A 57,671-nucleotide genomic window follows, 5' to 3' on the forward strand; every position below is an offset into this window, starting at 1 on the left:
TGGTACTGCAGGGGGGACCCTGTGGGAGAGTAGGACGCCGCCGAACAATCTTTGTGGGAAGCCCCGCACCGTATGGTGCGGGGCTTTTCCGCGTTCTAGGAGTGCCTCGTTCGTATCTCCCGGCGCCGGTGCGGGACCATTTTTGGGTGAGGCCGTCGGCATCGAGTGGTGAGTGCCCTACGGTGGGGCGCCATGAGCGCCATGAGGGTTCTGATCATCGGCGGCAGTGGGTTTCTTGGGGCGGAACTTGTGCGTCGAGCCACCGCCGCGGGCTGGGAAACGGCGGCGACATATTGTTCCCGTCCTGGCGACCTTGCCGGAGTCGCGTGGTACCAGCTCGACCTTCGCGTGCCCGGGCACGTTGATGAGGTGCTGGCTGGGGTTGCCCCCTCCGCCGTCATCAATGCGACGAGCGGAGGGAGCGACTGGGCGGTCACCGCTGACGGCTCGGTCTACGTGGCGATGGCTGCGATGAGAAGGGGTTGCCGACTGGTCCACGTTTCCAGTGACGCTGTGTTCTCCGGTTCGCGGATTCGCTATGACGAGAGCTGTCTGCCGGATCCGGTCACCCCGTACGGCGCGGCAAAGGCCGCCGCTGAGACCGCCGTGCGACTCCTCGCGCCGGCTGCTGCGGTCGCACGCACGTCATTGATCATCGGGCACGGCGGTTCTGTGCATGAGCGCATGGTGCACGCTCTGGCTACCGGTACCGGCGATGGCGTCCTGTTCACCGATGACTTCCGCTGCCCGGTGCATGTCGATGATCTGGCATGCGCTCTGTGGGAACTCGCAGTGTCCGATCAGGCCGGGATGTTCCACCTCGCCGGGGCGGATGCTCTCAGTCGTCACGAACTCGGCTTACTCATTGCCCAACGCGATGGGCTCGACGCGGCCCGGCTGTCTGTGGGGTGCCGGGCGGAGGCGCGTATCCCCGGGGCTCTCGACGTTCGCCTCGACAGCAGGGCCACGCAGCGGCGGGTACGTACACGGCTGCGTGGGGCCCGGGAGTTCCTCCGGGTTCGGTAGGTCGGAGACGGGGTCCCGGGGGCCGGCGTCGCGCGGCCTTACAGGCGGCCGGCGGACTTCAGGGTGAGGTAGGCGTCGGCGAGGTCGGGGGCCAGGCGGGTAGGGGTGGAGTCGATGACGGTGATGCCGTGGTGGCGCAGGCGGTCGGCGGTGCGGCGGCGGGCGGCGTGGGTCTGTTCCGCGGCGGCGGCTGCGTAGACGGCCTGGGGGGTGTGACGGCCGGCGGCCAATTCCTCGATGCGGGGGTCGGCCACGGCCGCGACGATGAGTTCGTTGCGCTGGGTGAGGCTGGGGAGGACGGGCAGCAGGGCTTCCTCCACGGGAGCTGCGTCCAGGCCGGTGAAGAGCACGATGAGGGACCGGCGCGGGGTGCGGCGGTGGATGGTGGCGGCCAGGCCGCGGGCATCCGCTTCGACCAGTTCGGATTCGAGGGGGGCCAGGGCCTCGGTCAGGGCCGGGAGGACATCGCGTGCGGTGCGGCCTTGGACGGAGGCGCGTATGCGGCGGTCGTAGGCGAGCAGGTCCACGCGGTCGCCGGCGCGGGCTGCGAGGGCGCCCAGCAGCAGGGCGGCGTCCATTGAGGCGTCGAGGCGGGGGATGTCGCCGACGCGGCCGGCGGAGGTACGGCCGGTCTCCAGGACGAGCAGGATGCGTCGGTCGCGCTCGGGGCGCCAGGTGCGGACCGCGAGGTTCTGCCGGCGGGCGGTGGCGCGCCAGTCGATGGAGCGGGTGTCGTCGCCGGGGGTGTAGTCGCGGAGGCTGTCGAACTCGGTGCCTTCACCGCGGGTGAGGACGCTGGTGCGGCCGTCGAGTTCGCGGAGGCGGGCGAGCTTGGCAGGGAGGTGCTTGCGGCTGGTGAAGGGCGGCAGGACACGAAGCGTCCAGGGGACGTGCCGGCTTCCTTGCCGGGCGGCCAGGCCGAGCGGTCCGTGGGAACGGACGGTGACGCGTACCGCCTGATGGTCGCCGCGGCGGGTGGGGCGGAGCGTCGTGGTGAGACGGCGGCGTTCGGCGGCGGGGATGCGCACGGTGTGGCGGGAATCGGGGACGTCGGCACCGGGATGGAAGGAGCTCGGGGGCCAGGCGTCACGGATCTGGGCGCGCAGGGTGCGGCGGCTCGGGTTGGTGACGGTGAGGTACGTGGTGGCTTCTCCCGTTAGTCGAACTGTTGTGTCACCGGTTCGAGTGATAAGGAGCTTTCGCACTGGCGCGGCGAGCGCGAGATCGCACAGGATTGCTAGCAGCAAGGCGAGTTGGACGGTGAGGATGCCGAGCCAGCTGGGCAGCACGAAGCCGACGAAGAGGGCTCCGAGTGCGGAGATGAGGGCGGTGCGTCCGGTGAGGGCCACGGTGTCGTCTCAGCGGGGGACGGGGAGATGAGCGAGAACGGCGTTGATCACGGAGTCTGCGGTGACTCCTTCCATCTCCGCTTCCGGGCGGAGCTGGATGCGGTGGCGGAGCGTGGGAAGGGCAAGGGCCTTGACGTCGTCAGGGGTGACATAGTCGCGGCCGGTGAGCCAGGCCCAGGCTCGTGATGTGGAGAGCAGGGCGGTGGCGCCTCGGGGGGAGACGCCGAGGGAGAGTGAGGGGGACTCACGGGTGGCACGGCAGATATCGACGATATAGCCGGTGACTTCAGGGGAGACGGCGGTCTTGGCGACCGCGGCCCGGGCAGCGTCGAGGTCGGCGGTCGAGGCGACGGGGCGCAGCCCCGCGGCACCGAGGTCGCGCGGGCTGAAGCCGGCCGCGTGGCGCGTGAGGATGTCTATCTCGTCATGGCGGGCGGGAAGCGGCACCGTCAGCTTCAGCAGGAAGCGGTCGAGTTGGGCCTCGGGGAGCGGATAGGTGCCCTCGTACTCCACGGGGTTCTGGGTGGCAGCCACCAGGAACGGCTCGGGGAGGGGGCGAGCCGTGCCGTCGACGGTCACCTGCCGCTCCTCCATGGCCTCGAGCAGGGACGCCTGGGTTTTCGGAGGCGTGCGGTTGATCTCGTCGGCCAGCAGGAGGTTGGTGAAGACGGGGCCCGGCTGGAAGGAGAACTCCGCGCTGCGGGCGTCGTAGACCAGTGAGCCGGTGACATCGCTCGGCATCAGGTCGGGGGTGAACTGGACGCGCTTGGTGTCGAGTTCGAGGGCGGCCGACAGGGCGCGGACGAGCAGGGTCTTGGCGACGCCGGGAGCGCCTTCGAGAAGCACATGACCGCGGCAGAGGAGTGCGACGACCAGCCCGGTGACGGCGGGGTCCTGGCCTACGACGGCCTTGGCTATCTCGGTGCGCAGGTCCTCCAGGGAGGTTCGGGCGCTGTCAGCGGTCGGGGTGCTCACGGGGGGCGTGCCTCTCTTGGGAAACGATCGAGGATTCGAGTGCGTCGAGTTGGTCGGCCAAGTGCACCAGGGCCTTGTCGTCCGCGGGGGCCGGGCCGAAGAGCAGGGCGTGGAGGTCGGCGCCGGCGTCGGGGACGGAGGCCAAGTGGGCATGGACGGCGGGCAGAAGGACGTCGGCAGTGTGGGCGTGCGCCGAGGCCACGCCGAGGAGGGGGGCGAGACGTGTGCGGGTTGCCGAACGCAGCACGTCGGCGGCCCGGTCGCGGGCGTTGGCCTGCTCGTAGAGGCGGGCGTGGCCTTCGGTGGTCTCGGCGGCAGGGACGGTGACGGGGAGCTTCTCCGCGACCAAGGGGCCGAGGCGACGGGCACGCCACACGGCAGTGCACACGGCGGCGAGGACGAGCTGGAGCAGGGCCCAGCGCCAGCCGGAAGGGATGAGGCCGAAGAAGCTGCGCTGGTCGTCCTGAGCGGATGACGGGTCGCTCACGGAGGGGAGATACCAGATCAGATGCTTGTGCGTACCGAGGAGTTGCAGGGCGAGCGAGGCGTTGCCGCGCTCGGCCAGATGGTGGTTGTAGAAGAGGTCGGCGGAGCCGAGGAGGACGGTGTCGCGGCCGCTGCCGGGGGCCGGCAGGCGCAGCAGAGAGGGGTGGCCGCCGCCGGGGTAGCAACGGTCGGCTCCGGCGGCGTCGGTGACGTAGCGGAGGCCGCCGAGGAGAGCACTGCCCGCGCGGCGGGCCTCGGGGAGGGCGCAGGCGGGCCCGCGCACCGGGACACCGGCCGGGGGCTTCATCCGGACGCCGGGGGCGAAGGTTTCGAGGGGCGCCGCGCCAGGGGCGAGCAGGACGGTGCGGCCGGGAGTGTGGGAGGTCGCGGCGTGCAGACCCGTCAGCTGATCCGGCGTCAGCACGTCAGGATCGGTGACGAGCAGGGTGGTGCCGGGGCCGGCCGCTGCGGCTGCCTGCTCGGACGTGGTCACGACCTGGGTGGAGACACCGTGGGAGGCGAGGAGTTGGGAGAGCGCCCGGCTTCCCGTCCGGTCCGCGGAGCGGGGGTCGAGCCGCCCGTGCTGTTCGCCGGACTGCAGGGCGCCCAGGACCACACCGCTGACGACGAGCAGGAGGAGTGCGAGCAGCGGGCCGCGGGACCGGGTCCAGGTGCCACGAGCGGTGGCGGCGGGCGCCGGGGCGGCCGGGGCGGTCGTCGTCATCCGTGGCTCCCGGTCGGGGTGGTGGCCAGGGCCGGTTTGGCGTGCTGCAGCTCGGTGTCGAGGGCGGCCAGGAGGGTGTACGCCTCTTCCGTTCCGGGGCGGCCGCCGTATGTGACGTCGTCGAAGGTGCGGGCCGCGGTGCGGAGCCGGTCGGCGTACGCGGGAAATGCCCGGCCGGCTTCGGCGGAGGCTTCGTCAGCGGTGCGGCCGGGGCCGGGGGTGAGCAGTGTGCGCTCTTCCAGGGCGAGGACGAGGGCGCGCATGCGGTCCTGGATCGCCTGGTTCCAGTGGCCCTCGGCGGCGTGCCGGTCCGCGGCCGAACGGTGTTCGGTCGCGGTGCGGGGTGCTTCGGTGAAGAGTGCGCCGCTGGTGGTCGGGGTGCGGCGCACCGCACCGAGCCGCAGCCGGAGGGCGACGATCAGCAGAACGACGAAGGCGGCGATGGCCAGGAGTCCGATCCAGCCTCCCGGGGTGGTGCCGGCGGCCGCCGTGAAGAGGTCGTCGATGCGCGCCCAGAGCCAATCGAGGGCCTGCTGGATCGGGTTGGGGTCGTGCTGGTGGTACCGGGGATCGGACAGCTCGCGTTCGGCCGCCTCGCGGGCGGGGACGCGTGGAGTCCTCACCGGTATGTCGTCGTCGGAGCGCGCCATGAGGCGTCCGAGCGCGGTCATGTTCCCCCCTCTGGTCACCGCATCAGCTTCCCGGCGCGGCGTCGTCGGGGCGTTGCCCGGGGCCGTCGGCGGGCGTGGTGCCGGTGGCCGTGGGGTCCGTGGGGGCCGTGCTGCCGGTGGTGCCCGCCTCGGGGGTGTCTGCTTCGGTGCCGTCCTTCGGCGAGACGACTGTACTGGGGCTGTCCGGCTTGGAGTTGTCCGCCTCCGCTCGGTGCGCCCGGGCGTCGTCGGGGGCCGGAGCGGCAGCGGTCGGCGCCTGTCCGGTGGTTGTGGGAGCGGGCGTGGCCGGGGGCGCGGCGGGAGCGTCGGCGCCGTAGCCGGGGAGACCCGCGGCGCGGGCGAGTTCGAGGTCGAGTGCCTCGCGGCGGATGCGCTGGTCCACGTACAGGAGCGCGGTGACGCCGGCGGTGATCGGGAAGGTGATGGTGGAGCTGATGACGGCTCCGATGCCCAGCACGATCAGGAACGACCAGCTGGTGGTGTTGCTGGTGCCGTTCGCCCAGTCGATGAGGCTCTCGCCGCCGATGAGGAAGGCGGCGATGGTCGCCGGGATCTGGATGATGAACTCGACGATGCCCACCAGGAGGAAAGCAAGGAGCTGCACCCCCAGCACGCGCCACCAACTGCCCCGTACGAGCTTCGCGGAGCGGCGCATGGCAGGGATGACGCCCTGCTTCTCCAGCATCAGGGCGGGGGAGGCGAGGCTGTAGCGGACCCCCAGCCAGACGCTCACCACACAGGCGGCCAGCCCGCCGAGCAGGGTGAGGAGCAGGCCCGCTTCCAGCGGGCCGGCGCCGGTGGCGGTGAGGATCAGGCCGGGAGCCATGCCGACCGTGACTATCGCCATGATGATCAGGGGCAGCAGGACGAGCAGGCCGAGCAGGCGGGGGAGCTGGGGGCGCGCGTCGCGCCAGGCTTCCCCGGCGGTCACCGAGCGGCCCAGGACGGCACGGCTCACGACCATGGTCAGGAGCCCGGTGACGACGATGGTGGCGAGCAGCCCGATCGCCGAGGTGATGCCGCTGGCGGCGAGCGAACTGCCCATGTCGTTCAGGGTCTGGCGGAGCGGCGGGACATTGTCGCTCGACAGCGAGGGCTCGCGGCCGGAGCCCTGGAACCAGATGCCGGTGACGGCGGTGATGGCGGTCTGGGCGACGACCGCGACGATCAGCGAGATGCCCAGGACCGTGCGCCAGTGGGCGCGCATGGTGGCGACCGCACCGTCGAGGATCTCGCCGACGGCGAGCGGGCGCAGCGGGATGACACCGGGCTTGGCGGCCTGCGGCGCCGGTGCCCAGGCGCCGCCCCAAGGGGGCTGGTTGCCGGGGTGGCCGCCCCACTGACCGGAGTGGCCGCCCCAGCCGGCACCGCCTGCTCCGGGCGACGACGCACGGGCACGGTCGCCGGCCCTGCTGCGGCCGCTGTTCCCGTGGGGGCCGCTCTGGCCGGGGATGCCGGTGGGGGCCGACCACTGGCCGGAAGGCGGCTGTTCCTTGGACCAGTTCGGTGGGGGCGACTGCTCGCCGGAGGAGTACTGGTCTTCTTGAGGGGGCTGTTCCTGAGTGCCGCGGCCCGGCTCTTCGGAGGGAGAGGATCCGGGCGAAGCCCAGCCCGGAGAGTTGTTCATCGTCGCTCCTTCTTGCTGCCCGTCCGCCGGGGCGGCCGGGATCCGGGGTCCGCGGTGGCAGTCATCGTGTCATGGCTGTCGCCGTTGTGTACCGGTGCCCGGAGTGCGAGGAGACCTTCTGCTGGAGGGGCGATCGGCGGCAGACTGAACGGATGGGCGATCAGTACGAGGTATCCGAGGCGGGCGTCGAGGCGCTCACCATTCCGTCGTTGCGCTGGGAGGAGCCGCCCGAGGGGCCCGTCGTGGTCCTCCTTGATCAGACCCGGCTGCCGGCCGAGGAGGTCGAGCTCGTCTGCACGGACGTCCCGGCGCTGGTCCAGGCGATCCGGACGCTGGCCGTGCGCGGGGCGCCGCTGCTGGGCATCGCCGGTGCCTATGGCGTCGCGCTGGCCGCGGCGCGGGGCTTCGACGTGGAAGAGGCGGCGGAGGCGCTGGCGCAGGCCCGGCCGACCGCGGTCAATCTGGGCTGGGGCGTACGACGGGCGGCTGCCGCGTACCGCACCGCGGCGGCCGGCGGGCCCGACGCCCAGGCGGCAGCGGCGCTGGCCGAGGCGCGGGCCGTGCACGACGAGGACATCGAGGCCAGCGCACGCATGGCGGCGCACGGGCTGGGGCTGCTGGGCGAGCTGCTGCCGGGCGGCGGTCACCGGATCCTCACGCACTGCAACTCCGGGGCGCTGGTGTCCGGGGGCGAGGGCACCGCCCTGGCGGTGGCGCTGGCGGCGCACCGTGCCGGTGAGCTGCGCCGTCTCTGGGTGGACGAGACGCGGCCGCTGCTGCAGGGGGCGCGGCTGACCGCCTACGAGGCGGCCCGGACGGGTATGGCGTACACGGTGCTCCCGGACGGCGCGGCAGGGTCGCTGTTCGCCGGGGGTGAGGTGGATGCGGTGCTGATCGGCGCGGACCGGATCGCGGCGGACGGATCGGTGGCGAACAAGGTCGGCAGCTATCCCCTGGCGGTACTGGCGCGGTACCACCACGTTCCCTTCGTGGTGGTGGCCCCGACCAGCACGGTGGATCTGGAGACCGAGGAGGGGTCGGACATCGAGGTGGAGCAGCGGCCGGGCCATGAAGTGACGGAGTTCTCGTTGCCGTATGCGCAGGGGCCCGGGGCGGAGGCGGGCACCGGCATACCGGTGGCTCCGCTGGGCGCACAGGCCTACAACCCGGCCTTCGACGTCACTCCGGCGGAGCTGGTGACGGCGATCGTCACGGAGGCCGGGGTGGTGTCGCCGGTGACCCGGAACGGCCTGGCAGGGGTGTGTTCCACATCACGATGGAGTAAGTCACGATCAGGTAATGGGATGATGGCCGAATGAAGGGACGCGTCCTGGTCGTCGACGACGACACCGCACTGGCAGAGATGCTCGGCATCGTGCTGCGCGGCGAAGGCTTTGAACCGTCGTTTGTGTCGGACGGTGACAAGGCCCTTGCGGCCTTCCGCGAGACCAAGCCCGATCTTGTCCTGCTCGATCTGATGCTGCCGGGCCGGGACGGTATCGAGGTGTGCCGGCTGATCCGCGCCGAGTCCGGCGTGCCGATCGTCATGCTGACCGCCAAGAGCGACACGGTGGACGTGGTGGTCGGGCTCGAATCGGGCGCGGACGACTACATCGTCAAGCCGTTCAAGCCCAAGGAGCTGGTGGCCCGCATCAGGGCGCGCCTGCGGCGCTCGGAGGAGCCGGCGCCCGAGCAGCTGGCGATCGGTGACCTGGTCATCGATGTGGCGGGCCACTCGGTGAAGCGCGAGGGGCAGTCCATCGCCCTGACCCCGCTGGAGTTCGATCTGCTGGTGGCGCTGGCGCGCAAGCCGTGGCAGGTGTTCACGCGTGAGGTGCTGCTCGAGCAGGTCTGGGGCTACCGGCATGCCGCCGACACCCGGCTGGTCAACGTCCATGTGCAGCGGCTGCGCTCCAAGGTCGAGAAGGACCCGGAGCGGCCGGAGATCGTGGTGACCGTGCGCGGGGTCGGCTACAAGGCCGGGCCCAGCTGAGATGACCCGGGACGGTTCGGCCCCGGAGGGAAAGCGGGGGCGCACCGTCGGCCCGGCGGGTGATATGTCCTTTTCCGGGAAGGTGTCCGCCTGGTTGCTGCGCGGAGGGCAGCTGCTGCCCGACGGCGCGGTGAGCGGGCCGGTGCACCCCCTGCTCCGGCTCTTCAGCCGCTGGGTGCGGCGGCCGCTGCTGCCCGCCCTGCGGCTGTGGCGGCGCAACATCCAGCTGCGCGTGGTGGCGACCACGCTGCTGATGTCGCTGGCCGTGGTGCTGCTGCTCGGCGTGGTGGTCGTCGGCCAGGTTCGTAACGGCCTGCTCACGGCCAAGGCGCAGGCCGCGCAGAGCCAGGCCGTGGGCGGCTTCAGCGTCGCCCAGAAGATGGCCGACGGCGCCGACGACACCCGGCCCGACGACACCGCGCGCACCGGCAACCGAGGCACCCAGGACTCCGCGACCTGGCTGACCGGCCTGGTCGAGCAGCTCGCCAGCGGCGGGCAGGGCGTCTTCTCGGTCGTGGCGCTCAGCTCCGACTCCGACGAGCCGTTCGGCGACTCCAGCCCCGGTACCCGTGGCCCGCGCGCCTCCGGCGACGTCGATCCCGAGCGGAGCGTGCCGCTCGAACTGCGGCGGAAGCTGGAGACCAAGTCCGGGACGTTCCGCCAGTACACCGAGATCAAGCGCATCGGGTCGGACGACGGCGTATCCGCGCTGATCATCGGCAAGCGGCTGAACGACGTCAACAGCAACCAGTACCAGCTCTACTACCTTTTCCCGTTCAGCCAGGAAGAGGAGTCGCTCAAGCTGGTCACGGGGACGCTGGCGACGGCCGGGGTCTTCGTCGTGATCCTGCTCGGCGCGATCGCCTGGCTGGTGGTCCGGCAGGTCGTTACGCCGGTACGGATGGCCGCGGGGATCTCCGAGCGGCTGGCCGCCGGCCTCCTCCAGGAGCGGATGAAGGTCACCGGCGAGGACGACATCGCCCGGCTGGGCGAGTCCTTCAACAAGATGGCGCAGAACCTCCAGGTCAAGATCCAGCAGCTGGAGGAGCTCTCGCGGATGCAGCGCCGCTTCGTCTCCGACGTCTCGCACGAGCTGCGTACGCCGCTGACGACCGTGCGGATGGCGGCCGATGTCATCCACGACGTGCGGGACGAGTTCGACCCCGTCACCGCACGCTCCGCCGAGCTGCTGCGCGGCCAGCTCGACCGCTTCGAATCCCTGCTCGCGGAGCTGCTGGAGATCAGCCGGTTCGACGCCGGGGCGGCCGCGCTGGAGGCCGAGCCGATCGATCTGCGCGATGTGGTGCACCGCGTCATCGAAGGTGCCGAGCCGCTCGCCGAGCGCAAGGGCACCCGGATAGTGGTGCGCGGCGGCGAGCAGCCCGTGATCGCCGAGGCCGACACCCGCCGGGTGGAGCGCATACTCCGCAATCTGGTCGTCAACGCCGTCGAGCACGGTGAGGGCCGCGACGTGGTGGTGCGGCTGGCGTCCGCGGGCAGCCGCAGCGGCGGCGCGGTGGCCGTCGCGGTGCGCGACTACGGCGTCGGCCTCAAGCCCGGCGAGGCCGCCCGCGTCTTCAACCGCTTCTGGCGTGCGGACCCGGCCCGGGCCCGTACGACCGGCGGTACGGGGCTGGGCCTGTCCATCGCCGTCGAGGACGCCAGGCTGCACGGCGGCTGGCTGCAGGCCTGGGGCGAGCCGGGCGGCGGCTCGCAGTTCCGGCTGACGCTGCCCCGTACGGCCGGTGAGACGCTGCGCGGGTCCCCGATCCCCCTGGAGCCGGAGGACTCGCGGCGCCACCGCGGACTGGACGAGTCGGGGCGGCCGAGGGCCGGGGCGGAGCACAAGGCGTCTACGATCCCGGTGCAGGCGCGTACCCCGGAGGCGGGTGACGCGGCCGCTGTCCCGGAGCCGAAGGTGTCCTGGCCGGCGGCCGACCCGGTGGCACTGCCCGGCAGCGGCGCCCGGGTGGTGCCGCAGGGCGGGAGTGTACGGAGCGAAGAGGCGGCGCACGGCGACAGCGTGCGCGCCGATGAGCCGGACCGCGAGGGCGGGGCCGAGCAGGAAGCCGAACGGGGCGTGGATCGGGAAGGCGGGCTGCGTGGAAACTGAGCGCGGAGGCGAGCGCGGGGAGGGGACCGGTTCCCGCGGGCGCGCTCGCAGGGCTGCCGGGCCGGTGCGGAAGGTGCTGCTGCTCGGCTGCGCGGCGGCGCTGCTGGCCGGGTGTGCGTCGATGCCCGACAGCGGGGAGGTCACGGCGGTCGACCAGTCGCCGCGCTCCGAGGGCGAGTCGCAGGTGCGGGTCTACGGCGTTCCCCCGCAGGACGGCGCGCAGCCGACCAACATCGTGCGCAGCTTCCTCGACGCCACGACCAGTGACGAGGCGGACTTCCGTACGGCCACCCAGTATCTGGCCAAGTCGGCGAAGCGGACCTGGCGGCCGTTCCAGGTGACCAATGTGCTCCAGGAGCGCCCGAAGCCCGAGCCGAAGTCCCTGCCCAACCGGGAGGACTCGAACGGCTACACGGTCACCCTCTCCGGCAGCCAGGTGGCGGCGGTGGACGACCACCACGCCTACACCCCCGAGGAGCGGCCGTACCGCCAGACGATCCACCTCATCAAGGAGGGCGGCCAGTGGCGTATCGACCGGCTGCCCAACGGGCTGGTGCTCGGGCTGTCCGACTTCCAGCGCATCTACCGCTCCGTCAACAAGTACTACTTCGCGTCCTACAACTCGGAATCGGGGGAGCCGAAGGCGGGCAAGAACGTGCTCGTCGCGGACCCCGTCTACCTGCGGCAGCGAATAAAGCCGATCACCTCCAGCGTGGAGGCGCTGCTGTCCGGGCCGACCGACTGGCTGAACCATGTGACGACTTCGGCCTTCCCGACCGGCACCCGGCTCGCCGCGCATGATCTGGCGCTGGACGACTCCAACGCGCTGCGGGTCAAGCTCAGCAAGGGCGCGGTGAACACCGACGCCGCCCAGTGCAAGCAGATGGCGGCTCAACTCTTCTTCACCGTGCAGGACATGACACGGGCTTCGAAGGTCAGCGAGGTGGAGCTCGAGGACAACAGCGGCAACTCGCTGTGCGCGCTGTCCCAGGAGCAGGCCGAGCGCGACTTCGCCCCGTCCCCGACCATCGGGGGTTCGGGCAAGGAGTACTTCATCGACGCCGACCACAAGGTCGTCGGCATGTCGGACTCGGCCACCGAACCGATGCCGGTGCGCGGGCCGTTCGGCACGGGCAAGACTCCGCTGCGCTCGGTCGCCATCTCGCGCGGCGAGGACACCGCGGCCGGTGTGTCGAGCGACGGCCGGTCCCTGTACGTGGCGGCCATGGAGGACGGCATCGGGCGCGGCGATCCGCTGCTGACCAGTACGGGTGCGGCCAAGAACCCCGATACGGGGCTCACCACGCCGAGCTGGGACGGCCTGGGCGACCTGTGGATCGCGGACCGCGACGCGCACGGCTCGCGGCTGTTGCGGTTGCGCGAGGGCAAGGGCGCCCCCGAAAAGGTGGCGGTGCCCGGGCTCGGCGACAGGCGGATCAAGGCGATCAAGGTGGCCGCCGACGGCATCCGGATCGCGGTTCTGGTGGAGGACAAGGGCCGTACGACGCTCCAGCTGGGCCGGGTCGAGCGCGGCGGAAGTTCGGAGCACCCGGAGCTCTCGGTGCAGGAACTGCGGCCGATCGCACCGCAGTTGGAGGACGTGGTCGCCGCGTCCTGGGCGGGCGGCAGCAGGCTGGTGGTCGTCGGGCGGGAGTCCGGCGGAGTGCAGCAGATGCAGTTCATGGAGACCGACGGCTCGGCGTCCAACGCGCAGACCCTGCCCGGCGTCAACGGCGTCATCGCGGTGGCGGCCTCGGAGGACGAGACCAGGCCGTTGATCGCCGATGCCACGGAGGGCATCGTGCGGCTCCCTCCGGACGCGAACTGGAAGACCGTGGCGAAGGACGGGACGGCGCCGGTCTATCCGGGGTGAGTGGTGGCGTGAGCAGCGCGGGGGATCGGCGGCCGGTGGTCGGTGACCCGTGATCGGCGCCGGGGCGGACGGCCGGGCGCGTGAAGGAAGACGGCATCGGACCGACTCCGAATGCCGGGACCGGACGGCTCCCGGCCGCCGCGGCGTGCGGGTGATCCGGCCCGCCGCCGACCTGTTCCGTGCCCGCTGACCTCCGGTTCCGTTGCTCTCCGGAGCCGCGGGCCGGCGCGTCACCGGCACCCCGTTCCGCAGATCCGCAGCTCCGCGGCCATGGTTGTCCACAGGGGTGGTGGCCGGGCGTGGACGGCGGGACAGTGGAGTCATGCAGGGGGTGTGGCGCGAACTGGCCGGTCTGGTGCTGCCGGTCGACTGTGCGGGGTGTGGCCGGCCGCGTACGGAGCTGTGCGCGGAGTGTCGCCGGGCGCTGGCCCGGGACGGGCGCGGGCCGCGGCGGGTGCGTCCGTGGCCGGCTCCGGCGGGTCTGCCCCGGGTGTGGGCCGGGGCGCCGTACGCCGACGAGGTGCGGGCGGTGCTGCTGGCGCACAAGGAGCGCGGCGCCCTGCGGTTGGCCGGTCCGCTCGGAGAGGTGCTGGCCGGGGCCGTGCGGGGGCTGGGAGGCGGGAGCCACCAGCTGCTGGTGCCGGTGCCTTCGGCCAGGAGAGCCGTGGCCGGGCGGGGCCATGACCCGGTGCGCAGGACGGCGCTGGCGGCGGCGCGGGAACTGCGGCGGTCGGGCGCGGGAGCGCGGGTGCTCGCGGTGGTGCGGCAGCGTCGTGCGGTGTCCGACCAGGCGGGGCTGAGCGCCCGGGAGCGGCTGGCGAACGTCGCCGGTGCACTGGCGGTGCCGGGTGCGGCCGGGAGGCTGCTGACGGGGCGGTCAGTGGTGCTGGTGGACGATCTGGTGACCACGGGGGCCACCCTCGCCGAGGCGGCCCGGGCGGTCGCGGAGGTCGGTGGCCGGGTCGTCGGGGCCGCGGTGGTGGCCGCGCCGCGCAGTGCTTTCGCCATCGAGGAGGCAGTGACGGTGTCTTTACCACGCGGTGGGTAGACGACGAGGAAAAGTCACCCAAATGGAGCCGAGGGCTCCGAGGGGGTGCCGACATCCGTCCGGGAGAGCTATGTTCGGTTGTGAGGACTTGGCGGGTGTTTTGCCTCGAATGTCGTGATGAATGCGTTCAGGGGCGTTTGAGCCGACCCTGAAAACGGGGGAGTGGAGAGCTTGTCGTCGGGGGAGGAGGAGGTGAAAGTCGCCAAGTCCGAGGCTTCGGCAACCACCGGAGCCTGGTGCAAGAAGGAATTGCTCCGCCTGATGAGCGGAGCGATCCGGGAACGGAGTTCTGCGTGGACATCGTCGTCAAGGGCCGCAAAACAGAGGTGCCCGAGCGGTTCCGCAAGCACGTGGCCGAGAAGCTGAAGCTGGACAAAGTCCAGAAGCTCGACGCCAAGGTGATCAGCCTGGACGTCGAGGTGTCCAAGGAGCCCAACCCGCGGCAGGCCGACCGTTCCGACCGAGTGGAGATCACCCTCCACTCCCGTGGCCCGGTGGTCCGGGCCGAGGCCGCCGCAGCAGATCCGTACGCCGCGCTGGATCTGGCCACCGCGAAGCTCGAGGCACGGCTGCGCAAGCAGCACGACAAGCGCTACTCGCGTCGCGGCAACGGCCGCATCCCGGCGAGTGAGGTCGCCGTCAGCGTGCCGGACGCCGCGAGCCTGAACACCAACGGTGAACTGGCCGCCGCCGAGGCCGCCCAGACGGTGCCGACCACGAAGATGGGGTGCATCGACGTCCAGGGCGAAGGACCCCTGGTCGTCCGCGAGAAGACCCACTCGGCCGCGCCGATGCTGCTCGACCAGGCACTCAACGAGATGGAGTTGGTCGGGCACGACTTCTACCTCTTCGTCGACGCCGACACCAAGCTGCCGAGTGTCGTCTACCGGCGGCACGCCTATGACTACGGAGTCATTCACTTGAACCCCGACTTGTTCGGGGGAGAGGAGCCCGGCGGCGCAGGCGGCGCGCTGGGCGGCTGAACCCCATCCGCTCGGTGCCCCCGGCGCACGCCGGGGGCACCATCGTGCCCGGAGGGGGCAGGAGTTGAAGCCGTATAGTCTTTGTGCCGGCCAGGGAGTATGTGGGCGCGAGACGGCGACATGCCGGGGAGGCGGTCGTATGGCATTGATCGGGCTGGCAGGGGGCTGTTGTCAACCAGCCTTACGCGCAAACTCCGGCCGCGCGGCCGAGTAGTTGACGGGGAGGACCAATGGGGGACAGTTTCGGGCCCGTGCGCGGCATCGCGGACGGCGACCACAGCGCTGCCGGGGGTGACGACGGCACCGACCGGGCCGTCAGTGTGCCGCGGCAGGAGCCGATCCGGGTCCTGGTCGTGGACGACCACGCGCTGTTCCGGCGGGGCCTGGAGATCGTGCTGGCCCAGGAAGAGGACATCCAGGTCGTCGGCGAGGCGGGGGACGGCGCGGAGGCGGTCGACAAGGCCGCGGATCTGCTGCCCGACATCGTGCTGATGGACGTGCGGATGCCCAAGCGCGGCGGGATCGAGGCATGCACCTCGATCAAGGAAGTGGCCCCCAGCGCAAAGATCATCATGTTGACGATCAGCGACGAAGAGGCCGATCTCTACGACGCGATCAAGGCCGGCGCCACCGGTTACCTCCTCAAGGAGATCTCCACCGACGAGGTGGCGACCGCGATCCGCGCCGTGGCGGACGGCCAGTCGCAGATCAGCCCGTCGATGGCGTCCAAGCTCCTGACGGAGTTCAAGTCGATGATCCAGCGCACGGACGAGCGCAGGCTGGTGCCCGCGCCCCGGCTCACCGACCGTGAGCTGGAGGTCCTCAAGCTGGTCGCCACGGGCATGAACAACCGCGATATCGCCAAGGAACTCTTCATCTCCGAGAACACGGTGAAGAACCACGTCCGCAACATCCTGGAGAAGCTGCAGCTGCACTCCCGGATGGAAGCGGTGGTGTACGCGATGCGGGAGAAGATCCTCGAAATCCGGTGAGCGGGCCGGCCGTGGCGGTGGCCTGATGGCGAGCGGCCACCCGGTGAGCGATGGTCCGCTGCGCCGGTGACCGGGGGCCGGTGACCGGAGGCCTGGCCGGCCTTCGGAGTCGTCGGCCGATGCCTATTGGTCGCTCGTGCGGGTGAGTTCCGTGCGCAAGGCGGTGGCCAGCCTCCGGTCGTCGCAGCGCTCGACGCGTACGTCGTCGCAGCCGACCCAGGTCGCGGCCTCCCGGAGGGCCTGGGCCATCGGGGCGACGGCCTTGGAGTCCTGCATCGAGACCTGGCGGGCGATGAGGGTGGTGCCCTCGCGCGCCGGGTCCACCCGGCCCACCAGCCGGCCTCCTGCCAGCAGGGGCATCGCGAAATACCCGTGGATCCGCCGGGGACGAGGGACGTACGCCTCCAGCCGGTGGGTGAAGCCGAAGATCCGCTCCGTGCGCGGCCGGTCCCAGATCAGGGAGTCGAAGGGCGAGAGCAGGGTGGTGCGGTGCCGGCCGCGGGGCGGAGCGGCCAGGGCGGCGGGGTCGGCCCATGCGGGCTTGCCCCAGCCCTCCACCTCGACCGGGACCAGCCCGGAGTCCGCGATCACGGCATCGACCTGTTCGGCCTTGAGACGGTGGTAGTCCGCGAGGTCGGCGCGGGTGGCCACCCCCATCGCGGCGCCGGCCTGGGCGACCAGACGGCGGATGCACGTGGAGTCGTCGAGATCGTCGTGGAGCAGGGCGTCCGGGACGGCGCGCTCGGCGAGGTCGTAGACGCGCTTCCAGGCGCGGCGCCGGGTGCAGACCACCTCGCCGGTGTCCAGCAGCCACTCCACCGCGATCTTGGTCTCGGACCAGTCCCACCACTCCCCGCCGTTGCGGCCGCCGCCCAGCTCCGAGGTGGTCAGCGGGCCGTCGGCCTTCAGCCGGTCCAGGACGGCGGCGCAGGAGCGCTCGGAGTTCTCCATGACGTGCCAGCGGTGGCCCTTGGCGCGGCGGGCACGGCGGCGGAAGGCGAAGTGCGGCCACTCCTCGATGGGCAGGATGCAGGCGGCGTGCGACCAGTATTCGAAGCTGTGGGGGCGCGGCGCGGGTGCGTCGGAGGGAGCCGTGCTCCAGTAGGCGGCCTCGACGGCGGTGCGGCCGACGGCGCCGAGCCGGGCGTAGGGAACCAGCTCGTGGGAGCGGGCCAGCACCGAGATCGTGTCCAGCTGGACCGCGCCCAGGTGCCGCAGCACCCCGCGCACACCCGCCCGGCGGTCCGGGGCGCCCAGCAGCCCCTGGGCACGCAGTGCTATCCGCCGGGCCTCGTCGTGGGACAGGGCGGTCACGGGCTGTGGCAGAGGCGTGGGCTGTGTCACGGCGGTCATGGGGCACAGCGTAGGGGCGGGTACTGACAACGGCCCCGGGCGCGGGAATCGCCGCTGGTGGCGGCGCTACCCGCGCCCGGGAAGAGGCGTTCGGCCGTGGCGCGGCGGGCGGGCCCCGGGCGGCTCGCGCGGCAGGTGCGCAGCCGGCCGGGCGGCGGCTGCCGGTGATCAGCCGGGGAAGGGCAGATACGGCGTCGCGTCCGGAAGGCGGGTGCCGGCGGAACGGGCCGGTGCGGTCTCCCCGGGCAGGTCGGACGGGAGCAGGGAGCCGATCCACACGTCCCGGCGGGTGCCCCCGCGCACCAGCTGGGCGCGCAGCGTGCCCTCCATATGGAAGCCGAGTTTGCGGGCCACCGCCCGGGAGGCTTCGTTCCCGGCCTCCGCGTGCCACTCCAGGCGCTCCACCCCCAGCTCGCGGAAGGCCCAGCGCAGCACCGCGCGGGCCGCCTCGACCGTGTACCCCCGGCCGCGGTGCTCCTTGGCGGTCCAGTAGCCCAGCTCGGCCTGCCGTTCGGGGGTGTGCAGCCGGCCGAGGCGTACCAGACCCGTCGCGCCCACCAGGGAACCGTCCGCCCGGGAGACGACGGCGAAGTGGTACGCGGTGTCGTCGCGCCAGCTTCCGGGGACGACCGTGCCCACGAAGTGTTCCGCGTCCCCGACCCCGTACGGTGAGGGGACGCTCGTCCAGCGCGGAATGCCGGGGTCCTGGCACGCGGCGTGCACCGCGGGCGCGTCGGAGGGCTCGAAGGGACGCAGCACCAGGCGCTCGGTGGTGAGGGTGACGGGCTCCATGACGTGAGTCTGCAAGGGGGCGGACGGTGAGGCGAAGGGTTTTCCGCGGGATTCCCCGCGGCTGCCCGGCACCTTCTCGCGGCCTCGTGCGTTCACGCTGGGGAGGGGGCAGCGGGGTTCGCTGCGGCGTACCTCCCGGCCCGGCAGCGTCCTCCTTTACGATGGCCGTTGCGGCGGGGCCTGCCCCCTTGGAAAAATGCCGCGCCCGCGCACTCGACCGTGCAGGCCCGACCGGCAAGGAGACCAGCCCAAGTGTCCGTCTTGACGAAGATCATGCGTGCAGGCGAAGGAAAGATCCTGCGCAAGCTGCACCGCATCGCGGGCCAGGTCAACTCCATCGAGGAGGATTTCGCAGCTCTGTCCGACGCTGAGCTGCGGGCGCTCACGGATGAGTACAAAGAGCGTTACGCCGACGGCGAGAGCCTCGATGACCTGCTGCCCGAGGCGTTCGCCACGGTCCGCGAGGCCGCCAAGCGCGTGCTCGGCCAGCGGCACTACGACGTTCAGCTGATGGGTGGCGCGGCCCTTCACCTCGGTTATGTGGCGGAGATGAAGACCGGTGAGGGCAAGACCCTCGTCGGTACCCTCCCGACGTACCTCAACGCGCTGTCCGGCAAGGGCGTCCACCTCATCACGGTGAACGACTACCTGGCCGAGCGCGACTCCGAGATGATGGGCCGGGTCCACAAGTTCCTGGGCCTGACGGTCGGCTGCATCCTCGCCGACATGACGCCGGCCCAGCGCCGCGAGCAGTACAACTGCGACATCACCTACGGCACGAACAACGAGTTCGGCTTCGACTATCTGCGCGACAACATGGCCTGGTCGCAGGACGAACTCGTCCAGCGGGGCCACAACTTCGCGGTCGTCGACGAGGTCGACTCGATCCTCGTCGACGAGGCCCGTACGCCGCTGATCATCTCCGGCCCGGCCGACTCCGCCACCAAGTGGTACGGCGACTTCGCCAAGTTGGTGAAGCGCCTGAAGCGGGGCGAGGCCGCCAACCCGCAGCGCGGCATCGAGGAGACCGGCGACTACGACGTCGACGAGAAGAAGCGCACCGTCGGCATCCACGAGTCCGGTGTCAGCAAGGTCGAGGACTGGCTGGGCATCGACAACCTGTACGAGTCGGTGAACACCCCGCTCGTCGGCTACCTCAACAACGCGATCAAGGCCAAGGAGCTCTTCAAGAACGACAAGGACTACGTCGTCATCGACGGCGAAGTCATGATCGTCGACGAGCACACCGGCCGTATCCTCGCCGGCCGCCGCTACAACGAGGGCATGCACCAGGCCATCGAGGCGAAGGAAGGGGTGGAGATCAAGGACGAGAACCAGACGCTCGCCACGATCACCCTGCAGAACTTCTTCCGCCTCTACGACAAGCTCTCCGGCATGACCGGTACGGCCATGACCGAGGCCGCCGAGTTCCACCAGATCTACAAGCTCGGTGTCGTCCCGATCCCGACGAACCGCCCGATGGTCCGCATGGACCAGGCGGACCTGATCTACCGCACCGAGACCGCGAAGTTCGACGCGGTCGTCGAGGACATCGTCGAGAAGCACGGCAAGGGCCAGCCGATCCTGGTCGGCACCACCTCGGTCGAGAAGTCCGAGTACCTCTCCCAGCAGCTCAACAAGCGCGGTGTCTCCCACGAGGTGCTCAACGCCAAGCAGCACGACCGTGAGGCGCCGATCATCGCGCAGGCCGGCCGCAAGGGCGCGGTGACGGTCGCCACGAACATGGCCGGCCGCGGTACGGACATCAAGCTCGGCGGCAACCCCGACGACCTCGCCGAGGCGGAGCTGCGCCAGCGCGGCCTGGACCCGGTCGAGCACGTCGAGGAGTGGGCGGCCGCGCTGCCCGCCGCCCTGGAGCGCGCCGAGGCCGCGGTCAAGGCGGAGTTCGAGGAGGTCAAGGAGCTCGGCGGGCTCTACGTCCTGGGCACCGAGCGGCACGAGTCGCGGCGGATCGACAACCAGCTGCGCGGTCGTTCCGGCCGTCAGGGCGACCCCGGCGAGTCGCGGTTCTACCTGTCCCTGGGCGACGACCTGATGCGGCTGTTCAAGGCGCAGATGGTCGAGCGGGTCATGGCGATGGCCAACGTCCCCGACGACGTGCCGATCGAGAACAAGATGGTGACGCGGGCGATCGCCTCCGCCCAGTCGCAGGTCGAGCAGCAGAACTTCGAGACGCGCAAGAACGTCCTGAAGTACGACGAGGTGCTCAACCGCCAGCGTGAGGTCATCTACGGCGAGCGCCGCCGCGTCCTGGAGGGCGAGGATCTGCAGGAGCAGGTCACGCACTTCATGGAGGACACCATCGACGCCTACATCCAGGCGGAGACCGTCGAGGGCTTCGCCGAGGAGTGGGACCTGGACCGCCTGTGGGGCGCCTTCAAGCAGCTCTACCCGGTCAAGGTGACGGTCGAGGAGCTGGAGGACGAGGCCGGCGACCGCGCGGGCCTGACCGCCGAGTTCATCGGCGACGCCGTCAAGGACGACATCCACGAGCAGTACGCCGCCCGCGAGGAGCAGCTCGGCTCGGACATCATGCGTGAGCTGGAGCGCCGGGTCGTGCTGTCCGTCCTGGACCGCAAGTGGCGTGAGCACCTCTACGAGATGGACTACCTCCAGGAGGGCATCGGCCTGCGGGCGATGGCCCAGAAGGACCCGCTGGTCGAGTACCAGCGCGAGGGCTTCGACATGTTCACCGCCATGATGGAGGGCATCAAGGAGGAGTCCGTCGGCTACCTGTTCAACCTGGAGGTCCAGGTCGAGCAGCAGGTCGAGGAGGTCCCGGTGCAGGAGGCGGCGGAGCCGACCTCGCTGGACAAGGCCGCGCAGGACGTGGTGCCCGCCGGTGCGGGGCGCCCGGAGATCCACGCCAAGGGCCTGGAGGCGCCGCAGCGGCCGGACCGGCTGCACTTCTCCGCTCCCAAGGTGGACGGCGACGGCAGCATCGTCGAGGGCGACTTCATCAGCGACGAGGAGGCCGCCGGGCCGGCCCGTTCCGAGGCGGACGGCCTGACCCGTGCCGAGCGCCGCAAGGCCCAGAAGAGCGCCGGGCGCCGCCGTAAGAAGTGAGCGACCAGCAGTGAGCGGTGCGGCGGCCCGGGAACGGGCCGGCCGCGCCGTGTGACGGGGGCGCCCCGGCCGGAGACCGGCCGGGGCGCCTTTGTGTTCGCAGGCCACCCGGCGGTGTCCGCAGGTCACCCGGCCGGGCCGCGGACGGCCGGGGCCGGGCCGATGTCGAGGGCGGCGCAGCGCCACCGCGAGTCGGCACCCAGTTCCAGCCGGAAGGCCAGCGCCCGCAGCCGCCCGTCCGCGGCGATCCGGGCGAAGGCCTCGATGACGCCGCGGCGCGGCCGGCACAGGCCGCAGTCGCGCACGGTGGGGGCGGCGGTGGCGCGGCCGGCGGGTGCGAGCGGCCGCAGCGGCGCCTGCGGGGCGAGTTCCGCGAGCCGGTCGTACGCGGCGGGCAGCGCATGCCCCAGCAGGGCGTGCACGGGGCGCTGCCCGCTGAGCGCGAGCACCAGCTGATGGGCGAACCAGTGATGCGGCCGGTTCTCGTGCGCCCGGCGCTGTGCCCCGACGGTCGGCAGGGGGACGCCGGCCGCATTGACGGGTGTGGGCTGTGCGCCGCTGCGGGACTGCCGGCTCGCGGCGGCGGCCAGGGCGGCGGGGCGGCCGGTGCGCGGCGCGGTACGGGTGGGGCCCCGGCCGGCGGGGCCGGAGCCCGGGTCGCGACGCCCCGGACCGGCGTGCCGGCCGGACGAACCGGGGCCGCTCCCGGCGGGGCCGAGGGGACGGCGCTCGGCGGCGGGGGAGCGGCGGGGGCGGGGGACGGCGGGGACCGGTTCCGGTGCGGCGGCGGTGGGGCGCGTACGGGGGCCGTGGTCGTCCGGGGTGCCGGTGGACGCAGCGGGTGCGATGCCGGCGTAGGGAGCGTACGGAGCGGGTGTGCTGCCGGGGGACGGAGCGGGTGTGCTGCCCGTGGACGACCTGGGCGTGGCGGGAGGCGAGGCGGGCGTCGTGCCGGCGGCCGGTGCGGGGGTCGCACGCCGCGCGGTGGGCTCGGCACCGGCGCGCGCGGAGGGCCGCATGCCGGGCGCGCTGCCCCGTGGTGCAGCGGGTCGCGTGCCGCGCTCGCCGAGGGCCGGTGCGGCGGATCGGGCGGTGCGCCCGGTGGCGGTGGGTGCGCCGAGCGCCGTGGCGCTGGACGCCGTGGTGTGGTGCGCCGTGGTGCTGTGTGTGCCGGTCATGGTGTGGATCGCCCCCGTGGTGCCGGGCCCGTGAATTACTGGGCGGTAGCTTTCTTGGTGGGGAACTTCGTATCGGCGCGCTCGGGGCGGCAGCAAGGCGCGGAGGGGCCGGAACGAGGGGTGGGCAGAGTTCACCCGTCCGTGTCGCGGGCTTGAGGAGAGGCCCGGGGAGCGGGGTGGGGGACGGGTTCCCGGCGGGCGCCGCGGGGGGTGCGGGGGCGGCACGATGGGGGACTCGCGCCCGTATGCTGGCGGGACAATCTTCGGAGTCGAGCGAATCGAGCGGAAGCGGCTGCCATGCGCGTCTACGTCCCCCTGACCCTTTCCGGACTCGCAGAGGCGCACAAGAACGGTGAGCTGGGCCCCGGCACCCTGGACGCGTACGCCGTCACGCCCGCGCTGCGCGAGTGGTACGTCTCGGACGACATCGAGGAGCTGGAGTACGCCGCGCTGAACCGCGCCGCGCAGGCCTCGCTGCGGCTGCTCGCCGGGCACCCGGACCTGGCGCGGCGGCGGGTCGTGGTGGCCGTGGACGTGGCGGACGGCGCGGCCGCGTCGGACCCGGACCGCGGGCTCGACCCGTCGTCGCTGGGCGAGGTGCGGGTGGTCGGTCCGGTGCCGTTGTCGAAGGCCGCCGCCGTGCATGTGGATGCCGCGGACGCGGAGGCGGACATCGCGGCGGCCGCGGCGGCGCTGGGTGCGGCGGACCAGGGCGATGACGACGCGCAGTTCACGGTCGACGGCGCCGAGGACCACGACCTGATGTGGTTCGGGGTGCAGGAGATCCCGCATCTGATCGGCTGAGGGCGCGGGCCGCGGCTCCGGCTCGGCGGATCCTGCTCCGGTGTCAGTGGCGGCGGGTACTTTTTCTTCAGGGGGAAGCGCACGGGCAACGACGTGGGGGACCACATGGGGAAGCACGCGACACACATCGTCTGGGACTGGAACGGCACCCTGTTCCACGACATCGACGCCGTCATCGGAGCGACGAACTCCGCCTTCGCGGAGATCGGCCTGGAGCCGATCACGCTCGAAACGTACCGGGACCTGTACTGCGTGCCCGTGCCGCGGTTCTACGAGCGGCTGATGGGGCGGCTGCCGACGGACGCCGAGTGGCTGGTGATGGACGAGGCGTTCCACCGCCACTACAGCACGCACCGCCTGGGCTGTGAGCTGGCCGAGGGCGTGCATCAGCTCCTGGAGGGGTGGCAGGCGGCCGGGCGCAGCCAGTCGATCCTGAGCATGTACGGGCACGACGAGCTGCTGCCGATCGTGCGCGACTTCGGGATCGAGTCGCGGTTCGTGCTGGTGGAGGGCAGGACCGGGCCGTCCGGGGGCACCAAGAGCGCGCACATGGTGCGGCATCTGGCGGCGATGGAGAGCGTGGACCCGCGGCGTACGGTCGTGATCGGCGACGCCGTGGACGATGCCGTGGCCGCGCGGGACGCGGGCGCCCACGCGGTGCTCTACACGGGCGGGTCGCACAGCCGGGCGAGCCTGGCGGCCGCCGGGGTGCCGGTGGTGGACACCCTCGCCGAGGCGGTCGAGCTGGCGGGCGACATAACCCTCTAGCGCCGCCCGCGCGGGTGCCGGGCAGATGTGCCCATGCGCTGCTGCCGTGCGGGCCCGCCGGGCCTGCCGGCGCCATGAGGCCACGCATACGCCGCCCCGGCGCACCGTTGTCCAGAAGGTCTAAGTTCGGGCCGTGGATTTGTACGCACAAGGCCCATGACGGCACCCGCAGGGGGAGCGATAGCCTTGCACCGTGATCAGCGCGATAACCCGCGGGGGCGACGAGGCCCCTGCCGTGCGCCCGGGACACCACCGTGACCGGGCGGTCGCTGGTCTTTGCGGCCAATATTCCCTGTCGACTTTGTCAAAAACCGTCGATAACGGCACGGCCCTCTCTCATCGCGGCATAGCGTCGACAGCGACAGGACACCTCGCGTCGCGGCGGCGTTGTGCGGCTTCCATCACGTTCTTCCACAACGTCACGCAACGGCGCGCGACAGGAGCCAGAGGACATGCAGACCAAGCTGGACGAAGCCAAGACCGAGCTGCTCGCCAAGGCTGCCCGGGTCGTAGAGAGCAGCCCGGCCGGGGGTAAGCACCCGGTGCGGGGGCTCGACCCGGACACCCTTGCGGGATACCTCCAGCGCTACTACCTGCACACCGCACCCGAGGACCTCACCGGCCGCGACCCGGTGGACGTCTTCGGCGCCGCGCTCTCCCACTACCGCCTCGCGGAGATGCGTCCTCAGGGCACCGCGAACGTCCGGGTGCACACCCCGACCGTCGAGGAGAACGGCTGGACCTGCAGCCACTCCGTCGTCGAGGTCGTCACGGACGACATGCCGTTCCTGGTCGACTCGGTCACCAACGAGCTCTCCCGGCAGGGGCGCGGCATCCACGTCGTGATCCACCCGCAGGTGATCGTCCGCCGTGATGTCACCGGCAAGCTCATCGAGGTCTTCGACTCCAGCTGCGACGCGCACGGCAGGACCGGCAAGGGCAAGGGCAAGGGCACGAAGCTGCCGCACGACGCGGTGACCGAGTCCTGGATCCATGTCGAGATGGACCGCGAGACCGACCGCGAGGACCTCCAGCAGATCACCACCGACCTGCTGCGGGTGCTGTCCGACGTCCGCGAGGCCGTCGAGGACTGGGAGAAGATGCGCGCCGCCGCCGGCCGCATCGCCGACGAGCTGCCCGCCGAGCCGATCGCCGACGACCTGCGCGACGAGGACATCGCGGAGGCCCAGGAACTGCTGCGGTGGCTGTCCGCCGACCACTTCACCTTCCTCGGCTACCGCGAGTACGAGCTGGCCTCGGTGCCCGGCGAGGGCGGCGTCGACGAGGACGTGCTGACCGCCGTGCCCGGTACCGGCCTGGGCATCCTGCGCGCCGACCCGCCGCACCACGAGAGCGCCGACGGCCACCCCGTCTCGCCGTCCTTCAACCGGCTGCCCGCGGACGCCCGCGCCAAGGCGCGTGAGCACAAGCTGCTCATCCTGACCAAGGCCAACAGCCGCGCCACCGTCCACCGCCCCTCCTACCTCGACTACGTCGGCGTCAAGAAGTTCGACGCCAAGGGCAACGTCATCGGTGAGCGGCGCTTCCTGGGCCTGTTCTCCTCGGCCGCGTACACCGAGTCCGTGCGCCGGGTGCCGGTCATCCGCCGCAAGGTCGCCGAGGTGCTGGAGGGCGCCGGGTTCAGCCCCGACAGCCACGATGGCCGCGACCTGCTGCAGATCCTGGAGACCTACCCGCGCGACGAGCTGTTCCAGACGCCCGTCGACGAGCTGCGGTCCATCGCCACCAGCGTCCTCTACCTGCAAGAACGCCGCCGGCTGCGGCTCTACCTCCGCCAGGACGAGTACGGCCGCTACTACTCCGCGCTGGTCTACCTCCCGCGCGACCGCTACACCACCGCGGTGCGGCTGCGCCTGATCGACATCCTCAAGGAGGAGCTCGGCGGCACCAGCGTCGACTTCACCGCCTGGAACACCGAGTCGATCCTCTCCCGGCTGCACTTCGTCATCCGCGTCGAGCCCGGCGCCAGCCTGCCCGAGCTCACCGACGCCGATGCGGACCGCCTCGAGAGCCGGCTGGTGGAGGCCGCCCGCTCGTGGGACGACGGCTTCGCCGACGCGCTGAACGCCGAGGTCGGCGAGGAGCGCGCCGCCGAGCTGCTGCGCCGCTACGGCCACGCCTTCCCCGAGGGCTACAAGGCCGACAACAGCCCGCGCAGCGCCGTGGCCGACCTCCAGCACCTGGAGAAGCTCACCGGCGAGCCCGGCCACGACTTCTCCGTCAGCCTCTACGAGCCGGTCGGCGCGGGCCCCGGCGAGCGCCGCTTCAAGATCTACCGCAGGGGCGAGCCGGTCTCGCTGTCGCGGGTGCTGCCCGGCCTGAACCGCCTGGGCGTCGAGGTCATCGACGAGCGCCCGCACGAGCTGCGCTGCGCCGACTCCACCATCGCCTGGATCTACGACTTCGGGCTGCGGATGCCCGAGCACGTCAAGGGCGACGACGCCCGCGAGCGCTTCCAGGACGCCTTCACCGCGGTGTGGACCGGCGCGGCCGAGAGCGACAACTTCAACACGCTGGTGCTGCGGGCGGGCCTCAACTGGCGCCAGGCGATGGTCCTGCGGGCCTACGCCAAGTACCTGCGGCAGGCCGGGGCGACCTTCAGCCAGACGTACATGGAGGACACCCTCTCCAACAACGTCCACACCACCCGGCTGCTGGTCTCCCTCTTCGAGGCCCGGATGTCCCCCGGCCGGCAGCGGGCCGGCACGGAGCTGACGGACGGGCTGCTGGAGGAGCTGGACGGCGCCCTCGACCAGGTCGCCTCCCTGGACGAGGACCGGATCCTGCGGTCCTTCCTCACCGTCATCAAGGCGACGCTGCGCACCAACCACTACCAGACGGACAGCGAGGGCCGGCCGCACGCCTACCTGTCCATGAAGCTGGACCCGCAGGCGATCCCCGACCTGCCGGCGCCCCGCCCGGCCTACGAGATCTGGGTGTACTCCCCGAAGGTCGAGGGCGTCCACCTCCGGTTCGGCAAGGTCGCGCGCGGTGGTCTGCGCTGGTCGGACCGCCGGGAGGACTTCCGTACGGAGATCCTCGGCCTGGTCAAGGCGCAGATGGTGAAGAACACCGTCATCGTGCCGGTCGGCGCCAAGGGCGGCTTCGTCGGCAAGCAGCTGCCGGACCCGTCGCAGGACCGCGACGCCTGGCTGGCCGAGGGCATCGCCAGCTACAAGACCTTCATCTCGGGTCTGCTGGACATCACCGACAACCTCGTCGGCGGCGAGGTCGTCCACCCGCAGAACGTGGTCCGGCACGACGAGGACGACACCTACCTGGTCGTCGCCGCCGACAAGGGCACCGCGACGTTCTCCGACATCGCCAACGAGGTCGCCGAGTCCTACGGCTTCTGGCTCGGTGACGCCTTCGCCTCCGGCGGCAGCGCCGGCTACGACCACAAGGGCATGGGCATCACCGCCCGCGGCGCCTGGGAGTCGGTCAAGCGGCACTTCCGCGAGCTGGACCACGACACCCAGACCCAGGACTTCACCGCGGTCGGCGTCGGCGACATGTCCGGTGACGTCTTCGGCAACGGCATGCTGCTCAGCGAGCACATCCGGCTGGTCGCCGCCTTCGACCACCGGCACATCTTCATCGACCCGGCCCCGGACGCGGCGACCTCCTACGCCGAGCGCCGCCGGCTCTTCGAGCTGCCCCGCTCCTCCTGGGCGGACTACAACACCGAGCTGCTCTCCCAGGGCGGCGGCATCCACCCGCGCTCGGCCAAGTCCATCCAGATCAATGCGCAGGTGCGGGCCGCCCTCGGCATCGACGCCGGGGTCAAGAAGATGACCCCCGCCGATCTGATGCAGGCCATCCTCAAGGCGCCGGTCGACCTGCTGTGGAACGGCGGCATCGGCACGTATGTGAAGTCCTCGGCGGAGTCCAACGCCGATGTGGGCGACAAGTCCAACGACGCCATCCGGGTCAACGGCGAGGACCTGCGGGTCAAGGTCGTCGGCGAGGGCGGCAACCTGGGCCTGACCCAGCTGGGCCGGATCGAGTTCGCCGCGGCCGGCGGCAAGATCAACACCGACGCGATCGACAACAGCGCCGGTGTGGACACCTCCGACCACGAGGTGAACATCAAGATCCTGCTCAACGCCGTGGTCGCCGACGGCGACATGACGGTCAAGCAGCGCAACAAGCTGCTGGCCGAGATGACCGACGAGGTCGGCGCGCTGGTGCTGCGCAACAACTACGCGCAGAACACCGCACTGGCACTGGCCCTCGCCCAGTCCTCCAGCATGCTCCACGCCCAGCAGCGCTTCATGCGCCGCCTGGTGCGCGACGGCGACCTCGACCGGGCGCTGGAGTTCCTGCCCACCGACCGGCAGATCCGTGAGCGGCTGACCGCCGGCCGCGGGCTGACCCAGCCCGAGACCGCGGTGCTCCTGGCGTACACCAAGATCACGGTCGCCGAGGCGCTGATCCAGACCGGGCTGCCGGACGACGCCTACCTCCAGCGGCTGCTGCACGCCTACTTCCCCTCGGCGCTGCACGAGCGCTTCGCCGAGCAGGTCGACGGGCATGCGCTGCGCCGCGAGATCGTCACGACGGTGCTGGTCAACGACACCGTCAACACCGGCGGTACGAGCTTCCTGCACCGGATGCGGGAGGAGACCGGGGCTTCCCTCGAAGAGGTCGTGCGGGCGCACACCGCGGCCCGGGCGATCTTCGGGCTGAACCAGGTCTGGGACGACGTCGAGGCGCTCGACAATGTCGTCGCGGCCGATGTCCAGACCCGGATCCGGCTGCACTCGCGGCGGCTGGTCGAGCGCGGCACCCGCTGGCTGCTCAACAACCGCCCGCAGCCGCTGGAGCTGTCGGAGACCATCGACTTCTTCGCGGAGCGGGTCGCCGGGGTCTGGAAGGAACTGCCGAACCTGCTGCAGGGCAGCGACCTGGAGTGGTTCCAGACGATCCTGGACGAGCTGACCGCCGCGGGCGTGCCCGAGGCGCTGGCCGTGCAGGTGTCCGGCTTCTCCTCGGTCTTCCCGGCGCTGGACATCGTCGCCGTCGCGGACCGGATGGACAAGGCGCCGCTGGACGTCGCCGAGGTCTACTACGACCTGGGCGAGCGGCTGCGGATCAACCAGCTCCTCGACCGGATCCTGGAGCTGCCGCGCAACGACCGCTGGCAGTCGATGGCCCGCGCCTCGATCCGTGAGGACCTCTTCGCGGCCCAGGCGGCGCTGACCGCGGACGTGCTGTCGGAGGGCAACGGCTCCTCGACGCCGGAGCAGCGCTTCAAGGCCTGGGAGCAGGCCAACGCGGCGATCCTCAGCCGTGCGCGGGCGACGCTGGAGGAGATCTACGGGTCGGAGGGGTTCGATCTGGCGAACCTGTCCGTCGCCATGCGGACGATGCGGACGCTGCTGCGCACCCACAGCTGACGCCACCACCACGGCGAACGGCCCCGGAAGCCCAGGCTTCCGGGGCCGTCCCCGTTCCCGTTCCCGCGGACACCGCCCTAGCGGTGGGCCTCGTAGGCCTTGATGACCTCGTCCGTCGGGCCGTCCATCAGCAGCTCGCCGTGTTCCAGCCACAGGGTCCGGTCGCAGGTGTCGCGGATGGACTTGTTGTTGTGGCTGACGAGGAAGACGGTGCCGGCCTCCTTGCGCAGCTCGCGGATGCGGGCCTCGGAGCGCTTCTGGAAGCTGCGGTCGCCGGTGGCCAGCGCCTCGTCGATCATCAGCACGTCGTGGTCCTTGGCCGCGGCGATGGAGAACCGCAGGCGGGCGGCCATGCCGGAGGAGTAGGTGCGCATCGGCAGGGAGATGAAGTCGCCCTTCTCGTTGATGCCGGAGAAGTCGACGATGCCGTCGTAGCGCTCGCGGACCTGCTCGCGGCTCATGCCCATGGCCAGGCCGCCCAGCAGGACGTTCTTCTCGCCGGTCAGGTCGTTCATCAGGGCCGCGTTGACGCCCAGCAGCGAGGGCTGGCCGTGGGTGTAGACCTTGCCGCGCTCGGCGGGCAGCAGGCCGGCGACCGCCTTGAGCAGCGTCGACTTGCCCGACCCGTTGGAGCCGATCAGTCCGATCGACTCGCCCCGGTAGGCGGTGAAGGAGACGCCCTTGACCGCGTGCACCTCCCGCACGCCGGTGGACGGCTTGCGGCGCACGATGCGGTTCAGCGCCGCGGTGGCACTGCCCTTGCCGGCGCCCGTGCCGTAGACCCGGTAGACGATGTGCAGATCGTCCGCGATCACCGTCGGGACGGGGGCCCCGGGGGTCTCCGCCGGCGCGGTGCCGGTCCCGCGCTCGGTCACATCCGTACCGTTCGTCTGCTCAGCCACGTCCGTACCGCTCCTCGGCCTTCCAGAAGTACACAAAACCCACGACACCGGCGAGCAGGGCCCAGCCGGCCGCGAATGCCCAGACGTGCGGCGGCAGTTGCTTCGCGGTGAAGCTGTCGATCAGCGCGAAGCGCATCAGGTCGATGTAGACCGCGGCGGGGTTGCCGTTCAGCAGCACCACCACGAACTGCGGGAGGTGCTTGCCCTGCAGGATCACGCTGATGCTGAACATCACGCCGGACGCGTACATCCAGGTCCGCATGATGAAGGGCATCAGCTGCGCCAGGTCCGGAGTCTTCGCGCCCAGCCGCGCCATGACCATCGCCAGGCCCGTGTTGAAGACGAACTGCAGCGTCAGCGCCGGCACGACCAGCAGCCACGACCAGGTCGGGACCTGCCCGAAGCAGAGCAGGATGACCGCCAGCACGCCCATGGAGTACAGCAGCTGCTGGAGCTGCGCCAGGCAGAAGGAGATCGGCAGGCAGGCGCGCGGGAAGTGCAGCGCGCGCACCAGGCCGAGGTTGCCGGAGATCGCCCGCGTGCCGGCCATCACCGAGTTCTGCAGGAAGGTGAAGACGAAGACCCCGGTCACCAGGAACGGGACGTAGTCCGGGACGCCCCGCTTCGTGCCGATCAGCACGCCGAAGATCAAGTAGTAGACGGCCGCGTTGAGCAGCGGCGTCAGCACCTGCCAGAGCTGCCCGAGCTTGGCGGTGGTGTACATCGCGGTGAGCTTGGCACTGGCGAACGAGGTGATGAAGTGCCGCCGGTGCCACAGCTGGCGGGTGTACTCCGGCAGCGAGGGGCGGGCGCCGCTCACCGTGAGGCCGTGGCGCTCGGCCAGCGTGCGCAGCTCCGGGTCGGGGGAGGTGCCACGGGCGGGCGCCGGGCCGGGCGTCGGCGCGGGGGGCGCGAGGGTCTGGGGCATGGCGGAGGCCGCTTTCGCTTGCGTACGGGGGCGGGGGAACGAGAACGGGGACCTACGACGGAACGGGTCCGTATCGTCGCGACGCCGACACTAAAGGGAGCTCACGTCGAAACGCAACCGTAGCGTCGTGACGCTATGCTCAAGGCATGGCAAAAGAGGGCAGCGGGAACGACTCCGCGGCGGCGCGCCGGACCCCGGCAGGCGCCGCCGTACTGCGGGAGGACAAGACCGAGGCGATCCGCGCCGCGGTCTTCGCGGAACTCGCCGCGGCGGGCTTCGCCCGGATGTCCATCGAGGGCATCGCGCGGCGGGCGGGCGTGGGCAAGACCGCCGTCTACCGGCGGTGGCGCTCCAAGCTGCACCTCGTACTCGATGTGGTCTCCGCGGTGGCCGCGGCGGGCATGCCCACGCCGGACACCGGCTCGCTGTCCGGCGACGTACGGATGCTGCTGGAGGTCGCGGCCCGCGCGCTGCGCCACCCGATGGCCTCGCAGATCATCCCGGACCTGCTGGCGGAGGCGGCCCGCAGTCCCGAGCTGGCGACCGCGCTCAAGGCCGCGCTGCACGACAGCCAGGAGGGCGTCGCGGCCGCGGTGGTGGCGCGGGCGGTGGAGCGCGGTGAGCTGCCGCCGGACGTGGACACCCGCCTCGCGCTGGATCTGCTGACCGGGCCGCTGTACTGGCGGCTGCTGGTCACCCGCGACGAACTGCCCAAGGGGTACCTCGACGCGCTGTCGGCCTCGGTGGTGGCGGCGCTGGGGGCGGGGTGAGGGGGGCGGGCCGGCCGGGCGCCGGGGCACCGGCCGGGAGTTGCGGACCCTAGGGCGGGGGCGAACGGATCCCGTAGGGGGTGCGAGGACCCCCTGCGGGCCACAACGAGGAGAGGCGGGGCGGGGGTTCCTCGCATGGCCGGACGGCCGCGTAGCCGGGTCGCGCGTGGCCGGTGGCCGGTGGCCGGGTGACCGCGTAGCCGGGCGACCGCCTGGCCGGGTCGCGCCTGGCCGGGTGGCCGATGGCCGGTGGCCGGGTGACCGCCTGGCCGCGTGACCGCCTAGCCGGGTCGGCGCCCGGCCGAGCAGTCGCCCGGCCGCGCAGTCGCCCGGCGGAGCAGCTGCCCCTCCCGGGGGCACACACGGTCGTGTCCGTGTCCGTGTCCGTACCCGTGCGCGCTGGGCCTCAGCCCGCCATCTCCACGCCGGAGTCACCCGGGATCCCCGAGCCGTCCGAGGCGCCCGGGCTGCCCGAGGGGCCCGCATCCCCCGCGGCCCGGGTCTCATCGTGGCCCGCCGTCCGCGGAGCCGGCAGGGTGAGCAGGTCGGCTGCCGCCGCGGCCGCTTCCGCGGCGCGCGGGGACGGGGCGACGGTGCGCTCGGCCGGCGGCAGGGGGGCCGGGGCGGGTTCCTGGCCGAGGAAGACGCGGCGGACCACGCGTTCGGCGGCGTGGCCGTCGTCCCAGGAGCAGAAGCGCGCGCGGAACGCGGCCCGCAGCGCGGTGGCGCGCTCGTCGTTCCAGCGGCCGCTGCGGAACGCCTCGATCAGCTCGTCCTCGCTGGTGGCGATCGTGCCGGGGGTGTCACCCGGTTCGCCCGAGAGCAGGTCGAAGGTGACCCCGCGGGAGCGGACGTAGGTGTCCCAGTCGTCGGCGTAGGTGATGATCGGCCGGTCGAGGTTGGCGTAGTCGAACATGATCGACGAATAGTCGGTGATCAGGGCGTCGGCGGCCAGGCAGAGCTCCTCGACGACCGGGTGGCCGGAGACGTCGATCAGCGCGCCGGCCTCCTGCAGCCGCTGCAGGCCGGGGTCGCGGTCGTAGAAGTAGTGGGTGCGCACCAGCAGGACGACGTCCTCGCCCAGCTCGCGCGAGACCCGCTCCAGGTCGAGCCGCGGGACGTAGCCGACCTGGTAGTCGCGCATGGTCGGCGCGTACAGCACGGCCGTCCTGCCGGGGGCGATGCCCAGCCGCGCGCGGATGTCGCGGACGTCCTCGGCGGTGGCCCGGTAGTAGACGTCGTTGCGGGGGTAGCCGGTGTCCAGCGAGGCGAAGCCGCAGGGGTAGACGCGCTCCCACTGCTCGGTGGTGTGCCGGTTGGCGGAGAGCGAGAAGTCCCAGCGGTCCGCGCGGGCCAGCAGCTTGCGGAAGCTCATGCCCTTGGCGGCGGCCGGGTAGCGCTTCTGGTCGGTGCCCATCGACTTCAGCGGGGTGCCGTGGTGGGTCTGCAGGTGGATCTGGCCCTCGCGCTTGACCACCCCGTCCGCGAAGTTGACGTTGTTGACGAGGTACTTGGCGCGGGCCACCACCTCCCAGTAGCGCGGCGAGTTCAGCACCACGTGGTCGATACCGGCCGGGACCCCGCCGGCCTCGGCGAGCTGCTTCTTGACGACCCAGACGCCGTGCACCTGCGGCGCCAGCTCCTTGGCCTTCTCGTAGACCGCCAGCGGGTTGCAGGCCGGCAGCCGGTTCCAGTACGCGGAGTACACCGCGAGGTTCTCGTCCAGCGGCTGCCGCAGCAGCGCCCGGTAGCGCAGCCGCACCGCGGTGCGCTTGGCCTGCCCGACCCGCTTGGCGGCGTGCTTGCGCACGGTGCGCCGCACCTTGCCGGCGGCCTTGAGGCCGGCCAGCGCCGGGTAGGCGTCCTTGGCGAGCAGCGCGTACTTGCTGCCGGTCACGCCCCCGGGGCGGACGAAGCCGGCCGGCAGCCGCAGGCGGTAGTCGCGGGCGGCGCGGTGGAAGAACTCGGCCCGGGCGTCGCGCGGCAGCCGGCCGGGCTTGTCCAGGACGGTCAGGTAGTGGTCGGCCATCTTGCGGAACATGTGCCCGCGCCAGTGGGCCAGTTCGGGGTGCGCGTCCAGGTGGGCGAAGACCCGGGCGTACTGGTCGAAGACGTCGAAGTGCCGGCGGCTGGTGGTGCGCAGGATGTTGCCGCCCTGCCGGCGCTGGCGGTAGTGCAGGCAGACCCGGTCGAGGACCGCGAGGCGCGGCGCGGTGATCAGCGTGCAGAACGTCCAGGGGGCGTCCTCGTAGTAGCCCGGCGGGAACGTGAACTGGTGCTCGGCGAGGAAGTCGCGGCGGTAGGCCTTGTTCCAGACGATCTGGAGCAGGTCGAGGAGCGCGGGGCGTTCGGCGAGCGGGAAGGAGGGGGCGCCGGACTCGTCGAGCAGGCCGGAGAGGGTGTTGCGGCGGGTGGTGCCGTCCCAGTAGGCCCGGGCGTAGTCGAAGATCAGGATCTCGGGGTCCCCGGTGGCGGCCAGCCGCTCGGCGAGGGAGCCGAGCGCGCCGGGCACGAGGGTGTCGTCGCTGTCGAGGAAGAGGACGTAGTCGCCGCCGGCCCGTGCCAGACCGGCGTTGCGGGCCGGGCCCAGGCCGCCGTTCTCCGGGAGGTGCAGGACCCGGACGCGGTCGTCGCGGGCGGCGTACTCGTCCAGGATGGCGCCGCTGCGGTCGGGGGAGGCGTCGTCGACGGCGATGAGCTCGAAGTCCGGGTGGTCCTGGGCCAGCACCGAGTCCAGGCACTCGCGCAGGTAGCCCTGCACCTGGTACACGGGCACGACGATGCTGAAGCGTGGTACGGCGCCGGTGCCGGTCTCGGACATGCGGGGGGACTCCTCGTGACGACTGGGTGGAGGACGCGGAAAAGCCTCCGGGAAGTCTTTGCAGCGTCAACTTTCTGACTGTTGTTCACCCGGGAAGGTTGTTGTCGTTCACCGGGAAGTTCTGTGGTGCTCATCACGGATCCGGCCAAGTGGTGCGTTTCCGGGCGTGCGGATCTTCCGGGCGCCCGAATACTGAGGGGGTGTCACCCCCGCACCCGCCCCCCGTCTCCCGCCGCCGGCTGCTGCTGGCCACCGGCGGCGGTGTGCTCGCCGCTGCGGCGGGCGCCGGCGTGTGGGCCCGGCTGTCGGACGACCCCCCTGCGGCCGGAGGGGCGGGGCCCGAAAGGCCGCTGACGGACCCGGCGCACCAGTCCTTCGTGCACGTCATCGCGCACGCCGACGACGGCCTGTACTTCATGAACCCCGACCTGGAGCAGTCCCTGCGCAGCGGGGCGCGCTCGGTCACCGTCTGCCTCACCGGCGGGGAGGCCGACGGCCGCAACACCCGCCGGCACGCGCTCGCCCCCGCCCGCGTACCGGGCGACCGGGCGGCCTTCTCCCGGGCGCGCGCCAACGGGCTGCGCGCCGCCTGCGCCGCGATGGCCACCGGCGACCCGGCCGCCCGCTGGGACGTCGCGGCGCTGTCCCTGCTCCCCGGCTTCGAGGTGGAGGTGCAGACGCTGCGCGACGCCCCGCAGCACCAGCTGGTCTTCCTGGAGCTGGTGGAGTCCCGGGCCGTCTGGCAGGCCCGTGCCACCAGCCTGCGCGGCCTGTGGCTGGGGGTCACCGCCACCCTGCCCACGCTGCGCCCGGCGGGTACTCCCGTGCGGCGGCGCCACCACTACACCCGCGACCAGGTCGTCGCGACGCTGGTGGCGGTGCTCGACCGGGCCCGGCCGACCGTCGTGCGCACCCTCGACCCGAACGCGGTGCACTCCTGGAAGCGGCCGCCGGACACGCCGGACCGCGACCCCAGGCTCGCCGGGCTGCGCTACTACGACCACCAGGACCACACCGCCTCCGCCTACTTCGCGCAGGCCGCGCTGGCCGCCTACGGGGCCCGCGGGCGCCCGGCCATCGTGGAGAGCTACCTCGGCTACGAGTCCGGGGCGCTGCCCCACGACCTCGACCTCGCCACCGCCCGCCGCAAGGCCCGGCTGCTGTCGGTCTACGGCTGGGCCGACCACCGTGCCTGCGGCGACCCGGCGGGCTGCGGCGACCTCAAGGTGGGCGGCTCGGCGCTCAACGGCGGCTCGCGCAACTGGACCCGCAGCACCCGGCTGCGCGCCCCCGGCTCCAACGCCTGGCTCCGCCCGGCCCACGACGGCCGGCTCGCCGCGTTCGCGGTGCTGGGCCGGACGGCGTACTGCTGGGCGGAGACCCGTCCGGGCAGCGGGAGTTTCAGCGCGCCGGTGGCGGTGGGCGGCGCGGGGCTGCAGGGGCAGATCCAGGTGGTGCGCCGCCCCGACGGCGCGCTCCAGCTGTTCGCGTCCCGCACCGTGCTGCCGGGCCGCGGCGCCGCCCACCGGCGCGAGCTGCTGACCGCGCCGCAGACCGGCACCACCGCGGGCGGCGTGCCCCTCTTCGCGCGCTGGGAGTCGCTGGGCTCGCCCGACCCGGACCCGGTCCGGTCGCTGGAGACCGGCTTCCCGGCGGCGGTGGCCGGACCGGACGGCACGGTGCATGTCTTCGTCCGCACCTGGGACGGCAACGTCGCGCACCGCGGCGGCCCGCACGGCCGGCACTTCTCGCCGTGGCAGCGGCTGGAGGGGCCGGTCAGCACCCTGACCGCCTCGCCGCGGATCGTCGACGGGCTGGACGCCTGTGTGGACGCCGGCGGGCTGGTCCATCTGGCCGCGCCGACCCTGGGGACCGTGCAGCACTGGGTGTCCAAGGAGCCGGGGCAGATCCCGCGGCCGGCCGCGGCCACCGGCCTGCCGCAGCCGGCCGGGCCGGTCAGCCTCGTCCCGCTGGCCGACGGCGCGGTGCGGGCCGTGTTCCGGCGCTCGGCCACCGCCCAGATCCTGATCGCCGAACGGCAGCGGACCATCGGCGCCTGGCGGGTGGCGGCGCGCTGCGCGGCCGTCGGCGGCTACGGGCGGGTGGCGGCGGCGCCGATCGGCAGCGACGGCCGGATGGTGCTCGCGGCGCGCGACGACGCGGGCGAGGTGCGGGTGGCGATGGCCCAGGACGGGCCCCGGCCCTGGCAGCGCGGCCGGGTGGCGCACACGGCGGCGGCCGGGGTCGCCCAGGACGCCGTCGGGCGGGCGGTGGTGGTCGCGCTGGGGCTCGACGGCAGGCTGTACGCGGCGCGGCAGGCGTCGGCCGGGCAGACCGGGCGGTTCGGGGGCTGGCGGGCTCAGGCGGCCTCGCCGGAGCGGGCGGGCGGCGGGCCGGCCTGAGCGGCGGGTCCGGGCCGGGCGGGTCCGGGCCGCGCCGGAGCGGGCCGGGCGGGACCGTGCCGTGCGGAGCCGGGCCGGTGCGAGGGGCGCAGGATCCGCCGGGAGAGCAGATAGCTGAACGGCAGCGCGCACAGCGCCGCGACCGGCGGCGCCACCGCGGTGTCCAGCCCGCACCAGCCCACCAGCGCCACCAGCCCCGCGCTCTGCATCCCGTAGTTGGTGACCTGGGTCAGCGGGAAGAGCAGGAACTTCGTCCAGGTCGGGCGGGTGCGGTAGGTGACGTAGGTGTTCAGGAAGAACGAGCCGGCCATGCTCACCGCGAAGGCCGCGGTGTAGGCCGCGAAGTACGGCAGCAGGCGGTGCAGCGGCAGATAACAGGCCGAGAACGTCAGGGTGTTGACCCCGCCGACGGCGGCGAAGCGCACCAGCTGGCCGCGCGGGCCGGGCGGCGGCAGGGCCCGCATCAGCCGGCCTGGGACCGGGCGGCGGGTTCGCCCGCCGGAGGGGGGACGGCTGCCGTGGCGGGGGCCGGGTTGCTCTCCTTGACCAGGAAGTGCGGCCGCCGCTTGGCCTCGTAGTAGATCCGCCCGATGTACTCGCCGATCAGCCCGAGCATCACCATCTGCAGCCCGCCCAGGCCCACGACGATCGCCACCAGCGTCACATAACCCGGGACGGTGACCCCGCCGGCGAGCGCCGCGCCGATGATCCACAGGGTGTAGACGGCGGCGAGCGAGGCCAGGCCGAGCCCGGCGTAGATGGCCCGCCGCAGCGGGCGGCAGTTGAAGGAGAGCAGGCCGTCGATGCCGTAGTCGACCAGCGAGCCCAGGTGCCACTTCGTCTCGCCGGCCTCCCGGGCGGCGTTGCGGTAGTCGAAGGTGACGGTGTCGAAGCCGATCCAGGAGAACAGGCCCTTGGAGAAGCGGTGGTACTCCGGCAGCGAGAGCAGCGCGTCCACGGCCTTGCGCGACAGCAGCCGGAAGTCGCCCACGCCGTCGGTGAGTTCGACGTCGACCCACCTGTTGACGGCGCGGTAGTAGAGCCTGCTCAGCGTGGTCCGCAGCCGCCGGTCGCCGGTCCGGCTGCGCTTGGCGACGACCTGGTCGTGGCCGAGCTGGTAGAGGTCGAGCATCGTCTCGATGAGGCCGGGCGGATGCTGCAGATCGGCGTCCATGAGGATCACCGCGTCGCCGGTGGCGGCCCGCAGGCCCGCCAGTATGGCGGGCTCCTTGCCGAAGTTGCGGCTGAAGGAGAGGTAGCGGGTGGTGCCGCGGTGCTGCTGGGCGAGGCCGCGGAGCCGGGCCAGGGTGCCGTCGGCGCTGCCGTCGTCGACGTAGCACAGCTCGTAGTCGACGGCGAGGGAGGCGAGGACCGCGCGGAGCGTCTCGTCGAAACGGCTCAGGACGGCCTCTTCGTTGTAGCAGGGGACGACGATGGAGAGCTTCATGAGCAGGCCTTTTCGCCGGGGTCGGGGGGCGGCTCCGCGGGGTCGGCGGGGCGGCGGCGCCGGCCGCGCACGGCGGCCGCGGTGACCGCCGGCACCGCCGCGAGGCTCGCCGCGAGCCCCGTGGGCAGGCCCGGCGGCAGGTAGGAACACGACAGCCGCTCGGCGCCCCGGCCCAGCGGCACGGCCAGCAGACCGGCGAACGCGTCCGGCGTGTGCGGCGCTCCGCCGTCCACCGCACAGGTCCATCCCGGGAGGGCGGGGAGCGCCAGCACCGCGCTGCCCCGGCTGCCCGGACGCAGCCGGGCCGTCAGCCGGTGGCCGCCGGCGGCGAGTTCCACCGGGCCCCGGGCGCGCAGCGCGTCCACCGCCGCCGCCAGCCTGCGCCCGGACAGGCAGCCGACCGCCCGCCCGGGGACGTGCTGCGGGCCCCGGCCCGAGAAGCGCACCGTCACCGTGCCGTCCGCGGGCACCGGGCCCAGGGTCCGCACCGGGTTGGCGGTGACGTCCCGCCTGCCGGTCCCCTCGGTGCGCCCGCCCGGGCCGCTGACCTCGCCGGAGAACCAGGGCGCGTACCAGACGACGGTGCTGCCCGGGGTGCACCGCGCGGTGAAGGCGGTCCCCGCGCCGTCCGCGCCCTCGCCGGGCAGCCGCCAGCCGCCGCGTTCGGGCACCGCCGCGCCCGCGGCGGGCGTCAGCCGCGGCACCTCGTACACGGCCGCGCCCAGCACCCGCTCCTGGCGCGCGAACACGCTCTCCGCGCCGGCGGGCCGCGGCAGGGCGCTTCGCACCGTCAGCAGCGGGGCCGGCCGCGCCGCACGCACCACGAACCGGGCCCGGTCCCCGGGCACCGGGTCCAGATGGCTGCCGACGCCCATGAGCGCCCGGCCCACCGGGTCCTCGAAGCTGAGCGTATGACGGCCCCTCATGTACCAGCCGGCGCCCAGGCCCCGCAGGGTGCGGGCGGTGGCGGCGGGCACGAAGCTGCTGTAGTACGCGCCGCCCTGGCCGCCGACCAGCAGCGGGTCGTTGTCGGCGAACTCGTGCGGGCCCGGGTCGCTGCGGGTGCGCGGCCAGCCGGGGCGGGCGGTCAGCACGTCCCGGGCCGCCAGCGACGGCCCGGACAGCGTGATCTTGGGCTGGAACCAGGCGATCCTGCTCCGTGCGGTGGTCACGGACCAGGCGGTGTAGGCCGAGCCGAGCAGGACCGTGCCGGTCAGCGCGGCGGTGGCGGCGGCCCGGGTGCGGGCGGAGCCGGGCGCGCCCAGCGCGCACAGCGCCGGGAGGGCGAGCGCGCCGGCCGCCACCAGGGGCCAGGCGGTGGCGCCGGCCGTGTCCTGGTCGCGGCAGAGCCAGGCGAGCAGCGCGACCAGCGCCGCGCCCGCGGCCAGTTCGCGGGGGCGCGGGCGGTGCGCCAGCGCGAGCCAGGAGATCATCACGAGGATGCCGCTGAGGACGAAGGCGGCGCGGTACGGGCTGCCGTTGGGCAGCGCGAAGCCGTGCCACAGCAGGATCGTCGGCTCCTGGACGAAGGAGACGGCGACGCCCGCCGCCAGGGCGCACCACCCGGCCCGCACCCGCGGCGGCACCGCACGCACGAACGGGAACGCGGCCACCAGCAGCAGCCCGGGGACCCCGATGGCCAGGTGCGGCGCCGGCACCGGGCCGTGGTCGCCCGGCAGCAGCTGCGCCAGCTGCGCGAGCAGCGGCGGCCGCTCGTCGTAGGAGACCTCGGGGGCGGGCTGGGCGGCGCGGGCGGCCGCGAAGGTGACGGTCAGGACGGGCGCGGCGAGCAGGATGCCGGTCAGCGCCATCGAGGCGGCACGGGCCAGCGCGCGCAGCCGCTCGCGCCACGGCATCCGGCCGGCCGTCAGCAGCCGCACCACCAGCACCAGCGCCATCGCCAGGGTCGCCATCGCGGCCGTGTAGAAGTTGCCCGCCCAGGCCAGGGCGACCAGCAGGGTGCCGGATGCCCAGCGGGTGCGGCGCAGGCACCAGTCCGCGGCGATCCCGGTCAGCGGCAGCGCCACCAGGCCCCACATCCACATCGGGTCCGTGCTGCCGTCGGCCGGCACCCAGGCGCACAGCCCGTACCCCACCGACAGCAGCGCCCGCAGCAGGCCGGAGCCCGGCCGCAGCCGGCCGAGGAGGACGGTCATCAGGGCGGCGCCCAGGCCGATGCAGCACAGGGTGGCCAGGAAGACCGGCAGATCGGCCAGCGCGCGCGGGAAGAGCCCGACGAGCAGCGAGAAGGGGTTCGTCAGATAGCCGAAGAAGTCCGCGAGGAAGGGGACGCCGTAGCCGCTGCTCCAGTTGAAGAACAGGTCGCCGTCGGCGGTGCCGTGCAGCAGGTCCCACAGGCGGGCGTGGAACGGCACGAACTGGTTGCCCAGGTCGTTGACGGCGCGTGAGCGCGGGCCGAAGGGGTAGCCGCCGTACAGGGCGAGCGCGAGGCAGTACGCCCCCATGGACAGGGCCGCCGCGAGAGCGGGAGCCGCGCGCCGCCGGAGGGCTCCGCGGGCCGCGGCCGGGCGTTCACTTCCGGGAAGGGGACGGGCAACCTCCAGGGGACGGACCGCCTCTTGTGGGGTGGCGGACGTCGGAGCCACCGGCACTCCTCCACGATCGGCGAACGTTCACCCAACGTTATATGTCTTAATAGTCCCCTTTGCCCGGCTGGGACGCCGGGTATTTCGGGGATTGCTGAAAGAAACGGAGGGCACGGTGCCCGCCCCTGACGACCCCGCGGCCGCGTCCTCGCCCGGACCGGACGCCCCGACGACGCCGGCCGTCTCCGTGATCGTGCCGGTGCACAACACCCTGCGCTACCTCGACCGCTGCCTCGGCTCGGTCTTCGGCCAGACACTGGACCAGCGCCGCATCGAGGTCATCGCGGTCGACGACGGCTCCACCGACGGCAGCGCCGAACGGCTGGCCGAACTCGCCCGCCGGCACCCCGGCCTGACCGTGCTCCGCCAGGCCGCCTCGGGCGGCGCCGGCCGACCGCGCAACACCGGACTGGACCACGCCACCGGCGACTACGTCTTCTTCCTCGACTCCGACGACCGGCTCGGCCCCGAGGCACTGGAGCGGCTCACCCGCATGGCCGACCGCTGCGGCTCCGACGTCGTCTGCGGCCGCATCGTCGGCGCCGACGGCCGCGCCGCCCCCGTCGACCTGCGCACCACCAGCGACCGGGTCTCCGTCTTCGACTCCCCGGTCTACTGGTCGCTCGCCGCCTACAAGCTCTTCCGCCGCTCCTTCCTCGAAACGCACCGGCTGCGCTTCGTCGAGGGCCGGCTGCTCGGCGAGGACCTGCCGTTCGGCAGCACCGCCCTGCTGCGCGCCGGGGTCGTCTCCGTCGTCGCCGACCACGACTGCTACCACCTGCACGGACGCGACGACGACAGCAACGCCAGCCGCCAGGACATCGACTGGTGCGACTACCTCGACTACCTCGCCACCGTCCTCGAAGGCGTCGCGGCCGAGGTCCCGCCCGGCGCCGAGCGCGACAAGCTCATGGTCCGGCACTTCCACGGCGAGATACTCATGCCCTTCGGGGCCGCCTACCTCGCCCGCGACCCGGCCGGCCGGCAGCGGATGGCCGCCGCCGCCCGCCCCCTCGTCGAGCGCTACTGCACCGACCGCGTCCGGGCCGCCCTGCCGCCCGGACTCCGGCTGCGCGCCCACTGCCTGCGCGCCGGGCTCGACGACGCACTGGAAGCCGTCGTCCGGGCCGACACCGCACAGCAGCCCGACCCGCCGCACCTCGGCGACGACGGCCGGGTGTACGCCGGCTACCCCCTCTTCCGCGACCCGCGGCACGCCCTCCCCGACGCCTGCTACGACCTCACCGACCGCGTCGTGGTCCGCCAGCGGCTGATCCGCCGGCGCTGGGCCGGCGGCGTCCTGCACCTGCGGGGCACCGCCGCCCTCCCCCCGCTCGCCGCCGGCACCGTCGAGATCCAGCTCCGGCGCAGCGGCACCGTGCACCACGTCCCCGCGCGCTGCTCCGACGGCGCCTGGCAGGCCGCCGTCGACCCGGCGACCGCGGCCGACGGCGGGCCGCTGGCCGACGGCACCTGGGGTCTCAAGATCGCCGTCACCGCGCACGGCACGGCGGACACCGCCGGAGCCGCGCTGCGCCGCGAGGCCTGGCTGGTCCCCGAAGAAGGCGCCGACGAGGAGGAGTTCGCGCCGCGGATCGTCGGCCGGGGCCCGGCCGGACCGTCCGTCGCCGCGCTCTTCCTCTCCCACCCGCACGGCCATCTCCACCTCGACCTGGACCGGGACGGGGTCCGCCGGCCACTCGGCACCGACCTGCACGGCACCGCCACCTGCAGCCGCTTCGGACGCGCCGCCCTCACCGCGCACCTCACCCTGCCCGGCTGCCCCGCGGACGCCGGACTCGGCCTGGTCCTGCGCGACGCGACCCGCTCGGTGGCGCTGCGCACCACCGCCGAACGCGGCGCCGGCGACCGGTACACCGTGCGCTCCCTGCTGCGCCGCGGCCCCCGCGGCACCTGGCAGGTGGCCCTGCGGGTGACCACGGGCGCGCTCTCGCAGGAGCTGCCCGTCCGCGGCGCCGACGGACACACCCCGCTGACCCTCACCGTGCCCGGCACCCCCCGCCCGCCGCAGCCGCCGCGCTGACCTCGGCGGCGGCCCCTTCGGCCACCGCCGAAAAGCCTGGTGCGATCCACCCCCGCGGGAACAGGCTGACCAACCATCAGGCACCTGCCGAAGGTGTCCCGCGGGGAACCGCCCCGCGGGACCGCAGGACCAAGGGGGAACGTCACATGTCCGTACTGAAGCGAGCCGGAATGGCGGCCGTGGCCGTCGCGGCGCTGGTCGTCCCGGCGGGCGCCGTCCTCGGCACCGCCACCACCGCGGCGGCGGCCGGCGGCACCGTCCAGGGCTGCCCCTACGGCGCCGTCTGCATCTACCCGCAGAACGCCGGATGGAACGGCGGCCACCCGTCGCTCTTCTACTACAGCTACGGGGCCCACAACCTCAGCAACCAGGTCGGCACGCACCGCATCTTCAACAACCAGTCCGGCGGCGCGACCATGCGGACCTGCACGGGCTACAACGGCACCGGATGCCAGGGCTACCTCTCGCCCGGCTACTACATCGACAAGGACCTCACACCGATCAACTCCATCACCCTCCAGCCGTAGCGGCCGGACGGCGTGAGCGCGCCCGGGGCGGGGACCGGACCACCTCCCGCCCCGGGCGCGGCCGCGTGGCGGGCGCACACCGTGCGCCCGCCGCCCGGCAGGCGCACGCTGGTAAGAGGGGCCCGGAGGTGATCGTGATGCTGCAGACCACTGTCGGATGGCACGTCGACATGGAATTCGAGGAGGACACCCACCGCACCCGCGCCGCCTGCCTCGTACGGCTCCCCGACGGGACCGAGGTACGGGCCCACGGCTACGCCAGCCGCCACCCCGTCGACTCCCACCAGCCGCGGGTCGGCGAGGAGGTCGCGGGGGCCAGAGCGCTCAACGAACTGGCGATGAAACTGCTGACCAAGGCACATGACGAGATCGACGAGGCCTCGGGCCGCACCTCGCACCCGCTGGCCTGAGCCGGGTCCCGCATCCCGCCGCCGGCCCCGGCGCCCGCGCAGTAGGCTGCCGGGCCATGACCGAACCGGACTTCCTGCGGACCACCCGGGCGTTCTACGACGCCGTCGCGGACGACTACGCCGACCATTTCCGGGACGTCCTGGCGTCCCGGCCGCTGGACCGGTCGCTGCTCGCCTGCTTCGCCGAACTCGTACGCGCCGACGGCGCGGGCCCCGTCGCCGACCTCGGCTGCGGACCCGGCCTGGTCACCGCCCACCTCGCCGCCCTGGGGCTCTCCGTGTTCGGCGTCGACCTGTCGCCGCGGATGGTGGCACACGCCCGGCGCGAGCACCCCGGGGTGCGGTTCGAGGAGGGCGCGATGACGTCCCTCGACCTGCCGGACGGCTCCCTCGGCGGCGTGGTCGCCTGGTACTCGATCATCCACACGCCGCAGGAACGGCTGCCGGAGCTGTTCGCCGAGTTCCACCGGCTGCTCGCCCCCGGCGGCCACCTGCTGGTCGCCTTCCAGACGGGCGACGAGCCGCTGCACGTGGCGCAGCCCTTCGGCCACCCCGTATCGCTCGACTTCCAGCGGCGGCAGCCGGAGCGGATCGCCGGGCTGGCGGCCGCCGCGGGGCTCGCCGTACGGGCCCGGATGCTGCGGGAGCCCGACGAGGAGCTGGGGGACACCGCCCCGCAGGCCTGCCTGATGATCCGCAAACCGGCCGCCGCCGCCCGCTCATGACGGGCGGCGGCCCGCCGTCCTAGCCCTGCGGGCGGTGGTGCTGCCAGCCCGCCCAGGCCGACGTGATCATGTCGCGCACATCGTGGCGGGCCTTCCAGCCCAGCTCCGCGGTGATCCGGTCGGCGGCCGCGACCACCCGCGCCGGGTCGCCCGCACGGCGCGGGGTCACCTCGGCCACCACGCCCCGGTGCCCGGTGATCCCGGTGATCAGATCGATCATCTCGCGCACCGAAACGCCCTCGCCGCGCCCGATGTTCAGCGTCAGGTCGCGCACCGGACCCGGCTCGGCGAGCTTGCGGGCCGCCGCCACATGGGCGTCCGCGAGGTCGGCGACATGGATGTAGTCGCGGATGCAGGTGCCGTCGGGGGTGTCGTAGTCGTCGCCGAAGATGCGCGGCGCCTCGCCCGCGGTCAGCCGCTCGAAGACCATCGGGACGATGTTGTACACCCCGGTGTCGGCCAGCTCGGGCGCGGCCGTCCCGGCGACGTTGAAGTAGCGCAGACAGGCGGTGCTGATGCCGTGCGCCCGGCCCGCCGCACGGGCCATCCACTCGCCGACGAGCTTGGTCTCGCCGTACGGGTTGATCGGCGTGCAGGGGGTCTCCTCGGTGACCAGCTCGACATCCGGCATGCCGTACACCGCGGCCGACGAGGAGAACACCAGCCGGCCGACGCCGCCCGCGGCCATCGCCTCCAGCAGCGTCTGCAGACCGTGCACGTTCTCCCGGTAGTAGTGCAGCGGCATCTCGACGGACTCGCCGACCTGCTTCTTCGCGGCCAGATGCACGACATCGGTGATGCCGTGCTCGGCGAAGGTGGCGTCCAGCAGCGCGCGGTTGAGCGTGGAGCCGACGACCAGGGGGACGTCCTCGGGGATCCGGGCGGCCACGCCCGACGTCAGATCGTCGAGCACGACGACCGTCTCGCCCGCCCGGCGCAGGGCACGTACGACATGGGCACCGATGTAGCCGGCACCACCCGTGATCAAGTAAGACATAGCGCCAATCCTAGGTCGGGGTCGGGAAACGCGGGCAGCGGGCGGACACGGCTCAGCCGCGCAGCCGCCGGGCGGCGATCCGCCACACGCTGCGCGGGCCGGAGGCGACCCGCAGTGACAGGGCGCCGCCGGTCGTCGCATACGGCTGCACCAGCAGCACCGCATGCCGGCGGCTGGGCAGCACCCGGCGGCGCAGCCCCGGGCCCAGGGCCCGCAGCGAGGCACGGAAACCGGCCCCGTTCGCGCAGCTGACCTGCGCCATCAGATCCCACGGCTCGGGATCGGCGCCCTGCCGGCCGCTGCGCTCGGCCAGCGCCGCCAGATCCAGCACCACCTCGGCCGTCCAGCACGCCTGCGACCCGCCGACGGCCGGAGCGGCGGTGAGGGCCGCGGTGTGGACCGGGCCGCGCCGGTCGTCCCGGCGGCGCCGCAGCTCGATGTCGATGCTCTCCGGCCCCGCCGCGGCCAGCCGCCCGTACAGGTCGTGCACCCGCAGCCGCAGCACACCGGGCCCGGTGACCGCCGGCTCCGCGTCTATGGTCACCGGCAGCCGGTGCATCGGCTTGGTGCCGATCGCGTCCAGCTCGACCTCCGGCAGGTCCGCCGACCACACCGCCCGGCCGCCGGCCTCCGCGTACGGCGGCAGCAGCCGGCCCGGCCGGGCCGCCAGCTGCGTCAGCCGCTCCAGGTCCCGCGGCGCCGGCGACGCCAGCACCACCCGGGCCAGCCAGCGCGCCGGGGCACGCGCCGCCCGCAGATCGGCCTCGTCGAACCCCGCCAGGTAGGCGCGGGTCAGCCGCCACCACTCGGCGCGGTAGTCGGCGCCGCGGGTGTGCAGCTCGCGGACGTACATCCGCAGATCGTGGTCGAGGAACTTGGTGCCCGCCGCGTGCGCCAGCGTCTTCTGCCCGGCGTCCTGGAAGATCTGCACACTGGCGCGGTGCGCCGCGATCCGCGCCTGCCAGTTGCCGACGTCGTTGCGGTCCAGCGAGATCGACTGCCGGGCCGCGGCCCGGCGCACATGCCAGATGTAGACCCGCTCGGGGATCGTCGCGACGCGGGGCGCCGCGGCCAGCACCCGCGCGGTGAACACGAAGTCCTCGTAGGTGAAGCGGCCCTCGGGGAAAGTGATGGCGTGCTTGTCCAGGAACGCCCGCTCGTAGAGCTTGTTGACGCACAGCGTGTCCCGGACCAGCTGGGGGCTGGACTCGGGGGAGTCGTGCACCGCCGGCTCCCGGTAGAGGCCCGGCTGCCAGGGAACGTCGCGCCGCGCGGGCAACTCCCGCCGCACACAGGCACCGGCCACGACCGGGGCGTCGTGCTCCGAAGCGGCGGCCAGCAGCGCCCGGGCCGCGCCCGGGGGCAGCACATCGTCGCTGTCGAGGAACATCACGAAGCGTCCGGTGGCCGCCCGCAGACCGTCGTTGCGGGGCGTGCCGCAGCCGCCGCTGTTCGTGTCGCGGTGGATCACCCTCAGGCGTGGTTCGGAGTGCGCGAGGGCGTCCAGCGCGGCGCCGGTGCCGTCGGTGGAGGCGTCGTTCACCGCGATCACTTCGGTGACCGTTTCGCCGGGAGGCCCCTGCTCGAGTGCGGAGCGCACCGCGTCGCAGACATGGCCGGCATCGTTGAACGCGATGACGACGATGCTGACCTGTGCGGTTGGCGTGATGGTGGGCCCCGTCAGCGGATCGAGGGCTTCTTTCACAGTCACTGAATCTACATTTCGTGTCGACAGCATCTCTTGGCGCGAGCGAGGTCCGAACCCATTTCCGATGATTCAGAGGGCGAAACCCGACGCGTGGTTGCACCCGCCGCACCGCTTTTCCGCCCTCTTGCCGTCTTCTTACCGGGCGGGAGCCGGAGCCCCGGGTGTGCAGCGCCCGTAAAAGAGCCTGCACATGCTGTAACGACGCGGGCGCCGCACGATGCCGATCCGCACGCCACCACCTTGCGGCCGGCCCGCCCCGCTCACCGCTCCATCAGATCCGCCACCCGGCCCGCGGCGCCCCCGTCGTCCCGGTGGCAGAACGCCTCCCGGAAATCCGCGTACGCGCCGGCCGCCCCGGCCGCGACCGCCTCCAAGTCGCCCAGCGCGTCCACCAGTTCACCGGTCGAGGCCAGCAGCGGGCCCGGCACCCGGGCCTCGAAGTCGAGCGTGAAGCCGCGCAGGGTGTCGCGGTAGTGCGGCAGATCAGGGGTCAGGAACAGCATCGGCCGCCCCGTGTTGGCGAAGTCCGCCGCCAGCGACGAGTAGTCGGTGACCAGGACGTCCGCGGCCAGCAGCAGCTCGGTGGCGTCCGGGTGCGCGGACACGTCCAGGGCGAACGGCGCGTGGTGGGCGGGCAGCCGGTCGGCCACCAGCGGATGGGAACGCACCAGCAGCACATGGTCGTCCGCCAGCTCCCGCCGCGCCAGCTCCAGATCGAGCGGCAGATGCAGCCGGTGGTGGCCCGCGTCGTACGCCAGGTCGTCGCGCGGCGTCGGCGCGTACAGCACCACCCGCTTGCCGGGCCCGATGCCCAGCCGCTCGCGGACCGCGGCCGCCCGCAGGTCGCGGTCCGCGGCGAAGAAGGCGTCGGTGCGCGGCAGCCCCGTCTCCAGCAGCCGGCCGGAGTAGCCCAGCGCCGAGCGCAGTACCGGCGTGCTGTGCGCGTTGGGCGACAGCAGCACGCTCCACTGCCGGCTGACCCGCGGCCGCGGCGCCAGATGCGCCAGGCCCGCGCACAGCGTCCCGGCCAGATCGGCGCCGATCCGCTTGAGCGGGGTGCCGTGCCAGGTCTGGATGATGCGCTGCCCGCCGCGCCGGGTGAACCACCGCGGCAGATGGGTGTTGGTCACCACCCAGCGGCTGTGCGCCAGCGCACCGTGCCACTCGGCGCTGCCCACCAGCACCGCACGGGCCGTCTCCGGCACCGCCGTCTGCGCGTCGCGCACCGCCCACAGGTGCTCCACGTCCATGCCCCGGCGCACCAGCTCCTCGTGCACCGCCCGCGGCGAATCCCCGTACGCGCGCCCGCCGAAGCTGCTGTAGAGCACGGTGTCGCGCAGCGGACGCGAGCGGTGCAGCGCATAGTGCTGCTCGCGCAGCACCCGCCGGCGGTAGGGGCCGCGGTCGGTGGCGGGCAGCGCCGGCCCCGCCACCACGAGCGCCTCGTCGTGCCGGTGCCGGTCCAGGGTGAGCGGCTTGCCGCGCACCGTACGGACGGCCGGCAGTCCGTCCAGGAGGGACGGCACACAGCGCACCGGGGCGTCCAGCACGGAGCCGGGCGCGCCCTGTTCGCGCAGGTGCAGCGTCCAGCGGCCCTCGCGCAGCGGCAGCGGCCCGGCCAGCGACGGCAGCGCGCCCAGCGGCAGCACGCCGTGGAAGCGGCCGTCGTCATGGGTGGTGGCAAAGGCCAGCTCGGCGTCGTGCGCCCCGTGCTTGAGGACGAGCTCGGTGGCGTGCGGCGCGGCGTCCGGCAGCCCGCCCGTCACCAGCAGCGTGCCGTCCGCGCGCCACATCGCCCGCTCCAGGTACGGCTGCGGGGTGCGGTCGTGCAGCACCAGGTGTCCGGCAGGGGTGGCCGCGACGACCAGCTCACGGCCGTGCGGCAGCGGATGGGCGGCGGGCGCCAGCGCCGGGTCGCAGGCGATCGGCTCGGCCCCGCCGTCCGCCGCCACCACCTCCGCCGCCCAGCTCTCCGTATGGGCCGGCGGGATCGCCCGCGGCGCACCGTCCCGCGGGGGCCGCGCCGCGGCCAGCGCGTCCAGCCGGACACGGAAGACGAGCGGCGGGGGCGCGAGCGCGGGGGCCGCGGGGGAGGCGGCGGGGCCGACGGGCGCGGGCACCGCGGGCGACGTCCCGTCCGCTTCCGCCGCCGTCGCCCCGGCCCCCGCCGGCGGGCCCGGCTCCACCGGGAACGACACCACCGTGCCGGTGCCCTGGTGGGTCAGCCGCAGGGCGGTGGGCGGCGGACCTGGCGCGGTGACGGCCAGGTCCAGGGCGCCGGCCGCCGCCGCACGGTGCCCGGTCAGCCGCCGGGCCGGCCGGCTCACCGACAGCCGCAGCCGCCCGTCCGGGTAGCGCGGCGTGATCCGGACACCGCCCGCGCCGGCCCCGTCCCCGGGCAGGTCATGGGCGCACGGCGCGGCGCCCGAGCCGCTCTCCGCGCCGTGCAGCGCCGCGGCCCGCACCACGCCCGCCGACGCCAGCAGCACCCCCACCGACCAGTCGCCCGTCTCCCAGCGCCCGCCCTTGCGCAGCCGGGCCGGATCGATCCGCAGCTCGAAGCCCGACCAGTCGTAACAGTGCAGCTCCTGCCCGGACTCGGCGGTCGCCTCCGGCATCGCCACCGGCCGCAGCGGCAGCAGGATCCGCCGCCGCCCGCACGACAGCACCGCCGTCCTCAGATAGCTGTGCCGGTGCGCCGCGTCCAGGTTCCTGAGGTAGGCGTAGCCGCGCAGCACCAGCACCCCGCGGTGCCACACCGCCTCCCGGACCCGGGCCCGTACCGGGAAGTCGGCGCGATCCAGCCGGGTCACCCCCGGCGGCAGCTCCAGCGGCGGCGTCAGCGGCAGCACCGCGCGCTTGCGCAGCGGCGGCCCGGCGACCGTGAACCCGGCCGGGTTGCGGGCCTCGTGGGTGAGCAGGGTGAGCAGATCGGCCAGCCGCCCGGAACGGATCAGGTACCAGCGCATCCGCAGCTCCACGGGGAGCGTGGGGAACAGCCGCGGATCGACACCGGAGAGGAAGTCGCGGGCGCAGTCGAGGAACGCGGTCCGGCACTCCGGCGCGGCCGCCGGGAGCGCGTCGACCAGATCGAGCAGCCCCTCGGTCAGCTGCGCACGGTCGTAGTCGCGCTGATGGACGCTCAGCCGGGCATGGGCGGGGTCGGCGAGGAAACGCCGGATGCCGGCCACCGCCGCGAACCGGTCCCGCACGCCCCGGGCGTCGGGCCGCCGGTGGCGGTCCGGTCCCTCCGGCAGCCGCCAGTAACAGACGTGCTCCTGCAGCACGTCCACCGCCCCGGCGAGGAACAGCGCCGGCAGCGTCACCGCCGCGTCATGGCACAACTCCCCCTCGGGGAAGGCGAAGGCGTGCGCGTCCCAGAAGGTGCGGCGGAAGACCTTGTTCCGCGCGAAGTGGTCGGACAGCAGCGTCAGGTCGTCGCCGAGGCGGGTGCGCAGCGCGGTGGGCCGGACCGCCGGATGGTGCGCGGACTGGCTGCGGCCGGCCGCCCCGAGCCGGTAGACGTTGCCGGTCGCCAGGTCCGAACCGGACCGGTCCAGCAGCCCGACGAGATCCTCGTACGCCCGCGGCAGCAGCACGTCCTCGGCATCCAGGAAGGCCAGATAGGCGGTGTGCGGATAGGCGTGCCGGGCACCGGTGTTGCGGAGCGCGCCGCAACCGGGGGCCGGACCGCCCGCGGGGTGGTGGACGATCCGGAACCGCGGGTCGCGCTCCGCGAAACGGCGGGCGACAGCGGCGGGCCCGCCCTGCGCCGAAGCGGCACCGGCGCCGCCCTCCGCGGGCGGGCCGTCGTCCACCATCACCACATCCAGCTCGGTCAGCGTCTGGGCCGCGACCGACTCCAGGCACTCCTCCACATTCCGCTCGGACCCTCCGATGCGATGGACCGGGACGACGACGGTGAGCCGAGGCTTCATACGGGGACCAAGCCTTTCCGGACTGGCGATGCACAAGACCGGTCCGTTCAACTCGCCCGCGGCGGCACGGTCACCGGATCTGCGCTGAAAGGGTGAGAGACCCCGTCGACAGTTCGTGTGCGCATGAGGGCCCGCCGCGCGCGCACTCGGCGCGCCGTGGCGCCGGGCCGCGCCCGATGCCGTAGACCCGTTTGCACAGCCTCACGGCGCCTGGCGCGCCGTGTTCCCCCAGGGAAGGTGACCGCGCCCCGATGCCCGGCCGAACCGACAGCTCCGCCGCCACCGACAGCCCCGACGCCCAGCCGCCCGGCAGCGACACCCGGACCGCCCGGCCCCCGCGCCCCACGGACACCGCGCCGGCCGCCTCCACCGCGCGGCTGCCGGCCGAACGGGCCCGCGGCGGCCCGGCGCGACTGCTGCCCGCCCGGTCCCCGTTCCGCCGCCAGCTGCGGCGGATCGGCACCGGCCGGGTACTGGAGGTCGGCTGCGGGACCGGCGACACGCTCGCCGGCTGCGCACCCGGCAGCGTCGGGGTGGACCACGACCCGCAGTCCGTGGCCCGCTGCCGGCAGCGCGGGCTGACCGCCTACACGGCCGACACCTTCCTCGCGAGCCCGCACGCCCGGCCCGGCGCCTTCGACGCGCTGCTGACCGCGAACGTCCTGGAGCACCTGGACGACGAGCAGGCCGAGGTGCTGCTGCGGGCCTACGTCCGCTACGTACGGCCCGGCGGCGGCGTCCTCCTGATCACCGCACAGGAGGCCGGGCACCGGGCCGGCCCCACCCCGGTGCGCTTCACCGACTTCGCCCTGCTGCGCGCCTTCGCCGAATCCGCGGGCCTGGCCGTGCGGCGCACCTACTCCCACCCGCTGCCGCGCCCGGCCGGGATGCTGCTGCGGTCCAATGTGTTCGTCCTGGTGGGGCAGGTGCCGCGCTAGGCGGTGGGCTCCTGACGGGCGCGGGCCCGGTTCGGGGCGCGGTGGGGCCCCGGACCGAGCCGGGGCCTCAGTGCGTGCGTGCCCGCCGGCGGGCCCGCACCAGGGCGCGGGTGACGACCGGCGGCAGCACCTCGCGGGCCACCCGGCGCAGCGCGGCGCGCGGCACCGCCGGACGGTGCGGGCCCGGGCGGGCCGCGGACGCCCTCGGCGCCTGCGCCGCCGCCCGCTGCACGCCGCGGGCGGCGCCGGCCGCGTGCCGGGAGACCGGATGGGCGGGCTCCGCGGCCCCCTTGGCGCTCAGCCGCACCAGCGGGGCGCCGCCCACGTACTGCACCTCGTGCCAGATGTCGCCGCGGGACGCGATCCACTCCAGCAGCGCCTTCTGCAGCGGCTCGGGATCGCCGAACGTCCCGTAGAACTTGGTGCCCGTGATGCAGATGGGGCGCAGGCCCTCGTTCGCGACGGCCTGCCAGGTGGCCGCGGCCACCCCCGGGCAGTGTTCGGCGCGGTAGTCGTCCATCACCACCACGCCCTGCGCGGTGAGCAGCTCGCGCACCGTGAGGATGTCGCCGTGCACATGCTCGTACAGATGCGAGGCATCGATATGGGCGAAGCGCACCGACCCCTCGTCCACATGGTCGCCGACGATCGAGCTGAGACCCTGGACGATGGCCGGCAACTCGTCGTGGAAGGCGAGGTAGTTGGCCTCGAAGGCGCGGCGGGTCAGCGTCGCGTAGGACTTCCGCATCTCCTGGGAGTTGGAGGCGTCCCCGGCGGGGGAGTCGAACAGGTCGCAGACCGTGAAGCGCTCCTCGGGCCGCAGCCGCGCACCGAGGAAGATCGCGCTCTTGCCCATGTACGCGCCGAGCTCGAGCAGATCACCCGGCTCCGAACGGTCCTGCTGGTGCGCCAGGAACCAGTCGAAGAGCAACTGGTCGGCGGTGAAGAACCAGCCCTTGACCTCGGACAGCCGGGTGGGGCGCGGGAGTTGTTCGGCACTGTGGTCTGCGATGCGGGCAGTCATGTGCGGTCCGTCTCCAGACGGTCGGGAACAGAGAGCTGAGTACGACGCGTGCGTGGGGGAGTGCGTGCGGTATGTGCCGGCGCGGTCTGCCGTGGATGTGCCCCCGATGCCGGTATTCCGGTATGCGGGTGTTCCGGCCGGCGGGAATGCGGTGATGCATCTGCTGTTGTCGGCACCGGGGCGCAGCGAGGTGCACGCGGCACCCCTGCGGCAGTGGTGCGGAATCTGTGCAGTTGTGGACGCGCCCGGCGTCCTGGCCGCCACGCAGGGGCGCGGCCTCGCGGGGACCGGGGCGCCCTCGCTCCGGGCGAGCGGCGTACGGGCGGCACCCGGGCGGTCTCCACGACACACCCCTGACCCACCATGCGGGGCACGGCGGCGACGTCATCGTAGGCGCAGCAACATGAACGGCAGATGACCGGCGGACGGGCACCGGCGGTCCCCGGTGCGGAGCTCACTTCACCGCGCCGGCCATCACACCCGAGACGAACTGACGCTGGAAGGCGAAGAACACGATCAGCGGCACCACCATCGACACGAACGCGCCGGGCGCCAGCACATCGATGTTGTTGCCGAACTGCCGCACCTCCTGCTGCAGCGCGACCGTGATCGGCGGATGCCCGCTGTCCGCGAAGATCAACGCCACCAGCATGTCGTTCCACACCCACAGGAACTGGAAGATCCCCAGCGAGGCGATCGCCGGACCGCCCAGCGGCATCACCACACGGGTGAACAGCCGCAGCTCACCCGCCCCGTCCAGCCGCGCCGCCTCCAGCAGCTCCCGCGGGATCTCGGCGAAGAAGTTCCGCAGCAGGAACACCGCGAACGGCAGCCCGAAAGCCGTATGGAACAGCACCACCCCGGCCGTCGTCTCGAAGAGCCCGACCGCCCCGAACAGCTTGGCCACCGGGATCAGCGCCACCTGCACCGGCACCACCAGCAGCCCCACGACGACCAGGAACCAGCCGTCCCGGCCGGGGAAGTCCATCCACGCGAACGCATAACCGGCCAGCGACCCGATGACCACGACCAGCACCGTCGCCGGCACGGTGATCGCCGCCGTGGTCAGCAGGGAGCCCATCACCTTGTCGTCCGACAGCAGCCGGCTGTAGTTGTCCCAGGTGATCTGCGCCGGCTGGGCGAAGACCCGCCACCAGCCCGACCCGGCGATGTCCTGCGGGCCGCGCAGCGAGGACAGCAGCAGCCCCACCGACGGCATCAGCCAGAACAGGGCCACCAGCACCAGGAAGATCCGCAGCACACCGCCGCCGGCCCGCGCCGCGAGCCGGGCCGCGAACGGCCGCCGACCCCGCCCCGCCCGTCCGCCGCCCCGGCCCGCCCCTCCGGCGCCCGCCCCGGGACGCCCGTCCGGCACGACACCCTCCACGGTCGTCATCGGCGACGCTCCTTCCGTATGCGCCGGAGATTGACGTACATCACCGGCAGCACGAGCAGCAGCAGGAACACGGCGATCGCACTGCCCAGCCCCTCGTCGACATCGGTGCCGAACGACGACTGGAAGAGCTGCAGCGCCAGCACGTTCGCGGACCGGATGCTGGAGCCCGGCGCGATGATGTAGACCAAGTCGAAGATCTTCAGCACATTGATCATGAGGGTGACCAGCACCACCACCAGAACCGGCGCCAGCAGCGGCACCGTGATCCGGCGGAACACCTGCCACTCGCCCGCCCCGTCCACCCGCGCCGCCTCCAGCAGCTCCCGCGGCACCCCCGCCAGCCCCGCCGCGATCAGCACCATCGCGAAACCGGCCCACATCCAGACGTACGAACCGATGATGGCCGGCGTGACCAGCGCCGGACCCAGCCACTCCACACCGCCGTAGGCCTCCGCGAAGTCCGCCGCCGGCAGCCGCAGCCGGGCGCCGTCCGCCCCGGCGGGCAGCACATAGGTGCCGTCGGCCGCCGTCGTCGCCGAGGCGACCACCCGACCGCCCCTGACCGCCTCCACCGTCAGCCCCGCCAGCGCCTTCTCGTTGCCGTCCACCACCCCCGGGCGCCCGCCGCCACCACGGGTGAAGTCCAGCCACACGGTGCCCGTGACCCGCCCCGGCCGGGCCCCGGCCACCGCCGCCGGCCGCGCGCCCCGCACATCCCCAGGCTGGACGGCGACCAGCGGCAGATTCACCGCCGACCCCGCCCGCACGGCCGAGCGCGTGGCGAACCCCCCGCCGCCGGACGGCGCCAGAACGGACCCCGGCCGCGGCCTGGCACCCGGGAACGGCGCCGGATCGGCGAAGGTGTCATGGATGCCGACCCACACCGCGTTGGCGACCCCGCGCTCCGGATCCTGGTCGTAGACCAGCCGGAAGATGATCCCGGCCGCCAGCATCGAGATCGCCATCGGCATGAACACGATCAGCTTGAAGGCGGTGCCCCACCGGATCCGCTCGGTCAGCACCGCGAAGACCAGCCCCAGCACCGTCGACACCGTCGGCGCCACCACCACCCAGACCACGTTGTTCCGCAGCGCCGTACGGATGCCGTCGTCCGAGAACATCGCCCCGTAGTTGCCCAGCCCCACGAAGCCGTCCCCGGACGCGTCGAACAGGCTCCGGTACACGGAGAACACGATCGGATAGACCACCAGCGCCCCGAGCAGCAACAGCGCCGGCAGCAAAAACACCGCGGCGGTCCACCGCCGGGCGCCCAGGACCCCGCCCCGGCGCCCGCCACCGCCGCCGCGCCCCCCGCCCGCGCTGCTGCCACTCGCCCTGCTGCCCTGTACGGCGCTCATCGTGACGGTCCCCCGTTCCCGGTCGACACGGTCGGCGGCACATGCCCGGTGCCGGACGGCTCCGGCACTCCCTGCCCGGACGGCTTCACGCACTCAGCCGCTCAGCGCCCGGGCGGGGCGGCACACTCCGCGCCCGAGCGGCCCGGCGCATCCCACGCCCCTCAGGCCCCTCAGGCCCCTCAAGGCCCCTCAGGCCCCTCAAGGCCCCTCAGGCCCCTCAAGGCCCTTCAACGACCCTCAGCGCCCGAACGACTTCGCGGCGTCCTTCTCCAACCGGGCCTGGGTGCCCGCGACATCCTCGGGGTTCTTCAGGAAGTCCTGCAGGTCCTTCCACTCGCCCTGCCCCGGCTTCCCGCCGAAGGAAGCGGGCGCCTGGTCCGACATGTCGAAGCGGAAGTCGTCACCCGCCGCGATCAGCGCCTTGGCGATCTCACGCATCACACCGTCGGCGTACGCCGCCTGGTCGAGCGCCTTGTTCGGCGAGAGGAACCCGCCCGCCTGCGCCCAGATCTTGGCGGCGTCCGTCGACGCCAGGAACGTCAGCAGCGCCTGCGCGGCCTTGGAGTCCTTGAGGGCCACCGCCACATCGCCGCCGGTCACCACCGGCGACTTGGCGCCCACCGCCGGGAACGGGAAGACCTTGGCGTCCGTACCGACCTTGGCCTTCGTCTGGGCGATGTTGGCCGCGGCGAAGTCGGCCGACGAGACCATCGCGGCCTTGGGGGTGTCCCCGCTGAACGTCTGGGTCACCGACGTCGGGAAGTCCGTCTGCAGCGCACCGGAGGTGCCGCCCGCGAGCAGGTCCTTACGGCCGAAGAGCTGACCGAGCGTGGTCAGCGCCTGCTTGACGGAGGGATCCGTCCACTTGATCTTGTGCTGCGCCAGCCGGTCGTACTTCTCCGGCCCGGCCTGGGACAGATAGACGTTCTCGAACCAGTCGGTCAGCGTCCAGCCGTCCGACCCGCCCACCGAGACCGGCTCGACGCCCGACTCGGACAGCGTCTGCGCCGTCTTGAGGAAGTCCCGCCAGGTCGTCGGCTCCTTGGCGCCCGCGGTGTCGAACGCCCGGGCGTTGTACCAGACCAGCGACTTGTTGCTGGCCTTGAAGTAGACGCCGTACGCGGTGCCCTTGTGGGCGCCGAGATCCTGCCAGCCCTTGGTGTAGTTCTTGGCGAGCTGCGCCTTGGCGGCGCCGCCGAGCGGCTTGAGCCAGCCCTTCTCGGCGAACTCGCCCAGCACACCGACCTGCTGGAGCATCGCCACGTCCGGCGGCCCGCCCCCGGCGATCTTGGAGCCGATGAAGCCGGCCATGTCGTCGCCACTGGGCACGAAGTCGACCGTGGCGCCGGTGCGCTTCTCGAACTCGTCCAGCACCTTGACGAAGTTCTCCCGCTCGGGCCCCGTCCAGACCGCGGTGACCTGCAACTTCTGGCCCTTGAGCTGGGGGAGGCGCACGGTGGGGGCGGTG

At 73.0% G+C, this 57,671-nt stretch carries 40 protein-coding genes (1 of these 40 running past the window's edge); 19 read left to right on the forward strand and 21 right to left on the reverse strand.

The window, feature by feature from the left end:
- The first annotated feature begins 201 nt into the window (after positions 1-201).
- The gene (locus AB0411_RS13310) at positions 202-1,026 is read left to right on the forward strand and encodes an SDR family oxidoreductase (RefSeq protein ID WP_366417794.1); all 825 of its coding nucleotides are present in this window, start codon (positions 202-204) and stop codon (positions 1,024-1,026) included.
- A gap of 38 nt (positions 1,027-1,064) precedes the next feature.
- On the opposite strand, the gene AB0411_RS13315 is transcribed toward AB0411_RS13310, so the two are convergent.
- From AB0411_RS13315 to AB0411_RS13335, 5 genes are read right to left on the reverse strand one after another with little or no spacing between them, the layout of a single operon-like run.
- A complete protein-coding gene (locus tag AB0411_RS13315) occupies positions 1,065-2,375 on the reverse strand; it encodes a DUF58 domain-containing protein (RefSeq protein WP_366417414.1) in 1,311 nt (436 codons plus the stop codon).
- A 9-nt stretch (positions 2,376-2,384) separates the two neighbouring features.
- A complete protein-coding gene (locus AB0411_RS13320; protein ID WP_366417415.1) occupies positions 2,385-3,350 on the reverse strand; it encodes an AAA family ATPase in 966 nt (321 codons plus the stop codon).
- On the reverse strand, positions 3,331-4,560 hold the full coding sequence (locus AB0411_RS13325) for a DUF4350 domain-containing protein (protein WP_366417416.1): 1,230 nt from the start codon (positions 4,558-4,560) through the stop codon (positions 3,331-3,333). Before AB0411_RS13325 ends, AB0411_RS13320 begins: the two co-directional genes overlap by 20 nt.
- Positions 4,557-5,231, reverse strand: coding sequence for a DUF4129 domain-containing protein (locus tag AB0411_RS13330; RefSeq protein ID WP_366417417.1), 675 nt, complete (start codon positions 5,229-5,231; stop codon positions 4,557-4,559). The genes AB0411_RS13325 and AB0411_RS13330 overlap by 4 nt, the downstream gene beginning before the upstream one ends.
- A gap of 22 nt (positions 5,232-5,253) precedes the next feature.
- On the reverse strand, positions 5,254-6,858 hold the full coding sequence (locus AB0411_RS13335) for a DUF7544 domain-containing protein (RefSeq protein ID WP_366417418.1): 1,605 nt from the start codon (positions 6,856-6,858) through the stop codon (positions 5,254-5,256).
- A gap of 152 nt (positions 6,859-7,010) precedes the next feature.
- Between AB0411_RS13335 and mtnA the strand changes: the two genes are divergently transcribed.
- The 7 genes from mtnA to AB0411_RS13370 all read left to right on the forward strand — a co-directional run bounded on the left by mtnA (position 7,011) and on the right by AB0411_RS13370 (position 15,860).
- Positions 7,011-8,177 (forward strand): S-methyl-5-thioribose-1-phosphate isomerase, encoded by a 1,167-nt coding sequence (gene mtnA / locus AB0411_RS13340; protein WP_366417419.1) that lies wholly within the window; start codon positions 7,011-7,013, stop codon positions 8,175-8,177.
- Positions 8,174-8,851 (forward strand): two-component system response regulator MtrA, encoded by a 678-nt coding sequence (gene mtrA, locus AB0411_RS13345; RefSeq protein ID WP_086719443.1) that lies wholly within the window; start codon positions 8,174-8,176, stop codon positions 8,849-8,851. Before mtnA ends, mtrA begins: the two co-directional genes overlap by 4 nt.
- Before the next feature lies 1 nt (position 8,852).
- Positions 8,853-10,964, forward strand: a complete 2,112-nt coding sequence (gene mtrB, locus AB0411_RS13350) for an MtrAB system histidine kinase MtrB (protein ID WP_437041925.1) — start codon at positions 8,853-8,855, stop codon at positions 10,962-10,964.
- A complete protein-coding gene (locus AB0411_RS13355) occupies positions 10,954-12,837 on the forward strand; it encodes an LpqB family beta-propeller domain-containing protein (protein ID WP_366417421.1) in 1,884 nt (627 codons plus the stop codon). The genes mtrB and AB0411_RS13355 overlap by 11 nt, the downstream gene beginning before the upstream one ends.
- Positions 12,838-13,159: 322 nt before the next feature.
- Positions 13,160-13,885: a ComF family protein gene (locus tag AB0411_RS13360; protein ID WP_366417422.1), complete on the forward strand. Its 726-nt coding sequence runs from the start codon at positions 13,160-13,162 to the stop codon at positions 13,883-13,885.
- Between the two features lie 293 nt (positions 13,886-14,178).
- The gene (gene hpf, locus AB0411_RS13365) at positions 14,179-14,868 is read left to right on the forward strand and encodes a ribosome hibernation-promoting factor, HPF/YfiA family (RefSeq protein WP_366417423.1); all 690 of its coding nucleotides are present in this window, start codon (positions 14,179-14,181) and stop codon (positions 14,866-14,868) included.
- 230 nt (positions 14,869-15,098) lie between these two features.
- Positions 15,099-15,860: a response regulator transcription factor gene (locus AB0411_RS13370; protein WP_366417424.1), complete on the forward strand. Its 762-nt coding sequence runs from the start codon at positions 15,099-15,101 to the stop codon at positions 15,858-15,860.
- A 123-nt stretch (positions 15,861-15,983) separates the two neighbouring features.
- Here the strand turns inward: AB0411_RS13370 and AB0411_RS13375 are convergent, their stop codons facing one another.
- Positions 15,984-17,213, reverse strand: coding sequence for a winged helix-turn-helix domain-containing protein (locus AB0411_RS13375; RefSeq protein WP_366417425.1), 1,230 nt, complete (start codon positions 17,211-17,213; stop codon positions 15,984-15,986).
- Positions 17,214-17,381: 168 nt separating this feature from the next.
- Positions 17,382-18,005 carry a GNAT family N-acetyltransferase gene (locus tag AB0411_RS13380; protein ID WP_366417426.1) on the reverse strand — a complete coding sequence of 208 codons (624 nt, stop codon included), beginning with the start codon at positions 18,003-18,005 and terminating at the stop codon, positions 17,382-17,384.
- Positions 18,006-18,257: 252 nt separating this feature from the next.
- Between AB0411_RS13380 and secA the strand changes: the two genes are divergently transcribed.
- Positions 18,258-21,092 (forward strand): preprotein translocase subunit SecA, encoded by a 2,835-nt coding sequence (gene secA / locus AB0411_RS13385; protein WP_366417427.1) that lies wholly within the window; start codon positions 18,258-18,260, stop codon positions 21,090-21,092.
- A gap of 125 nt (positions 21,093-21,217) precedes the next feature.
- Here secA and AB0411_RS13390 read toward each other — a convergent pair whose 3' ends face one another.
- Complete coding sequence (locus tag AB0411_RS13390; RefSeq protein ID WP_366417428.1) at positions 21,218-22,270, reverse strand: Rv3235 family protein; 1,053 nt, start codon at positions 22,268-22,270, stop codon at positions 21,218-21,220.
- Between the two features lie 297 nt (positions 22,271-22,567).
- On the opposite strand from AB0411_RS13390, the gene AB0411_RS13395 reads away from it, so the two are divergent.
- The 3 genes from AB0411_RS13395 (at position 22,568) to AB0411_RS13405 (ending at position 29,262) form a co-directional block, all read left to right on the forward strand.
- On the forward strand, positions 22,568-23,074 hold the full coding sequence (locus AB0411_RS13395) for a DUF6912 family protein (RefSeq protein ID WP_366417429.1): 507 nt from the start codon (positions 22,568-22,570) through the stop codon (positions 23,072-23,074).
- A gap of 105 nt (positions 23,075-23,179) precedes the next feature.
- A complete protein-coding gene (locus AB0411_RS13400; protein ID WP_366417430.1) occupies positions 23,180-23,842 on the forward strand; it encodes an HAD family hydrolase in 663 nt (220 codons plus the stop codon).
- Between the two features lie 452 nt (positions 23,843-24,294).
- Complete coding sequence (locus AB0411_RS13405; RefSeq protein WP_366417431.1) at positions 24,295-29,262, forward strand: NAD-glutamate dehydrogenase; 4,968 nt, start codon at positions 24,295-24,297, stop codon at positions 29,260-29,262.
- Positions 29,263-29,339: 77 nt separating this feature from the next.
- On the opposite strand, the gene AB0411_RS13410 is transcribed toward AB0411_RS13405, so the two are convergent.
- Both AB0411_RS13410 and AB0411_RS13415 read right to left on the reverse strand, forming a co-directional pair.
- Entirely contained in the window at positions 29,340-30,137 is a 798-nt protein-coding gene (locus tag AB0411_RS13410; RefSeq protein WP_366417795.1) for an ABC transporter ATP-binding protein, read from the reverse strand.
- 19 nt (positions 30,138-30,156) lie between these two features.
- Positions 30,157-31,092, reverse strand: a complete 936-nt coding sequence (locus tag AB0411_RS13415; protein ID WP_366417432.1) for an ABC transporter permease — start codon at positions 31,090-31,092, stop codon at positions 30,157-30,159.
- Between the two features lie 146 nt (positions 31,093-31,238).
- Between AB0411_RS13415 and AB0411_RS13420 the strand changes: the two genes are divergently transcribed.
- A complete protein-coding gene (locus AB0411_RS13420) occupies positions 31,239-31,862 on the forward strand; it encodes a TetR/AcrR family transcriptional regulator (RefSeq protein ID WP_366417433.1) in 624 nt (207 codons plus the stop codon).
- 406 nt (positions 31,863-32,268) lie between these two features.
- Here the strand turns inward: AB0411_RS13420 and AB0411_RS13425 are convergent, their stop codons facing one another.
- Positions 32,269-34,683, reverse strand: a complete 2,415-nt coding sequence (locus AB0411_RS13425) for a bifunctional glycosyltransferase/CDP-glycerol:glycerophosphate glycerophosphotransferase (RefSeq protein WP_366417434.1) — start codon at positions 34,681-34,683, stop codon at positions 32,269-32,271.
- Positions 34,684-34,883: 200 nt separating this feature from the next.
- Between AB0411_RS13425 and AB0411_RS13430 the strand changes: the two genes are divergently transcribed.
- The gene (locus AB0411_RS13430; RefSeq protein ID WP_366417435.1) at positions 34,884-37,085 is read left to right on the forward strand and encodes a PIG-L family deacetylase; all 2,202 of its coding nucleotides are present in this window, start codon (positions 34,884-34,886) and stop codon (positions 37,083-37,085) included.
- Here the strand turns inward: AB0411_RS13430 and AB0411_RS13435 are convergent.
- From AB0411_RS13435 to AB0411_RS13445, 3 genes are read right to left on the reverse strand one after another with little or no spacing between them, the layout of a single operon-like run.
- Positions 37,043-37,549, reverse strand: a complete 507-nt coding sequence (locus AB0411_RS13435; protein WP_366417436.1) for a GtrA family protein — start codon at positions 37,547-37,549, stop codon at positions 37,043-37,045. The two genes, AB0411_RS13430 and AB0411_RS13435, sit on opposite strands and share 43 nt — an antisense overlap.
- Positions 37,549-38,532, reverse strand: a complete 984-nt coding sequence (locus AB0411_RS13440; RefSeq protein WP_366417437.1) for a glycosyltransferase family 2 protein — start codon at positions 38,530-38,532, stop codon at positions 37,549-37,551. The genes AB0411_RS13435 and AB0411_RS13440 overlap by 1 nt, the downstream gene beginning before the upstream one ends.
- Positions 38,529-41,138 (reverse strand): YfhO family protein, encoded by a 2,610-nt coding sequence (locus AB0411_RS13445; protein WP_366417438.1) that lies wholly within the window; start codon positions 41,136-41,138, stop codon positions 38,529-38,531. Before AB0411_RS13445 ends, AB0411_RS13440 begins: the two co-directional genes overlap by 4 nt.
- A 115-nt stretch (positions 41,139-41,253) precedes the next feature.
- Between AB0411_RS13445 and AB0411_RS13450 the strand changes: the two genes are divergently transcribed.
- The 4 genes from AB0411_RS13450 (at position 41,254) to AB0411_RS13465 (ending at position 44,844) form a co-directional block, all read left to right on the forward strand.
- Positions 41,254-43,182: a glycosyltransferase gene (locus AB0411_RS13450; RefSeq protein WP_366417439.1), complete on the forward strand. Its 1,929-nt coding sequence runs from the start codon at positions 41,254-41,256 to the stop codon at positions 43,180-43,182.
- Between the two features lie 146 nt (positions 43,183-43,328).
- The gene (locus AB0411_RS13455) at positions 43,329-43,709 is read left to right on the forward strand and encodes a hypothetical protein (RefSeq protein ID WP_366417440.1); all 381 of its coding nucleotides are present in this window, start codon (positions 43,329-43,331) and stop codon (positions 43,707-43,709) included.
- A 137-nt stretch (positions 43,710-43,846) separates the two neighbouring features.
- Entirely contained in the window at positions 43,847-44,119 is a 273-nt protein-coding gene (locus AB0411_RS13460) for a DUF1876 domain-containing protein (RefSeq protein ID WP_366417441.1), read from the forward strand.
- A gap of 56 nt (positions 44,120-44,175) precedes the next feature.
- Positions 44,176-44,844: a class I SAM-dependent DNA methyltransferase gene (locus AB0411_RS13465; RefSeq protein WP_366417442.1), complete on the forward strand. Its 669-nt coding sequence runs from the start codon at positions 44,176-44,178 to the stop codon at positions 44,842-44,844.
- Between the two features lie 19 nt (positions 44,845-44,863).
- Here the strand turns inward: AB0411_RS13465 and galE are convergent, their stop codons facing one another.
- The 3 genes from galE to AB0411_RS13480 all read right to left on the reverse strand — a co-directional run bounded on the left by galE (position 44,864) and on the right by AB0411_RS13480 (position 51,487).
- Complete coding sequence (gene galE / locus AB0411_RS13470; RefSeq protein WP_366417443.1) at positions 44,864-45,841, reverse strand: UDP-glucose 4-epimerase GalE; 978 nt, start codon at positions 45,839-45,841, stop codon at positions 44,864-44,866.
- Positions 45,842-45,893: 52 nt separating this feature from the next.
- Positions 45,894-47,546 (reverse strand): glycosyltransferase family 2 protein, encoded by a 1,653-nt coding sequence (locus AB0411_RS13475; RefSeq protein ID WP_366417796.1) that lies wholly within the window; start codon positions 47,544-47,546, stop codon positions 45,894-45,896.
- A 263-nt stretch (positions 47,547-47,809) separates the two neighbouring features.
- Positions 47,810-51,487 (reverse strand): bifunctional glycosyltransferase/CDP-glycerol:glycerophosphate glycerophosphotransferase, encoded by a 3,678-nt coding sequence (locus tag AB0411_RS13480; protein ID WP_366417444.1) that lies wholly within the window; start codon positions 51,485-51,487, stop codon positions 47,810-47,812.
- Positions 51,488-51,738: 251 nt separating this feature from the next.
- Between AB0411_RS13480 and AB0411_RS13485 the strand changes: the two genes are divergently transcribed.
- Positions 51,739-52,425, forward strand: coding sequence for a class I SAM-dependent methyltransferase (locus AB0411_RS13485; protein ID WP_366417445.1), 687 nt, complete (start codon positions 51,739-51,741; stop codon positions 52,423-52,425).
- A 67-nt stretch (positions 52,426-52,492) separates the two neighbouring features.
- On the opposite strand, the gene AB0411_RS13490 is transcribed toward AB0411_RS13485, so the two are convergent.
- From AB0411_RS13490 to AB0411_RS13505, 4 genes are all read right to left on the reverse strand, one after another.
- A complete protein-coding gene (locus tag AB0411_RS13490) occupies positions 52,493-53,449 on the reverse strand; it encodes a class I SAM-dependent methyltransferase (protein ID WP_366417446.1) in 957 nt (318 codons plus the stop codon).
- A 454-nt stretch (positions 53,450-53,903) separates the two neighbouring features.
- Complete coding sequence (locus AB0411_RS13495) at positions 53,904-54,845, reverse strand: carbohydrate ABC transporter permease (RefSeq protein ID WP_366417447.1); 942 nt, start codon at positions 54,843-54,845, stop codon at positions 53,904-53,906.
- Positions 54,842-56,203 (reverse strand): carbohydrate ABC transporter permease, encoded by a 1,362-nt coding sequence (locus AB0411_RS13500; RefSeq protein WP_366417448.1) that lies wholly within the window; start codon positions 56,201-56,203, stop codon positions 54,842-54,844. Before AB0411_RS13500 ends, AB0411_RS13495 begins: the two co-directional genes overlap by 4 nt.
- A gap of 237 nt (positions 56,204-56,440) precedes the next feature.
- On the reverse strand, positions 56,441-57,671 hold the 3' portion of the coding sequence (locus AB0411_RS13505; RefSeq protein ID WP_366417449.1) for an ABC transporter substrate-binding protein. It continues 152 nt past the right edge of the window; the window shows 1,231 of its 1,383 coding nt (coding positions 153-1,383); its start codon lies beyond the right edge, outside the window; its stop codon occupies positions 56,441-56,443.

The organism is Streptomyces angustmyceticus, assembly GCF_040701845.1.
GTDB classification, from domain to species: domain Bacteria; phylum Actinomycetota; class Actinomycetes; order Streptomycetales; family Streptomycetaceae; genus Streptomyces; species Streptomyces angustmyceticus_A.

Excerpts from the sequence above, each read along its gene's own strand:
- AB0411_RS13310 (WP_366417794.1), top strand. The coding sequence starts at position 202 with ATGAGGGTTCTGATCATCGGCGGCAGTGGGTTTCTTGGGGCGGAACTT.
- AB0411_RS13325 (WP_366417416.1), bottom strand. The coding sequence starts at position 4,560 with ATGACGACGACCGCCCCGGCCGCCCCGGCGCCCGCCGCCACCGCTCGT.
- AB0411_RS13330 (WP_366417417.1), bottom strand. The coding sequence starts at position 5,231 with ATGACCGCGCTCGGACGCCTCATGGCGCGCTCCGACGACGACATACCG.
- AB0411_RS13335 (WP_366417418.1), bottom strand. The coding sequence starts at position 6,858 with ATGAACAACTCTCCGGGCTGGGCTTCGCCCGGATCCTCTCCCTCCGAA.
- mtnA (WP_366417419.1), top strand. The coding sequence starts at position 7,011 with ATGGGCGATCAGTACGAGGTATCCGAGGCGGGCGTCGAGGCGCTCACC.
- mtrA (WP_086719443.1), top strand. The coding sequence starts at position 8,174 with ATGAAGGGACGCGTCCTGGTCGTCGACGACGACACCGCACTGGCAGAG.
- mtrB (WP_437041925.1), top strand. The coding sequence starts at position 8,853 with ATGACCCGGGACGGTTCGGCCCCGGAGGGAAAGCGGGGGCGCACCGTC.
- AB0411_RS13360 (WP_366417422.1), top strand. The coding sequence starts at position 13,160 with ATGCAGGGGGTGTGGCGCGAACTGGCCGGTCTGGTGCTGCCGGTCGAC.
- AB0411_RS13370 (WP_366417424.1), top strand. The coding sequence starts at position 15,099 with ATGGGGGACAGTTTCGGGCCCGTGCGCGGCATCGCGGACGGCGACCAC.
- AB0411_RS13375 (WP_366417425.1), bottom strand. The coding sequence starts at position 17,213 with ATGACCGCCGTGACACAGCCCACGCCTCTGCCACAGCCCGTGACCGCC.
- AB0411_RS13380 (WP_366417426.1), bottom strand. The coding sequence starts at position 18,005 with ATGGAGCCCGTCACCCTCACCACCGAGCGCCTGGTGCTGCGTCCCTTC.
- AB0411_RS13390 (WP_366417428.1), bottom strand. The coding sequence starts at position 22,270 with ATGACCGGCACACACAGCACCACGGCGCACCACACCACGGCGTCCAGC.
- AB0411_RS13395 (WP_366417429.1), top strand. The coding sequence starts at position 22,568 with ATGCGCGTCTACGTCCCCCTGACCCTTTCCGGACTCGCAGAGGCGCAC.
- AB0411_RS13400 (WP_366417430.1), top strand. The coding sequence starts at position 23,180 with ATGGGGAAGCACGCGACACACATCGTCTGGGACTGGAACGGCACCCTG.
- AB0411_RS13405 (WP_366417431.1), top strand. The coding sequence starts at position 24,295 with ATGCAGACCAAGCTGGACGAAGCCAAGACCGAGCTGCTCGCCAAGGCT.
- AB0411_RS13415 (WP_366417432.1), bottom strand. The coding sequence starts at position 31,092 with ATGCCCCAGACCCTCGCGCCCCCCGCGCCGACGCCCGGCCCGGCGCCC.
- AB0411_RS13420 (WP_366417433.1), top strand. The coding sequence starts at position 31,239 with ATGGCAAAAGAGGGCAGCGGGAACGACTCCGCGGCGGCGCGCCGGACC.
- AB0411_RS13425 (WP_366417434.1), bottom strand. The coding sequence starts at position 34,683 with ATGTCCGAGACCGGCACCGGCGCCGTACCACGCTTCAGCATCGTCGTG.
- AB0411_RS13435 (WP_366417436.1), bottom strand. The coding sequence starts at position 37,549 with ATGCGGGCCCTGCCGCCGCCCGGCCCGCGCGGCCAGCTGGTGCGCTTC.
- AB0411_RS13440 (WP_366417437.1), bottom strand. The coding sequence starts at position 38,532 with ATGAAGCTCTCCATCGTCGTCCCCTGCTACAACGAAGAGGCCGTCCTG.
- AB0411_RS13455 (WP_366417440.1), top strand. The coding sequence starts at position 43,329 with ATGTCCGTACTGAAGCGAGCCGGAATGGCGGCCGTGGCCGTCGCGGCG.
- AB0411_RS13460 (WP_366417441.1), top strand. The coding sequence starts at position 43,847 with ATGCTGCAGACCACTGTCGGATGGCACGTCGACATGGAATTCGAGGAG.
- AB0411_RS13465 (WP_366417442.1), top strand. The coding sequence starts at position 44,176 with ATGACCGAACCGGACTTCCTGCGGACCACCCGGGCGTTCTACGACGCC.
- galE (WP_366417443.1), bottom strand. The coding sequence starts at position 45,841 with ATGTCTTACTTGATCACGGGTGGTGCCGGCTACATCGGTGCCCATGTC.
- AB0411_RS13480 (WP_366417444.1), bottom strand. The coding sequence starts at position 51,487 with ATGAAGCCTCGGCTCACCGTCGTCGTCCCGGTCCATCGCATCGGAGGG.
- AB0411_RS13485 (WP_366417445.1), top strand. The coding sequence starts at position 51,739 with ATGCCCGGCCGAACCGACAGCTCCGCCGCCACCGACAGCCCCGACGCC.
- AB0411_RS13490 (WP_366417446.1), bottom strand. The coding sequence starts at position 53,449 with ATGACTGCCCGCATCGCAGACCACAGTGCCGAACAACTCCCGCGCCCC.
- AB0411_RS13495 (WP_366417447.1), bottom strand. The coding sequence starts at position 54,845 with ATGACGACCGTGGAGGGTGTCGTGCCGGACGGGCGTCCCGGGGCGGGC.
- AB0411_RS13500 (WP_366417448.1), bottom strand. The coding sequence starts at position 56,203 with ATGAGCGCCGTACAGGGCAGCAGGGCGAGTGGCAGCAGCGCGGGCGGG.